The sequence below is a fragment of the Xanthomonas sp. CPBF 426 genome (assembly GCF_903989465.1).
Classification (GTDB): Bacteria; Pseudomonadota; Gammaproteobacteria; order Xanthomonadales; family Xanthomonadaceae; genus Xanthomonas; species Xanthomonas euroxanthea.
In genome coordinates this window covers 4,767,501-4,825,171 of record NZ_LR861805.1, presented here as the reverse complement: position 1 = coordinate 4,825,171, position 57,671 = coordinate 4,767,501, and the positions used below count along the sequence as shown (strand labels likewise).

Below are 57,671 nucleotides of genomic sequence, written 5' to 3'. Positions count from 1 at the left end.
GCAACAGCACCGCGCAGGGTCAGGGCGATCTGGGGCTGTGGGTGGGTGGTGCAATCCGCTCGGGCAGCCTGGACAAGCAGTCCAACAGCAACGGGGTGGACTTCCAGACCGACGGCCTGAGCGTGGGCGCCGATTACCGGGTGGCACAGTCGCTGGCGATCGGTGCGGGCCTGGGTTGGGGCCGCGACGACAGCGATGTGGGCAGGAACGGCAGCCACTCCAAGGCCACCGCCTACACCATGGCGCTGTATGCCAGCTTCCATCCGGGCAAGGCGTTCTTCTTCGACACCCTGGTCGGCTACCAGCTGCTGTCCTACGACCTGCGCCGCTTCGTCACCGACGACAGCTCGATGGCCGAGGGCAACCGCGACGGCAAGCAGTGGATTGCGTCGGTCTCCACCGGTGCGGACCTGCAGCGCGGCGAACTGCAGATCACCCCGTATGCACGTGTGGATGTGGCCCGCGCCACGTTGGATGGCTATGTCGAAGACGGCGTGGCGCCGTTCGCGCTGCGCTATGACGACATGGACGTGGCCACCACCACCGGCAACCTGGGCCTGCGCCTGGAATGGCGCCGCGAAGTGGCCTGGGGCCGGCTGACCCCGCAGTTGCGCGTGGAATACCAGCGCGACTTCCAGGGCCGCGGCGATGCCACGCTGAGCTATGCCGACCTGAACGGCGGGCCGTTCTATCGTGCCGGCCAGAGCGCGTTCGACCGCAACCGCCTGATGGTCGGCATCGGTGCGGCGCTGCTGACCGAGCAGGGCCTGTCGACGCGGCTGGAATACCGCGGCATCACCGACGGCGACAGCAACAACGATCAGACCTGGATGATCAATCTGGAAAAGAAATACTGATCGTCTCCAGCGTCATGCACTGAGCAACGCGATGGGCCGGGCGACTACCCCGGCCCATCGCGTTTGTGATGCCGCCGGCGGTATGTGTTGCATGGCGGCGCTGGTGCTGCGCTGCGCATTGGTCGGCGGTGGGTTGTAGACAGACCGCCACGCACATCGGCCGCAGTGCATCGAAGCCAGCGTGCAGCCTGGTCCGCCTGTCTGCTTTCCTGCCGGTGCCGGGTTTGCTCAGGTCTGCCGCGTGTCGGCAGTCGATCGCCACGCGCGGCTGAGCAGTTGCCCATGTCACAGGACAGCCCTGGGCATCGGCACCGACCGCTGCATGCAGATCCTCGGCAAACAGCGCAGCACGGCCGCATCCGGCACAATGCACGCACGCATGCACGCCACTTCCGCGCCCGATTTCCGCCTCTATCCCTCAAATGCGCTGGATACGCTGGCCGCCTTGCTCGCCCAGGAGCTGCGCCGGCCGGTGCCGGAGCAGCCGTTGCTGCAGCCGGAGGTGGTGCTGATCCCGCAGGTGGCGATGCGGCGCTGGCTGCAGTCCACGCTGGCGGCCGAGCACGGCGTGGCGGCCAACCTGGAATTCCTCACCCCCGGCGAATTCGTCGCGCGCGCGCTGGAGTGCAATCTCGGCCCGGCCGACGACGATCTGGACATGGCCACCACACAGTGGCGGTTGTATGCCGCATTGCAGGCCGACCTGGGCAGCGATGCGGCATTGGCGCCGTTGGCCGGTTATCTGTCCGACGGCGATGCGCTCAAGCCCTGGGCATTGGCCGGCGAGCTGGGCAACGTGTTCGAGAAGTACCAGGCCTGGCGACGCGACTGGTTGCTGCGCTGGGAAGGCGGCGCCGACCCCGATGATCCGCAGGCGCGCCTGTGGCGCAGCATCGCCACCGGCCGGCAATACCGCGCGCGTCGCATCGGCCAGTACCTGGATCGCTACGCGCGCCCGGACGGTCCGCTGCCGCAGGGCTTGCCCAGGCGCCTGTTCGCCTTCGCCATCTTGAATATTTCGCCCGACGTGCTGCGCGTGCTGGCCACGCAGGCGCGTGTGGGCACGCTGCATTTCTATCTGCCCACGCCCACGCAAGGGTACTGGGGCGATCTGCAGACCCTGTGGCAACGTCGCCGCGAAGACGGCGCGGTGCAGCTGTTTGCCGAGCAGGTACAGGAAAACCCGCTGCTGCAGGCCTGGGGCGCGGCCGGGCGCGACTTCATGGCGTTGGTCGGCGATTACGAGGTGGTGCATCCGCTGGCCGAGATCGCCGTCTACGCCGACCCGCTGGAGTCCGGCCGCCGCGCACTGGCCGACGGCGGCCTGGGCGACAGCCTGCTGCGCCGCATGCAGAGCGACCTGTTCCATCGTCGCGCGCCCAGCGTGCCCGCCGCATTGCCGACGGTGAATCTGCACGACCCCAGCCTGCAGGTGCATGCCTGCCACACGCGGCTGCGCGAGCTGCAGGTGCTGCACGACCAGCTGCGCGCTTTGCTCGACGATGCGCGCTTCGACCCGCCCTTGCAGCCACGCGAGATCGCGGTGCTGTCGCCGGACATCGACCCGTACGTGCCGTACCTGGACGCGGTGTTCGGCAGCCACGGCAACGACGACGCGCTGCCGTACGCGCTGGCCGATGCCAGCCCGTTGGCCAGCGAGCCGCTGGCCGAGGTGTTCCTCACCTTGCTCGGCCTGCCGATCGCACGCTTCGGCCTGCACGAGATTCTCGACCTGCTGGCCAGCGCGCCGATCGCCGAGGCCGCCGGCCTGGACGAAGCCGGGCTGGAACGCCTGCGCGGCTGGCTGCACGCGGCCGGCGCGCGCTGGGGGCTGGATGCGGCGCACCGGCGCCAGCACCAGGCACCGAGCGACGATGCCTACACCTGGCGCTTCGCACTGGACCGGCTGCTGCTCGGCCATGCCAGCGGCGCCGATGAAGAGATCGAGGGCGTGGCGCCCTGGCCGCAGCTGGAAGGCAGCGCAGTGGCCGCGCTGGACACGCTGTTGCACTTGCTGGGCGTGCTCGAACGCCACCAGTCGGTATTGGCCAAGGCGATGACGCCAGTCGAGTGGCGCGAGCGTCTGCTCGGCTTGCTGGAAGAGCTGATTCCGAAGGCGCCGTCGGCACCGCGCGCGCAGCGCGCGCTGGACCGCTTGCGCAGCCTGATCGACCAGTTCGCCCGCGATGCGGTGCGCGCCGACTACGCTGGCAAGGTGCCTGCCGAGGTGGTGCGCGCGCACTTCGCTGCGGTGCTGGGCGAATCGGACACGCGCGCGCCGCTGCTCACCGGCGGCATCAGCTTCGGCCGCATGGTGCCGATGCGCCTGCTGCCGTTCCGCGTGATCTGCCTGCTCGGCATGAACGATGGCGATTTCCCGCGCCGCGACCCGGCCGCCGGGCTCAATCGCCTCACTGCCGAGCTGGGCACCGAGCGCCGCCGGCATGGCGACCGTTCAACCCGCGAGGACGACCGGTTCCTGTTTCTGCAGTTGTTCGCCTCTGCGCAGGAGGTGTTCTACCTGAGCTATCTCGGCGCCGATGCGCGCGATGCCAGCGCGCGCGAACCGTCGGTGCTGGTCAGCGAACTGCTGGGCAGCGCTGCGCAGTACCATGCCGACCCGCAGGCGATCGCCACGCTGGTGGTGCAGCACCCGTTGCAGCCCTTCGCCGCCGCCGCCTTCGGTGCGCCGGGCGATCACGGCGCCGACCCGCGCCGTTTCAGTTATCGCCGCCAATGGCGACCGTCGGTGGACAGCCTGGTCGGCCAGCGCCAGCCGCTCGCGCCGTGGGTGGCCGGTGCGTTGCCGGCCGACGACAGCGCAGTGCCGGGCAGCGTCTCGATCGACGACCTGCGCCGCCTGTTTTCCGACCCGGCCGGGCAGTTCCTGCGCCATCGTCTGGGCATGCGGTTGCCCGACCCGGCCAGCGAAGACAGCGACCTGGAGCCGCTGCTGGCGCCCACGCGCGGGCTGGACCAATACGGCCTGCAGCAGCATGTGTTCGACGCCGCACTGGCCGGCGACACCGGCCGGCTCTACGAGCGCCTGCGCGCGCGTGCGCTGCTGCCGTCCGGGCCGCTGGGGCGACGCCAGCTCGATGAGCGGGTGGCGCAATTGCGCCCGTATGCCGAGGCATTCCGGCAATGGCGCGGCGAGGCGCCGGCGCAGTCGCATCGGCTGCAGGTGCAGATCGGCGATGTCGAGGTGCACGGCCGCGTGCCCGGCTGGTATGCGAGCGGGGTGGGGCGCGTGCAGGTCGGCGCGCTCAGCGGCCGCAGCGCGATCCGCCACGGCCTGGAATGGCTGCTGCTGCGCGCTGCCGGCGAGCACGCGCCGTATGTGCGCTTCTTCGAACACGAAGACGGTTTAGGCCCGCATCCCATCGACCTCGAACCGCTGTCGCAGGCGCAGGCGCAAACTGCATTGGCCGCACTGTTGCAGCTGTATCGGCACGGCCTGCAGGCGCCGCTGGCCTTCGCGCCCTACAGCAGCTGGAAATACCACCAGGCCGCGCGCGGCGACGACCTGGACAAGGCCATCAAGGAGGCCGCCGGGCAGTGGCAATCCAGCTTCGGCTGGAGCGAATCGCACAGCCCGGAACTGCGCCTGGTCAACCGCGGCCGCGACCCGTTCGCCGATGCACAGCGCTTCGCCGAGTTCGCCACCACCAGCCACCGCGTGTACGACCTGCTCGAGCGCGGCAACGCCGACGCCACACTGGATCCGCAGCGCCTGGTCGAGAGCTGGAGCCACTGGCACGGCGCGCAGGAGGAGGCCGAATGAGCGCCAGCCCGGTCACCGACCCGTACCTGCACCTGCCGCTGCACGGCGTGCGCCTGATCGAGGCCAGCGCCGGCACCGGCAAGACCTTCACCCTGGCCACGCTGTTCACCCGGCTGGTGGTCGAGCGCGGCCTGCGCATCGGCCAGATCCTCGCCGTGACCTTCACCGAGGCCGCCACCCAGGAACTGCGCCGCCGCATCCGCGAGCGCCTGGTGCTGGCCGCAACCCTGGTCCCCGATGCCCCCGTAGGAGCGGCCCCGGCCGCGACCGACTTCGCCAACGACCCGTCGCGGCCAGGTCCGCTCCTACAGGACGCGCCTGACGTCCTGCTCACCCGCGCCATCCTCGCCACCCACCTGGCCACCGGCACCGAGACACCGGCCGCCCTGCGCCGCCGCCTGCAACAGGCGGTGGAAGAAATCGACCTGGCCGCGGTGTTCACCATCCACGGCTTCTGCGCGCGTGTGCTGCGCGAGCATGCGCTGGAAAGCGGCCAGGCCTTCGCCGCACCGGAACTGCTCGCCAACGACCGCGAACTGCTCGGCGAAGTCGCCGCCGATCTATGGCGCCAGCGCGCCGCCGATGCGGCAATGGCCGAAGACCTGATCGCGCTGTGGTCGGGCGGCCCGGAGGCACTGGCCAGCGATCTGCGCGCACTGGTGCGCCATCCAACGCTGCTGCCGGCGGCCGCCACCACACCCGACGATTCCGCTGCGCTGCTGCAGGCCGTGCAGGACGCCAGTACCGCACTGGCCGCCGCATTCCAGGCGCATGGCACCGCGTTTTTCGACACCCTGATGGCCGCCATCGACGGCGGCATCCTGAGCAAGGTCAGCTACAAACCCGAGTGGCTGGCCTCGCTGTGGCATTGGTTCGACAGCTTCGCCGCCGCGCCATCGGTCAACACCGCCCCGCACCCCAAGCTGATCAAGCTGACCGCCGCGGACCTGGCCGCCGGTACCAACAAGAAGTTCGTCGAGCGCACGCCAGCCTCGCCACTGAGCCACGAGATCGACGGCTATCTCACCGCGCTGGCGCGTGTCGAACAATGGCGCACACGTCGCCGCATCCGCCTGCTGCACGCCCTGCGCGAGGACGCCATCGCGCGGCTGGCACTGCTCAAGCGCCAGCGCCGCGTGCAGACCTACGACGACCTGGTCGATGGCGTCGCGCACGCGCTGGAAGGCGCGCAGGCCGGCGCCCTGGTCACACGGCTGCGCGCGCAATACGCCATCGCGCTGGTGGACGAATTCCAGGACACCGACGACCGCCAGTGGGCGATCTTCTCCAATGTGTTCGGCGAAGGCCCGCTCGCGCGCGCGGCTGGCCTGGCGCCGGCGCTGTTTCTGATCGGCGACCCCAAGCAGGCCATCTACGGCTTCCGTGGTGGCGACGTGCGCACCTATCTGGCCGCCGCCGTCACTGCCGAACTCGCCCCGCCGCTCAGCCACAACTTCCGCTCGCGCCCCGGCGTGCTGGCGGTCATCGACGCGTTGTACGCGCAGGCCGGCTACACCGACGCCTTCCTCACCGATGGCATCGCCTTCCACCCGGTGCGGCCCGGCACCAAGCGGGTGGATGCCGACCTGCAACGCGATGGCGCCGCCGCCCCGGCGCTGACGCTGTGGCGTGCGCCGGAACCGCCGCCGCCTGCGAAAGGCAAGCCCAAACCCTGGAGCGCCGGCCGCGCCCGCGAGCTGGCCACCGCCGCCTGCGTGGCAGCGATTCGCGGCTGGCTGGCCGGTGGCCGCGACGGCACCGCCACCATCAACGCGCGCCCGGTGCAGGCCGGCGATATCGCCGTGCTGGTGCGCAGCCACGGCGAGGCCACGCGCATGCAACAGGCGCTGGGCGCGGTGGGCATCCCCGCGGTGGCGGCCGGCAAACAGAGCCTGTTCGCCACCGACGAAGCACTGGAGCTGCTGGCCCTGCTGCAGGCCTTGCTCGACCCGGGTGACGACAGCCGCCTGCGCGCCGCCCTGGCCACCGTGCTGATCGGCGCGGACGCCGCCGCCATCGCCGCGCTTGCACACGATGGCGAGCGCCACCGCCGCTGGCAGCAACAGGCGCTGGACTGGCGCGAACGCTGGCAACGCGGCGGCCCGCTGGCCCTGATCGGCGAGCTGGGCGCCGCGCACGGGCAACGCCTGCTGGCCCTGGGCGATGGCGAACGCCGCCTCACCAACTACCTGCAACTGGCCGAACTGCTGCAGGAAGCCGACGCCCGCGCGCTCGGCCCGCATGGCCTGGTCGACTGGCTGTCGCGCCGCATCGCCAATGCCGACGACAACGACGAAGCCCAGCAACTGCGGCTGGAATCGGACGCGCGCCGCGTGCAGATCGTCACCCTGCACAAGAGCAAGGGCCTGGAATATCCGCTGGTGTTCCTGCCGTACATCGGCATCGGCCGCAGCGACAAGGGCGCCGGCCGCCATTGCGTGGTGCATGCGCCGGAGCTCGGCCGCCAGCTGCACTGGAAGACTGACAAAGACGACCCAAGCTGGAGCGCCGCCGAAGCGGCCTGGAAGCAGGAACAACGCGCCGAAGACGCGCGCCTGCTCTACGTCGGCCTGACCCGCGCCGAGCACGCGCTGTGGATCGCCAGCGGCCCGTTCCACCAGCACGAGCGCACCGCACTGTCCGGCATGCTGCGCGCGCTCGACGCGCTGCAGGGCGCGGCCGGCGAGGGCGCGGTGGTGGTGGACACGTCCACGCCGCCGGCCACCCTGCCGCGGCTGCCGCCACCGCTCGAGGCGCAGGTGCCGCCCGCGCGCGCCCCGCAGCGGCATATCGCCCCGGACTGGTGGGTCTACAGCTTTACCCAGCTGGCCAATGCCGATGCCGGCGCCGCCACCGACCCGATGGCCAGCGCCACCGTGGTCGGCAGCGGCGGCAGCGACGAGCCGGCCGGCAGCGAGGCGATTGCGGTGGCCGCCGAGGTCGACACCTTCGACCCGCGCTTTGCCGGCAACCGCTTCGGCGTGGTGATGCACGACGTGTTCGAGCGCTGCGACTTTGCCGCCTGGCAGGCGTGGCAGCCCGGCCAACCCGCACCCGAAGGCCAGGCCGCCGCCATCCTCGAGGCGCTGCAACGCGGCGGCTACGTCGAGAAGGAATGGGACGACGGCCTGGCCATGCTCACCGCCCTGATCGGCCACACCCTCACCGTGATGTTGCCCGAAGGCACCCCCCTGGCCGCCGTACCCGCGCCGCAGCGCCGCAACGAGATGGAATTCCACTTCGCCATGCGACCCACCCGCGTCGAGGCACTGCTGGCACTGCTGCACCGGTTTGGCGTGGTCGGCGAGCGCCAGGCCTTCGGCGCGCGCCAGCGGCTGGAAGGCCTGATGACCGGCCTGATCGACCTCACCTACACCGTGGACGGGCGCTGGTACGTGCTGGACTACAAATCCAACCGCCTGCCCAGCTACGACGCCGACGCCCTGGCCCGCGCCATGGCGCACAGCGAGTACGAGTTGCAGGCGCTGATCTATACCGTCGCGCTGCACCGCTGGCTGCGCTTCCGCCTGGGCGAGGCCTACGACTACGCCCGCGACTTCGGCGGCGTGCGCTACCTGTTCTGCCGCGGCCTGGACGCCAGCCGTAACCCGGCATCAGGCCCCGGCCTCGAGCCTGCCCGCAGCGCCGAGGCCAACCCCGGCGCCGACCATGCCCGCGGCGGCGCAACCGACCCCGGCTCCGACCCCTCCAGCAACGCCGCAGCCGACCCTGGCGCCGACCGTGCCCGCGATGCCGAGGCCAACCCCGGCTTCGACCGCGCCCGCGACGCCGAGGCCAACCCCGGCGCCGACCGCGCCCGCAATGCCGCAGCCAACTCCGGCTCCGGCTCCGGCTCCGACCCTGCGCGCGACGCCGTCGCCAGCGACGCCATGTCCGACGCGGCCGCACCCGGCATCCAAGCGGCATCCGTCTGCGTTGCGCCCGGCATCCACGCCTGGCGCTTCGATCCGGCCCTGGTCCAGGCCCTGGACGCCCTGTTCGCCGGCAGCGCCCCAGAGTCGACATCCAGCAACCCAGGCACGCCCGATGCCCGCTAGCGTACAGCCCCTTACCGCTGACGCACCAAAGCCCCGCTCCCCCGGGGGCGATAAGGCGCTGGTTGCGCGCCACTGGCGCGCGTGCCTTGGAGCGCCCGCGCCGCTGGCGCGGGCTGGGGCGCGGAGCGGGGGTTGGGGTGAGGGTACGTCCGCCGCCGAAGCATCCGAGCCATGACCCAACAGACCGCACTCCGGCCCAGCGCTGTGCGCAAGCCGCGCGCCCCTCGGGGCAAGCACACACCGCTTGCGCGCCATGGCGCGCGTGCCGGGCAGTGCCTGCGCCACGCCGCGCGGGCCGGGATGCGCAGCGGAGACTGGGGTGAGGGTGTCGTACAGGGTCAGAATTGTGCCGATCGACAACTCGCCCGCGGCGCCTCCCCCCAGCAGGCGTCCACCCCATGAACCAGCCAAACCTCTTCAGCGCGCTGATCAAGGCCGACGCGCTACGCCCGCTGGATCTGGCCTTCGCGCAAAGCCTGCAACGCCTGGCCCCGGACACCGACCCCCAGGTCCTGGCCGGCGCCGCGCTCGCCTCGCTGGCCGTTACCAGCGGCCACGCAGGGCTGGACCCCGCGCGCGCCGCCATGCTGCTGGACGCGCGCGAGGGCCCATCGCCCGCACTGCCGGACCCCGCCGACTGGCAACGCACCCTGGCCGCCTCGCGCTGGGTCGACCAACCGGCTCCGGAAGACCCCGCCGCCGCCGACTGCCCGTTGGTCCTGGAACACGGCCTGCTCTACCTGCGCCGCTACCGCGAGTACGAACGCCGCCTGGCGCTGGGCCTGCAACGCATCGCCGTCCAGTCGCCGCCGCCCTTCGACGCCGCCACGCTGGCACCGCTGTTCGCGCAGCTATTCCCAAACCCGACCCCAGCCACTCATCCCGTGGACCCAACCCCTCTCCCCCCGGGAGAGGGTGCCCGAAGGGCGGGTGAGGGTCCGGGCCTGCCCGCGCCATCTGTCCACCAAGAGGGCACGGCCCCGCCCGCGCCATCCGTCTACCAAGACGGCACGCACCCGCCGGCCCCATCCCACCACCAGGACCGCCAGGCCCAGGCCGCCGCCCTGGCGCTGCGCCGCACCCTGCTGCTGGTCACCGGCGGCCCCGGCACCGGCAAGACCACCACCATCGCCCGCCTGCTGTTGCTGCGCATCGCCCAGGCGCAAGCATCCAACACCCCGGCACCGCGCATCGCCCTGGCCGCGCCCACCGGCCGCGCCGCCGAGCGCATGGCCGAGAGCCTGCGCCTGGCCGTTGCCCGCGCCATCGCCGACGGCATCCAGCTCGCACCCACTCCCGCTGCAGCCGCGCCCGGGCAAGCGAAGCCGTCACCGCACCCCGTCGCCTCCCCTCCCCATCAAGCCACAGAGCCACCGCACCCGGTCGCTTCCCCTCTTCACCAAACGACAGAGCCAGCAAACCCCGCCGTTTCCCCTCTTCCGCAAGCGGGAGAGGGTGCCCGAAGGGCGGGTGAGGGCCAGCCGTCCACCTGGAACTCCCTCCTCCCCACCGGCGCCAGCACCCTCCACCGCCTGCTCGGTGTCATTCCCGATTCCCCGAACTTCCGCCATAACGCGGACAACCCGCTGCCGTTCGACCTGATCGTGGTCGACGAAGCCTCCATGGTCGACCTGCCGCTGATGTGCAAGCTGGTGGAAGCCGTGGCCGACGGCACCCAGCTGATCCTGCTCGGCGATGCCGACCAGCTGCCCTCGGTGGAAGCCGGCGACGTGCTCGCCGCCATCCTCCAGGCCGCCGGCCCCGGCGACACCCTGCAGCCGCAGGATGCACAGGCGCTGCAAGCACTGCTCGGCAACGCGCCCGCCGACACCACGCCCGCCGCCGCCCACAGCGGCGGCCTGGCCGGCCACCGCGTGCACCTGCTGCGCGGCTACCGTCAGGCGCACGACTTCGCGCTCGCCCCGCTGGCCGACGCCGTGCGCGCCGGCGACGCCGACACCGCCCTGGCCCTGCTGCGCAGTGGCGAGCTGGCCGGCGTGCATTTCCACGAAGACGGCGAAGACCCGCTCACCCTGGGCCGCGACGCACTGCTCGCCCATTGGCGCGCGCTGGCCGACGCGCACGACCCGGCCGCCGCCCTGCGCGATGCCGCGCGCCTGCGCCTGCTCACCGCCGTGCGCGCCGGCCCGCAGGGCGCACGTGGCCTCAACGCCCGCATCGAGCAACTGTTGGCCGAAACCGGTTCCGGCGCCCGCCGTCTCGGCAGCGCCTCGCCCTGGTTCCAGGGCCGCCTGCTGTTGATCACCGAAAACAGCTACCGCCACGGCCTGTTCAACGGCGACGTCGGCATCTGCCTGCGAAGCGATGCGAGTCCCTTTTCGGGGCGCAGCGACGAAGGCCCGTCCTCACCGCCAGGCCAGTCCGCCGCCACCGCCAACCGCCACGCCCCAGGCACAGAGAGCCGTGCCCAGGGCCCGTTGGTCGCCTGGTTCGAAGGCGACGGCGACGGTCAGGTGCGTGGCTTCCACCCCGCCGCACTGCCCGCGCACGAAAGCGCCTTCGCCATGACCGTGCACAAGGCCCAGGGCAGCGAGTTCGACACCGTCTGGCTGCAACTGCCCACCCGCGACGCCCGCGTGCTCAGCCGCGAACTGCTCTACACCGGCATCACCCGCGCCCGCCGCGCCCTGCACCTGGCCGGCAGCGAAGCGGTCATCCGCAGCGCACTCGCCCGGCACGCCGCACGCATCTCGGGCCTGGCGTGGCGGTTGGGTGCGCAGCAGCAGGCGGCACCCGCCAAGCAAGCAACAGAACCATCCACTGCGTTGCCTGTGCAGGGGGCGTTGTTCTGATGGACGCGAGCCGGCGCGATTGCAGGATCACTTACGGCAAAGCGGCACGTTCGCCCATCACCATCGCCGTGAATACCTGGATAGCAGGGTGTTTGCCGACAACGAGTTGCCTCCAGAGGCAGTCATTCGAAATTTTCGGATAACTGCCGCCTACGGCAAGCGTGCACGTTGAATTGAAAGATCGCGCCGAGGATGAGTCGCCATTGCCGTCTGCCCGGGAGTCGCCTGCCAAGGTGGTTCCATCCGTCCAGGGCCCGTTGTTCTGATAGACCCCAAGCCGGGGATGTGGCGTAAGAACGCATGGCAAGCAAGCGCTTGCGCTAGGGAGGTGAATGATGAAAGCAGTATGGATTCTTGGGACGGTTGCGCTGGCGACGTGCTTCGCCGCTACTGCGGCCGGGAGGCTGAATATCAAACTCCAGAACGTACAGACAGCGCATACAGCGGCAGCTGGAGCTTCAGTCTTAGTCACGATGTCCAACACAGGTGACCAGCCCATCGAGCTACCTGCGGCGTATGTTCCAGACGTAGATAAAAGCGGGAGATTGCAGACCAATCTGTTCAAGGTCATGCAAGAGGACGGCAGCCCCGTCGACTATCGCGGCATCTACGTGCATAACGTCCGCGGTTCCATGCAACCTCTTGTCTTGAAGCCCGGGCAGTCAATCGTCAGGACGATCAATCTGTCACGGAGCTACCAGATCATGCCTGGACGCACGTATTCGGTGGCGGTCTATCCGTTTGTGCGTTATCGAGAGCAATCGGAATCAAAAAGTAAAAGCACCTCAGCCGATATGACGTCTCTGAAGACTGCTACATCCAACAGCATCGAGATCACACCTCGATAGGTCTGCGATGATGGAGGGAGATGTCGCCGAGGTCGAAATTGTCGATTACCACTGAGCACGAGGCATCTGTCCATGACAGCCCTACCCAACATCCACCCCGGCGAAGTGCTGCTTGAGGAGTTCCTCGAGCCCATGGGCATCAGCCTGAACGCACTGGCGCGGGCCACCGGCGTGCCGCCGCGTCGCATCAACGAGATCGTGCTGGGCAAGCGCGGCATCACCGCCGACACCGCCGTGCGCCTGGCTGCAGCGCTGGGCACGACCGAGCGCTTCTGGCTGGGCCTGCAAGCCGATTACGAGCTGGAACAGGCGCATCGCGCGCTGGGCGGCCTGCCGTCACGGATCAAGCGGCTGGCGGCTTGAGTCGAGAGCCACACCATCGCTACGTGGATCGTGCGCTATCACCTGCCGGCCAAACGCACCATCAGATCCATGCGCTCATGCAGGATCGCCACGATCAGCGATGGAGCCTGCTCACGCGGCAGGCAGAAGACGTAATGGTGCATGCAATGCGACATGCGCAACGCAGGGTACAGCGCACTCAAATCCCTGAAAGTGCATTCTCCTTCTGCGAGATGGGCAATGCCCTGTTCCAGGTCTGCGATGTATCGGCGAACCTGCGCCTGGCCCCATCGTGCCGAGGTGTAGCGGATGATCCCGCGCAGATCGGCTTCGGCTGCGTCGGTGAGGACGTAGCCGTGCATCAGCCACGACGGCCCTCGGCCAATTCTTCATCCAGGATGGTGCTGATGCTCTTGGTAGACACGTTGCCGGCAAGGCCTTCCTCGACACGTCCCCCAAGCAGGCCTTTCAACTCATGCCATGCCTGATCAGCGTTTATATCGCCAGGGAACAGGCGTTCAAGGGCGTATTGCTTGATGGTCTTGCCTTGCAAAGCCGCCAGCGCCTTCAGGCTCTGGTGCTGCTGATCGCTTAGGTCGATGGTCAAACGGCTCATGACGCGCTCCGAATTCCGCACAAACCCACATTAGCACAGCCGGTCTGGCCGGCCCGTTGTTCGGTCAACAGCGCGTTGGGGCGCTACGCAGGCCATGTCAGTAGCGATTGAGAGAATCCGACAGGCCGGGTTCGCAAGCCAACGCTCAGCGCCACGCGCCACGCCTAAAAAACGCGAGGTCAGGCCTGCGCCTGACCTCGTCTGCCGTCTTGCAGGCCGGGCGGCTTACTTGCCCTTCTTTTCCTGCTTGGCCGCGCGCTTTTCCTTCAGCGTCTTGGTCGGCTCTTTCTTCTGGCTCTTCTTCTGGTCCATCCCCTTGCTCATGACACCCTCGTAGTTGCTGGATTGATCGGTCGGGCAGCGCCATGACCCTGGCGTGCCTGCGCACTGTACGGCTTGCGCGGGGTGGAATGGCAGCGGCAGCGCAAGGCCGGGCGACGGGCGGTGTGTCCGGCCCGGCGTCTGCGCGAGGCAGCGTGCACCAGTAGCCCTTCGGCATGGCCGGCTAGGCCACAAACGCAAACGCCCGCGTGCGGCCGGCAAGGTCTGCACGCGGGCGCTGGCGACAGCGGTGGGCTTACTTGGCCGGCACGCGCTGGTACTGCTCGCCACCGGTGTTGAGGTGGCCGTTGGCCGCGTCGATGGCGAAGTTCACCGTCTCGCCATCGTTGGTGACCTGCAGCGCCCCATCCTTGTAGACCGCCGGGTAGCTCTCGGTCTTGGGCTTGCGGCTGAAGAACTTCGGCGTGGTGCTGCGGACCATGAAGGTCTCGCCATTGCGCTCGATGTCCATCGTCTCTTCCTGCGTCTGCACGTTGACCCAGTGGCCAACGAACTTCTCGCCCTCCACCTTGGCGCAACCGCTCACCAGCAGTGCCGCGGCCAGCGCGGTGCCCATCCATTTCATCATCGTGTGTTCTCCAGTTGAGTCTGCGGCGAGGATGGCGGGTGAGGGATGTATGGGAGGTCAAGGCTTTCATGGCATCGATGGCTTGAATATGAATGCAGCTCATGTCGTCAGAAAAAATTAATGTAAGTTCCCGTTAACCGTGGAACACACTGCCGAATTGAAGCAAGATAGCGCATCAAATAATCGGCGACAGAATATGGCTGAGCGCGAAATTGAAGTATCTTCTTTAGAGGATTATCCGAACCTACAAAAACTTGCTGAAGCAATGTGGCGCGAAGCTAATTCCTACCACGGTGCAGCGGTTATGGTGGGCGCAGGCTTTGGAAGGTCAGCAGCTAGGAGTGGCGATCCAAACAGAAAACTGCCATTGTGGTCTGATTTATCTAAAACATTAGCTGACCAACTAAAAACTAGCCCTTACAACGATCCCTTGCGGCTTGCAGCGGAATATGAGGCGTATTTCGGGCGTCAATCACTCAATGATTTATTGCGTCGCGAGATTGATGATAAACGATGGGAGCCAGGAGGTCTTTACCAAGAGCTTTTAAAGCTTCCTTGGACGGAGATACTTACTACGAACTGGGACACCTTACTTGAGCGTGCAAGCTTAGAGGTGAGTGCGCCGGTCTATAGTGTCGTGACCCGCCAAGAGCAATTATCTAGCTCGCGGTCTCCACGCATTGTAAAGCTACACGGAACATTAGGGTTGACGGATACCCTCGTTTTCACTCAGGAGGACTATAGGACTTTTCCGCGAAAAAGTGCAGCTTATGTAAATTTTGCCAGACAAGTTTTTATTGAAAACGAGCTATGCTTGATTGGATTCTCGGGGGATGATCCCAACTTTTTGCAGTGGGTAGGTTGGGTGCGTGACCAGCTTGCCAACCACGTGAGAAGAATCTATTTGGTGGGTTCGCTCCAATTAACTAGCTCTAAGCGGAAATATCTCCAAAGTCTAAACGTCGCGCCGATCGATCTCTACCCGATGGTAAGAGGTTGGGACATCCCAGACAGGCAGCACTTAGAAGCAATTCGGTATTTTTTGGATGAGCTTAAACGGCTTAAGCCTATCCCTGCATGGGAATGGAAAATCACTTCATTGAACCGGTCTGCTTATGACGAGAGCCAAGATAGGCGGGAGCGTGAAGACGCATCGATTCCTGCAAGGCGGCTGAAAGATCAGCTAGAAATATTAATGCAAGATCGCAATGCCTATCCCGGATGGCTTATATGTCCACATGGCAGGCGTTGGCAGTTGCGGCACCAGATCAGTGATCCTAATCCTTCGTTGACCATATTGTTGGCCATGAATTTGCCTGACAGGGCGAAGATACTTTACGAAATAGCGTGGAGGCACGAAGTAAGTTGCTTGCCTATCCCCGCATGGCTTGCTGGCCAAATATTAGAAGTATGTAAGGCAAGCGGACATAACGAAATTTCCATCAGACAACTTTGTGAGATGGCGTTGCTTGCACTTCGCAGCAGCCGATGGGTTGACAAAGAAGTCAGAGAAATAATTTCAGAAGAGAGTCAAAAATTTCTTGAAGATAAGAAAGCGTTTTGGGAAGAAATCCCTAATGAGCTTTTCTACTTCAAGGCTGGTCGCGCACGAGACAACATAGATTACTCGCAGTTGCAGGTGTTTGTTGAGAATATTCAACCAATAGATCCCACCTGGCAGTTGCGGAAGGCAGGTCTTCTTTGTGATCTTGGAAGATTCGAGGAAGCTAAAAATCTCGTATCAAACGCTTTTTCCAGTTTGCAAAAAATAAGTAGAGACGATCCTGGGTCTATTCAAGTTTTCTCTAGATTGGCATGGGCGCATTGGTTTCTTCGCGGCCTAGAGATTTATAGTCCAAAAGTTTATGAGCCTTTCCCATCGATCTACCAAGATAAGCGCTGCAGTCCGTGGGATGAAATTCAGAGCCTTGGTGATGATGCGATCAGTATGCTGGAGAAAGAGCGGAAAAGGATTGGTATCGAGCCACTCTTCGACGCCGGAAGTTTCAGGGATCGGAGTCAACAAGTGACGTGGAGTAACGAGATCCATCCGCTTGTACTTCTTGAGATAATGAGTAACAGAACAGGATTGCCAGTGAGGTCGCAAGGGGTAAGCTTCCTAAGTGAATCTGCAAAGGCAATTCTGCAATCCAAAAATATCGGCGATGAGGATCGATTTTCTCTTGCTATGAGGGTCGTGAGAAATGATTCCGATGACGTTCTCAACAAAGTGATGTCACGTGCAAAGATAGCTTCACTTGATGCCGAATTCGCAAGTTCGCTATTTTCCTCAAACAAATTAGCTCTAGAATTTTGGATAGAAAAATTTAATTCTGGTGGTGAAGCTTCCAAATTTGCTATTGAAAAGATTCAGCTATTTTTTGAGGTTGTCGCGAGGTTATGTGTCCGTGCTACGCCTCAAGAAGCTATAGAAACATTCAAGCTGGCACGAAAAATCGCGACATTACCTGGGGTTATTAACTTTAGGACGATTCAGCCTTTTAACAATCTCGTTAAGTTTTCACTGGAAAGTGTTAGGGAATCAGACCGGTTTTTGTTAGTCGAGGAGGTGCTTCTATTTCCCATCTCAATCGAGCTTTCTACGGCTGGTGAATTTAATTTATATAATCCGATTATAAAATTTCCAGGATCCAGAGAAAGTAGCCGGGTTGTGGATGAGAGAATTTCCCAGCTTATCGATTTTGCATCGTCTGATGAACGCGCCCGCGGTGACGTCCTAGAGCGCCTGCTTGTTTTGCAGGATGCAAGCTATCTTAATGAAAAGGAAGGTTCTGCATTAGCAAGAATGGTCTGGGGTGATCCTGAGAGTTATGAACCTCTGCCCAGTTCAGGACTTTATTGGAGAGCGCTCTCAAGAGTTCCAAGTGCGGATCCTCAAGCAGTTAATGCGTCAATCAGGAGTAGTCTCTTTTCGAAGGAGCCAAGCCAGATGTGTAATGTTGCTGGACTTGCACAGATAGTCGAGGCGCGTAGCTTTGGGGCGGTTGAAATTCAGCCGACAGAAGCAGAATCTTCTAAATTTTTCGATTTTTTAGTGCAATGGCGCCGAAACAAGGACGAAGATGATTCAATCATGGGCCATCTTAATTGGGATGATGATAGGCTGGAGGAATTGGTTTCTAGTGCACTGGCTTTTGTATTTGTTCCCGCACTTGGAAAAGAAAATTTAACGTCATTTCGGCTTGACGCTCTTTTAGAATTTAACGCGCAAACCCGAAAAGGAATTTTAATGGCGGGTGCTCCTTACTTCGCCATGGCTAATCCTGAGCTAAGTGATAAAGTGAATCGTCAAATCAGAGTGGCTCTTCGTAGCGAGGATTTGAGGGTTTTTTCTGCGGCAGCTCACGCGAGCTTAGTTTGGATCAGAGTGGATTCTCAAGCGACTGAAGCAGCAAGCTTGTTATCCATTTTGGTTAATATGGTTGAAACGGGGGCGCCCGCAAAATTACCAGCTTTACTTGGCGTATTTCGAGAAGCTATTGCAATTGGCAGCGTTAATTCTATCGACATGCAAAGAATAGCAGAAGTATTGCCTGACATATATCAAAGAAGTAGATATGAGATTCTTGACGATTCGTACGAATCTGTAGTTGCGCCATTAATACGACGTGAATGTGCCCGAATAGCTGAACTTATTTTGAAAGATAAATGTGAAAATAGTGAGCCTCTTTTTGATTTAATTAGTCAAGCTTTTAATGATCCGCTTCCTGAAGTAAGGTGTGCATTGGAGTGTGGAACATTAGCAGAAAGAAAGTCTTCTTAGAATTTCACTGAATTTTGTAACCCACAGGGTGACTATTACAAACCAATGAAGCGCACTTCCGCTGTTATAGATGTCACTATTCGACGCACTTGCAGTGGCATTCCTGCTAGTCATTTCCAACTCCCGCCGGGATCTTGGGGAACGGTTCTGCAAGCGCTGTGCGCTTGCTTTCCTTATGTTCCCGAAGTGGTCTGGCGTGATCGTTTTTTACGTGGTCGAGTACTGGATGCTTGTGGTCATGCGCTTGATGCATCGGCGCCACACCGACCTGGTGCTCAGATCCAGTATTTCCGAGAAGTAATGGACGAGCCGCTTATTCCATTTACTGAAACGGTAGTACATGCTGACTCCCATGTGTTGATGGCCTGCAAGCCGCACTTTCTGCCCGTGGTGCCAGCTGGCGCCTATGTGCGCGAGACGTTGCTGACGCGATTAATGCGGCGCTTCGATAATCCCGCATTGGTGCCGTTGCACCGCATCGACCGAGACACTTCGGGGTTGGTGTTGTTCTCGGCCAACCCTTCCACGCGTGGCATCTACCAGGCGTTGTTCCGCGAGCGACGTATCCGCAAGCACTACCTTGCGGTGGCGCCGCCGCTGCCGGGGCTGACGTTTCCGTATGTGCATCGTAGCCGGCTGGAGCTGGGCGAGCCGTTCTTCCGCATGCGCGAGGGCGAGGGCGAGCCGAACAGCGAGACGGTGATCGATGTGGTCGCGCGCGGCGCGAACACATGGACATATCGGCTGGAGCCTGTCACCGGGCGCAAGCACCAGTTACGTGTGCATATGGCCGCGCTCGGCGCGCCGATCCTGCATGACCGTTTCTATCCAGAGCTGGAAGATCAGCGGCCCGATGATCCGGAACGGCCGTTGCAGTTGTTCGCGCATATGTTGGCGTTCGATGACCCGATCACCGGCGAGCCGCGGAGTTTTACAGCGACGGTCGGGCCGAACAATTAGGAACGAAGCAACACGCACTCTCCCGGCGGATTACTTCAATTCCTTCTCGAACTCGGTAACGAACTTGGTCAGTGAAGTTCCGCAGGCGTTGCAGAAGTCCCGCAACTGAAGAAGATCCATCCGGCGACTGCCTCGCTCAACATCACTGACATACGACTGCGGGCGCTCCAGCGCAGTGCTCAAGGCAGCCTGCGTTAGTCCCGCGGAGAGGCGAAGTTCGCGCAGTTGCTGCAGCAGGACGTCGTAATCGTCTTTGTGGATCGACTTGATTGGCATGGCGGCGACGTTGAAAGGCCGCACTGAAGCTATATCCCCTTTTCAAATATCTGAAAAAGGGATAAATTTGGAGGGCGGATATCTCGTCCGCTCACGTCGAGGACGGATGCCATGACGACTTCGAAAACCCTCAAGGCACCTACGCCAGAGGCCACGCTGCAAACGCAAGAAGAACACTTCACCTTCGGCGTCACCGTCGAGCAGATCGACCAGTTCCATTCGCTGCTGCGCACGATCACTGCGCAGAGCGATATGGTGGCGGTGTGCAGCGGCAAGCCGCTGGATGCCACCAGTCTGTCGGTTCTGGGCGAGAGCATCTTCAACGCCGCCCGCGCGGTGCGCGGTGTGGTCGATGAGATTTACGAGCAGCGCCTCGGTGTCGATGGTCCGGACGATGCGGCCGAAGCGAGCGGGCAGCGCGGCGCCAGGGTCTGACCGGGCGCCGCGGGCAATCGCGTCAGCCTCAACGCACCTTGTACAACACCGCCGCACCCGGCTTGGGCTCGAACATCGGCACGGTCTGCTGCTTGAGCGCGGTGCCCTTGGCGTCCCACACCAGCGTCTCGGCGGGGTATTCCTCGTTGCGGGTCATGGTGTCGATCTGCTTGACGATCACCGTCTTGCCGGCGGGCACTTCCGGGTTCCAGGCGAACACGCCCAGGCGGCCGTAGAACACCGCCGGCGCGGCGGCATCCAGGCGGCGGTCCGGGCACATGACCAGGCCGCGTTCCAGCATCACCCGCAGCGCGCCCACGGGCACGGCCTTGACGGTGGGCGCGGTGCGGTCGGTGCTGTGGCCGGGGCAGACATTGGCCGAGCGGGTGAGCATGTCTTCGACCACCTGGCGGTCGGACTGGGCCAAGGCCGGCAGCGCGGCGGCGGACAGGGCAAGCATGGCGAAAGCGGGTTTCCAGGGCATCTGACAACTCCTCATGAGATGACACTCCAGTACTGCAGCCCTGCAGGCGCGGGCTGCTGCCAGTGACGCGCCCGAATCCTAGCAATGTGCACGTCAAGCACGGCCAATGGGTGGCGCCGCTGCGGCGGCCGCGCGCAAGCAGCAATCGGCCGCCAACGCCGCCGCCGGGCCACCGACGCCGCCCACGCCGGCTGGCGCGGACTATAACGGCCGCTGACGCCGATACCGCCTGTCAGGAGTCTCCTGATTGAGCGGCGGCGGCAACGTCGATAGCGTGCGCGCTATCACACCGCTGGACTGCCTCATGGAACGCGCCGACCTCATTGCATCACTGCTCACCGGCATGCGGCGTGCCGAAGACTTCCGCGCGCAGGCGTTGATCTACAGCACCGCGCACAGCCAGCAGATGGAGGCCGATTACGGCAAGGCGGCCGATGCCGAGCTGGTGCTGACGCTGTTCGCCTTCACGCCGGAGCACCTCAAGCTGCTGGGCAGCACCGGTATCGAGAACCTGGGCGAGATCGTCTGCCACGCCTGGGCCTTGAACGGCGGCAACAACGAGGCGCTGATCGGCTGGTTCCGCAAGCCTATGAACGCCCTGGACGGGCAGACGCCGGCCGCGCTGGTGCGCGGTGGCCGCCTGCAGGTGCTGCTGCTGGTGCTCAGGCAGCAGCTGGAGTGGGAGTTGTCCAAGCGCTCGGCCTGAGGATCGACAGCGTTGCACGGCGCGCCTTGGCGCGCCGGTGGCCGGCCCGTCGATCGGCAGCGCCGGCCGTGCGTGGGCGCGCTTACTGCTTGGGTCGCGCTACGGCGTACATCTCCCAGGCAATCTTCTTCATCAAGGCGTTGCTGTCCTCGCCCTCCTTGTACAGGTCGAAGTGGCTGCGGCCTTCCAGGTAGCGGAAGTCGCTTTTGGCGCCCAGGCCGTCCAGCACCGCCTGGAACTTGCGCGCCGCCCCATCCAGGTAGAACGTGTCGGCGGTGCCGACGATCAGGTGGATCTTGCCGTCCAGGTCCGGCTTGAGCGTGGGCCATTGCGCGGCCACGCGCGCGGCGATGTCGTAGTGCGTGCGCCAGTAGGCCACCACGGCCGGGTCTACCTTGCCGGTGTCGCGGTCGAACATCGGCAGCGGGCGGCCGTCGGGCCCGCGCGGGGAAAACACCCACTCGAACGAGGTGAGCTGGCCGCCGTACGGGCCGAGCACGCGCTCGAGCCTGGCGAAGGTCTCCAGGTCGGCCACCACCTTGCCCTGGTCGCGGATCAGCGGGAACTGGCTGCCGTCCGGGCGCCGGTAGACGTTGGCATTGGGCGCGTACAGGTCCGGCCCGGTGAAGTCGTGGAAGTCGCTCGAGTCGGGCGAGGTGGACCAGGTGCCGCCGAACAGCTTGGGGTAGCGCGTCTGCAGCCACAGCGTGGCCCAGCCGCCGGACGAATGCCCGTTCAAGAAGCGGCCCCGGGCGTTGCCGTCCATCTTGTACTGGCGCTCCAGCGCGGGAATCAGCTCTTCGGTCAGCGCGGTGCCCCAGGGGCCGTTGTTGACCGAGTCGGCGAACTCGTGGGTGCCGGTGGGCGTGGACTGGTCCAGGAACACCCAGATCATCGGCGGCATCTGCTTGGCCGCCATCGCGCTCCAGGCGGCGGCGATGCTGCCGGCAAAGCGGTTGTAGTTGCCGCCGAAGCCGTGGGTGACATACACGGTGGGATAGCGGGCAGCGGCCTTGGCGTCGTAGCCCGGCGGGGTGAGCACGCGGGCGCGCAGCGACACCGGCCGGCCCCAGAACGCGCTCAGCGCCGGGCTCACCAGCGAGGCGTCCGCGCTATGCAGCCTGGCCTCCGGGATGGCGTCGCGGATCGCCTGCGGCGCCCGCGGCGACACCTGCCACGGGTCGTCCGACACCGGCACCTGCCTGCTGAGCCTCAGCGTGGGCAACGGCTTGCCCTTGCCCGGCGTCACCGCGGTGACCTCGCTCAGCAGATCGCCGCCATCGCGGCCGCTGTAGCCGTAGCTGTGGTCCGGATCCAGCACGGCCTGGAACAGGTACTCGCCGGCCGGCAGCGCGGAAAACCCGCTGGGGAAGGCGATGTTGTCCAGGTCGATCTCGACGCTGGCACCGGGGGCGAGCGCGGTCACCTCCTGCGCCGCCACGGCCACCGCCGTCGGGCGGAACGGGCTGACGTCCACCTCTTCCACCTTGCCGGCTTTGCCGTCCTTTCCATCCTTGGCCGCGGCCTGGGCGTCCTTGGCCAACGTGGCGAACACCAGCAGGCGCCCGGACACGGGCTGGTCGCTGGCCCCGTCCAGCGTGACACGCAGCAGGCGATGGGCCGCTGCCGGTGCGGCGGCGTGCGCGGCGCAGGCGCACAACAGGCCAATGGCCAGACCCAGGCGGGGAACAAGACGATGCAGGGACATGCAGATCCTTTGGAACGCAGGTGGACGAGGCGGGCGCACACGGCCCTGCGCAGACTGTAGCCAGTTCCCGGCCCACCGTGCGCCGCCATCGCGAGGTCTGGTCACCGTATCCGATCTGCCTGTCCAGGAATCACCTCCTCAACCGGACCCGACCCCGACTCCACCCGGTATCACGAGCAGCGCAAGCCATAGCGTGAAGCTGGGCCAGCCTCGCCAGCCCCAAGTAACTAAAACGAAAGCCCGCGTCAGTTCCAACCCGGTAAATGTCTGACAGGCAGCCAATCTAATGTTGGTTCCAGATTTCACCTGTTTCCGGTCAGGCACGCTTGCTGCGGCAGATTATGTTTGGTCCTAGTGGTAAATGCGTTGCGTGCGGTCTCGACTGATGTCTGATGCTAGAAACAGAAACGGTGTTTGCTCCCGAATTCCAAACTGCATCACGCAACGAGGTTATTGAGACGATTTGCCGGGTTTGCGAGGCTTTGGTCTTCAACGATGAACACACCAGCGGCGTGACCAGCTGGTGGCGTAGGTGTGGTGCGTGCCACACACACGCGGGGCGTCATCGTACGCAATCGATCATCTGCCGCTTGGCGTTATGCACAGGTGCCGTTGCGAATTCCATTCAAGGCGCAAGCGGCAGCCGCGCGAACAGCCGCTGCCAAAACCTTGCATCACACACCAGGGAACGATCGAAATGAAACGTAAAACCAGCTATCGCGGTGCGCTTGCGGCCTGTGGCCTTTCACTCGTCGTGGCCGCGCTGTGCATGGACGCTGCTGTTGCAGCACCGGTCAGCAAGACGGATACGGTCACGCTGACCCGTGTCTTTGCCACGCTGCAGACCGGTCAGCAGGATCAGAAACCCGAAGACATCGCGGCATGTCGCAAGCAGGTGTCGGCACCAACATCCAAGTACCTGGGCTCGGCGGTCACCACCAAGTACTCCATCGACGTGCAATCCAAGATCATGTCCGCGTCCTCGTCGCTGCCATCGCCTGTGGCCACACAGCCGCTGACGGTGACGATACCGCTGGCGCCGTTGGGCGTGGCTGGGGAGTATGCCTTCGGCGCGTTTCGGCCGAGCGCGCTGCCCGACACCTATGTGCTGTTTTCGGTCGGGCTGGATTTCAAGGGGCCGCAGTCGTCCGTGCTGGTTCTCAACAGCGACAAACCCTACAACTGCCTGGTGACCAGCAATCCGGCGCCGTTCAAGGGAGCACTGGCTACCAAACTGGGCAAAGACCAGGGCCGCTGATGTCTGCAACCGCCGGGTAATCGGCGAACGCGCCGAAGACAGCGTCGGCTCGTTCGGCTGCTGTTTTCAAAGCAGCACGTTGGAGGAGCGGGCGAAACGGCGGTTTATCACCGCACGCGCCGGATCAACTCCACGGGTCAATGACGTCCAGCGCCATCGCCGCGAACGGTGCCGTGTCGCGAGTGGCAACGGTCAGGCCTTGCGCGGCTGCCGTTGCAGCGATGTAGGCATCGGCGCGACCGAGTGTGAGTCCTGCGGCTCTGGCTTTCGATGCGAGTGTCGCGAATGCGTGCGATGCGTCCAGATCAAACGCCAGCAGGCGCCCATTGAACAGTGGCAATACATCGCTTTCCAACCGTGCATGCAACGTGGATCGCTTGCGGCCCTCGGGCATCACGGCAATGCCAAAACGCAATTCGGCCACCGTTACCACCGACAGGAACAGTGTCTCGACAGCCTGCGCATCGATCCAGGCAACGACCTTCGGGTTGGGCTGAGGCCGCCAAAGCTCGGAGATGACATTGGTATCGAGCAGGATCACTTCAGGCTGATCGGCTTGATTGCGGTCTTGTCGCGTAAGGTGTCGAACGCGTCGGCCTGTTTTGCTGTCAGGCCAGCGTCGCGGCCAATGTCCACCAGCAGGGAGCCGAGTTTGACCCGGTCTGCCGGTTTGGCCGCTGATTCAAGGATTGCGCGGATCTCCGCCTCGGTGCTGCGGCCGTGGAGTGCGGCCCTCGCGCGGATCGCGCGATGCACCTCATCGGGGATATTGCGGACGGTGAAAGAAGGCATGTCACCCTCCCGGTGGAATCAGGTTGCTTGCACTTTAGAGAAGTGCAAGCACTTAGACAACTTCACCACACCCGGTATCGAAGCAGTCATCACCGCACCAGCCGTATTGGAATCCGGGGCCAACCTGGCCTGCCACTCACCGATACGGCCCCGGCCCGCGCCACACCGGCTCGCCCTGCTTGTAGACCTCCATCATGTTGATGACCTCGCGGGCATCGCCGATGTCTTTCAGCTCCGGCGAGTCCGGCGGCAGCAGGCGGCATTTGCTGGAGCCGCGCTTGAGCGCGACTTCCAGCGGGCAGACCATGCGGTACTGGGTGCCGGGCAGGATGATCGCCAGTTCCTTCATGCCCTGGTCGCGCCAGTTGCGCAGCTGGGTTTCGCTGCGCACTTCGTAATAGACCTGGTAGCCGCCCACATCCATGCTGGGTTGGGCGTTGCTGCGGTCGCGGCGGCGGCCTTCGCTGATGGTGGGCGTGTTGGACATGCCGTCCTCGGCGGCATCTGCTTCTTCTTCGAGCATGCCCGGTGGGCGGCCGGTCCAGGTCTCGGGGCGGCGCTGCGGCGGCGATGAAGGTTCTGCCGGGGGTTGCGGCGGGGTGGGGCGCTGCACCGGCTGGGTCTGGCGCTGCTCGACCAGGCCGCCGCGGCGGGTGTTGCCTGCCGGCGGGATCGGGTTCTTGGCGGTCTTGACCAGGGTGGACTGCACCGGCGAGGCGGCCGGCGGCGGCTGCACGGGCGCGGGCGTTGGCGAGGGCGGGGTGGGCGTCGGGGACGGAACCGGCTGGTCGGGCGTGGAGGTGTCGCCGACGAAATCCACCTTGGTGCGGCCACCGCTGGCCGAGCCCTGCGGCGGGGTCATGGTGGGCGTGGAGGCCGACAGCAGGATCAGCAGCATCAGCACATGCAGCAGGGCGCTGATCAGCGCGGCGATCCACGGTTCGATGCGCTCGATCAGCGGCTCGGTGCGCGGCAGCCAGTCCTGCGTTTCCAGGCGGACGTGCAGCAGCTGCAGCGCGTCGTCGCGCACGCGGTAGACCAGCACGTAGGGCGTTTGCCTGACCACCCATTCGCTGGTGCCGGCGACGCGGCCGGCGCGGCCGCGCCCGGGCTGCTCGGCCAGGGTGCGGGTGGCGTCCAGCACCCGCCGCGCCATCGCGGCGGCGGCGGTCGGGCTGAGCGCGTGGTAGTGATCCTGGGCGTGTGCGAGTTGCCTGGCGGCCGGGACGGTCCAGTCACGCCGCAACATCAACGCCCCATCTGGCGAACAGTGCCGCCACCTGTGCCGGTGCGACAACCGCGCCCCGATCCGCTGCGGCCATGCCCTCCAGCACGGCGGCCTCGAAGCTGGCGGTGTCCACGACGCGAACCACGTCGTCCCATCCTGCCGTCTCGGGCAGCGTGTCGATCAGCGTGCGGGCTTCTTGCTTGATGGCGGACATGGCACTGCGGTGGGGAGCTCTGCCGGCAAGTCTACCCGTGCGGCTCTGGTTCGCGTGTGGCAACGGCTGGCGTGCGGTTGAGGCGTTTATTGGCAGTGGCAGGGAAGCGGTCCTGCGCGAGGGCCTCTGGTCCGTCGCGATGGCCGCGCGTGGCGGCGGCGGCCCGGCCGGCCGCCTGCGCGCGCAGAAAGTGACACTTGGCACCTTGTTCGCTACCGGGGGCGGTTTCATTCTGCGGTGGTCACCTCACCCCGCAAAGGAATCGCCATGCCCGCTGCTGCCATCGCACCGCTGACGCCGTATCTGTCGATGGCGGCCATCGCCTTCCTCTACTACCGGCGCATCCGCCGCAGCTTCGGCCGCCAGCGCTGGAAGCCGGTGAGCACGGCGCTGCGCGCCCTGGTGCTGGTGGTTGCCGCGGCGGCGCTGGCGTACGCGGTCTATGGCCTGCCGCAGGTCCGGCCAGGGATCGCCGCGGGAGCGCTGGTCGGCATCGGGCTGGGCGCCGCATCGCTGCGCTACACGCATGCCGAATGGGTGGAGGGACGCGGCTGGTATACGCCCAATCCGTGGATCGGCGGTGGCTTGATGCTGGTGCTGCTCGGGCGCCTGGCCTGGCGCTGGGCCGATGGCGCCTTCAGCGCGGGCGCGGCGGCGGCCGGCGCGCAGGCCAGCCCGCTGACGCTGGGCATCGCCGCGGCGCTGGTGCTGTATTCGCTGGTGCATCTGGGCGGGCTGTGGTGGCGGCTGCGCCAGCTGCGGCTGCAGGCTGCGCCGATCGCGGTGCCGCCGCCACTGTCGTGAGGGTTGTCGGGCGCCGCCGCTGCTTGCGGCGTCCGCGCTGCATCACACCTGCGAGCGGAACGGAAGGACCAGCTTCTCGCCCAGCTTCTGCCGCAGCGGCCGCTTGCGCCAGCGCTCCAGTGTGTACGGCTCGGCCCGTTGCAGGTCGCGCTCGAACACCTCGGTCATCTGCGCGGCCAGGTCACGGTCGTAGACATTCAGGCTGGCCTCGTCGTTGAGGCGGAACGAGCGGATGTCGAAGTTGGTCGAGCCCACCGAGACCAGCAGGCCGTCGATGATCAGCAGCTTGGTATGCAGCATGGTGGGCAGGAATTCGTGGATGGCGATGCCGGCCTGCAGCAGCGGCTCCCAGCTGGCCTTGGAGGCCAGCCGCACCGAGACCGCATCGATATGCTTGCCCGGCAGCAGCACGCGGATGCGTACGCCACGCGCACGCGCTTCCAGCAGCGAGCGGGTGATCAGCGCATCGGGGACGAAGTAGGCCGCGGCCAGGTCGATGGAGCTGCGCGCCGCGGCGATGGCGATCAGGTACATCAGGTGCATGCTCTCGCTGCCGCCGACCGGCGAGGCCACGAACAGCTGCGCGTCGCTGTCGCCGGCCGGTGCCAGCTCCGGGTAGTACTCGGCGCCGTTGAGCACGCGGCCGGTGCTCTTGATCCAGTTGTCGTTGAAGGCGGCCTGCACCTGCGCCACCACCGGGCCTTCGATGCGGTAATGCGAGTCGCGCCAGTGCTCCGGGTCCTGCGCATCGCCCATCCACTGGTCGGCCACGCCCACGCCGCCGGTGAAGCCGATGCGGCCGTCGATCACCAGCAGCTTGCGATGGGTGCGGTTATTGACGCGGTGCAGGTTGTACCAGGTCAGCGGGCGGTAGCGATGCACTTCCACCCCGGCCTTGGTCATGTCCTCGACCAGCGACGCATCCATCTTCAGGCTACCGCCCCAGTCGATGGTGACGCGCACCTTGACCCCGGCGCGCGCGCGCTCGGACAGCGCCTGGCTGAACTCGCGGCCGATCTCGCCCGACCAGTAGATATAGGTTTCGAAGGTGATGGTGCGCTGCGCGCTGCGGATGGCGGCCAGCATCGCCGGGAAGATCTCGCTGCCGTTATGCAGTACCTGGATCTTGTTGCCGGGCAGGATCGCCGGACCCAGCAACACCGACATCTCGCGCTTGAACTGCGGGTCGGACACGTCGTAGCAATGGCTGGGGATGTGCTCGAGCTTTTTCTCGGGCGTGGCGAAGTTGAGCAGCAGCAGCCCCACCACCAGCGTGGTGACGACCGTGGCCACGATGATCCATGTCATGCATCCAACCCCTGTTCCCCTGCCATCGACGGCCCCGAGCGGCCGGCATTCTGGCAAGCCGGGCGGCATGGGGGCCGTGAAGGGTGGGGCGCCAGCCGCGGATCGGCGCTGGTGACGCTGCAGAACGCGCGCGCTGCAGCGTCGCTGCCTTCATCCGGCGGCAGCCGGGCTGTCGGTGGACAACGCGATGTCGCGCTGGTCTTCCAGCGCAGCCAGCCGCGTGGTCAACGCCTCGCGGATCGCGTGGTAGGCCGCCGTGCCCATGACCAGCCGAAACGGCGGGGGGGATGCCTCGGTGCAGGCGATCATGGCCGCGACCATGCGCTGCGGGTCGCCGACGATGGCCCAGCTGCCGTCGTCCAGCGCGCGGCTGAGTGCGTCGACCGGTGTGCCGAGGTAGTCGGACGGGATGTCGGTCCTGACCAGCGAGGCGCCGAAGTTGGTGCGTGCCGGGCCGGGTTCGGCCAGGGTGAAGTGGATGCCGAAGCCGGCCACTTCCTGCGCGGCGGCTTCGATGAAGCCTTCGATGCCCCATTTGCTGGCGTGATACAGGCTGAAGCCGGGGTAGGCGATCTGGCCGCCTTCGGACGACACCTGCACCACGTGCCCGCCACCTTGGCGACGCAGGTGCGGCAGCGCGGCCTGGATCAGCGTGATGGAGCCGATGAGGTTGGTGTCGATGAGATCGCGCACCTGGGCGTCGGTGGCGGCCTCAGCGGCACCGAGCGTGCCGTAGCCGGCGTTGCTGACCAGCACGTCGATCCTGCCCAGGGCCTGGAAGGCCCGGGTGACGGTCTCGCGCACCGCTGCGCTGTCGCGCAGATCCAGCTGTAGGACGGTCAAAGCGTCGCCGTGCGCGGCCTGCAGATCGGCAAGCGCTCCTGCGCGCCGCACGGTGGCTGCGACGCGATCGCCGCGCGCCAGCAATGTTTCGACCAGGCCGCGGCCGAAGCCGGAGGATGCGCCTGTGATGAGCCAGGTCCGGGACATGGGGGTGGCCTTTGCGTGGAAGGGAATTCCACTCTAGGCGCGGGGAATTGATGGGTCTATGCCATAGAATCCGAATGAGTTGATGTGAAATGGCCACCAATGCCCAAGCCGACCTTCAATGACCTGGCCGCGTTCACCAGCGTCGCGGTGCATCGCAGCTTTCGGCGTGCGGCCGCCGAGCTGGGGCTGGCACCGTCCTCGCTCAGCCATCTGATCAGCGCGCTGGAACGCAATCTCGGCGTGCGCCTGCTGCATCGAACCACGCGCAGCGTGTCGCTGACCGAAGCAGGCGAACGGCTCTACGCCAAGTTGGTGCCCGCATTGCAGGACGTCGAACAGGCGCTGGGCGAACTGGATGCCTTCCGGAGCGGGCCCACCGGCACGGTGCGCATCAATGCCCCCGAAGTGGTGGTGCGGCTGTTGTTGCAGCAGGTGGTGCCGCAGGTGCTGGCGCGTCATCCGGCGCTGTCGGTGGACCTGGTGAGCGAAGGGCGGCTGGTGGACATCGTGGCGGCCGGCTTCGATGCCGGCATTCGCCTGAGCGAGTCGGTACCGCAGGACATGATTGCAGTGCCCTTTGGTGGGCAGACGCGTTTCATCGCGGTGGCCGCACCTGCGTATCTGCAGCATGCCGGCTACCCGGACACGCCGGACGATCTGCATCGCCACGCCTGCATCCGGCACCGCATGCCCAGCGGCAGGCTGTACCGCTGGGAGTTCGAGCGGCGCGGCCAGGAGGTGGCGATCGACGTGCCTGGGCGGCTGACGCTGGACCAGCTCCTGATGATGAGCGAAGCCGCCGAGGCCGGCCTTGGCATCGCCTATGTGCCCGAGCACGCGGCGATGGCGGCACTGGCACGCGGCACGCTGGTGCGCGTGCTGGAGCAGTGGTGTCCGGCGATTCCGGGACTGGTGCTGTACTACCCGGGGCATCGACAGGTTCCGCCCGGGCTGCGCGCGTTCATCGAGACGCTCAGGCAGGTGTTGCCGTAGCCGTCGATCGGCACCCAGGGCGGTCACGCCCATGATGGGCCGCAGGCGTCGCGGCCGACTCCGAAAGCGGGCTGAAGCGCGCGCACCGATGCCGGTTGCGGCGCCTGTATATGCGCCGAAATGCTTACATGCGTCACACAAGCACGCACCTATACTTCCCGGGTGTCCCACCCACGAGGTTCTGACTGCATGAGCGCACCCCCAACGTCTCCGATCGCCGCCGGTTCTGGCGCAGCCCCCGGTAGCCTTCGCCGTTCGGTGTCCAACACGCTCAAGGGATCGGCCGGCAATCTGGTCGAGTGGTACGACGTCTACGTCTACTCGGTGTTTGCCACCTACTTCGAATCGCAGTTCTTCTCCAAGGAAGACAAGAACGCCACCATGTTCGTGTGGGCGATCTTTGCGATGACCTTTTTGATGCGCCCGATCGGTGCGTGGTACTTCGGCCGCTTCGCCGACCGTTACGGCCGCCGGCTGGCGTTGACCATCTCGGTGTCGATGATGGCGCTGTGCTCGTTCGTCATCGCGGTGACGCCCACGGTGGCCACGATCGGCATCGCCGCGCCGATCATCCTGTTGCTGGCGCGCCTGCTGCAGGGCTTTGCCACCGGCGGCGAGTACGGCACCAGTGCCACCTACATGTCCGAGGCGGCCATTCCGGGCCGGCGCGGGTTCCTGTCCTCGTTCCATTACGTCACGCTGGTCGGCGGGCACGTGCTGGCGCAGACCACCTTGCTGGTGATGCTGCATTTCTTCGATGCGCCGCAGGTGTCGGAGTGGGGCTGGCGCGTGGCGTTCGGCCTGGGCGGCATCGGTGCGTTGGTGGTGTTCTGGCTGCGCCAGACCATGGACGAGTCGCTGAGCTCCGAATCCATCGCCGATTCGCGCACCGGCAAGGCCAAGGCGTCGGGCTCGATGCGCGAGCTGTTCGTCAACCAGTGGCGCCCGTTGCTGCTGTGCTTCCTGATCACCGCCGGCGGCACCATCGCGTTCTACACCTATTCGGTCACCGGCCCGAAGATGATCCAGACCGCGTTCGCCGGTGGCGACGTGATGGCCGGCACCATCATCAACCTGGTCGCGCTGACGGTGCTGATGCTGATGCAGCCGGTGGGCGGCTGGCTGTCGGACATCGTCGGGCGCAAGAGCCTGCTGGTGTTCTTCGGCATCGGCGGGGTGCTCTACACCTGGTTCCTGGTGATGGAGCTACCCAAGCAGACCGACTGGCTGACCGCGTTCGCGATCCTCACCGTGGGCTTTGTGATCCTGACCGGCTACACCTCGATCAATGCGGTGGTGAAGGCCGAACTGTTCCCCACCCATGTGCGCGCGCTGGGCGTGGGCCTGGGCTATGCGCTGGCCAACTCCGCCTTTGGCGGCACCGCGCCGCTGCTGTACCAGGCCTCGTTGAAGACCGGCCACGTCAGCGAGTTCGTGATCTACGCAACGGCGGTGATCGCGGTGTCGTTGGTGGTGTACATGTTCTTCCTGACCAACAAGGGCAGCAACTGGCTGGATGACGAAGCGGCGATGCATCAGCGCAAGCGCTGATGCTCTGCCCTTCTCCCGTCGGGCGTTGAGCGTCCTTCTGCCTGCTGGAGTTGAGCTCCCTTCTCCCTGCGGGAGAAGGTGCCCGAAGGGCGGATGAAGGGACGTGCGACGCCTCGTGTCATTTACCGCGAGTGGCTTCGCCTCGTCCCTTCACCGCACCCCCCGCGCCAGCCGCGCGGGCGCTCCAGGGCACGCGCACCCGTGGCGCGCAGGCAGTGCCTTATCGCCCCGCGGGGATAGGGGCCAATGGCGGCGTGGTACCGGTGTTTCTCTGGGTGTGCGGCGCCGTCTGCGCAAACAAGCTGTAACGCAGCCCGATCAACCCCAGCAGCGCTTCATCGCGATGCGCACCCGCCGGCACCTTGCCGACGCGCGCCAGCGAGGCATCCAGCCGCGCACGCAAGGCATCCGGCGCAGGCAGCGGGCGTTTGTGCGCGATCTGTTGCCGGTAGTGCGCGGCAACATCGACCAGGATCGCGTCCACCGCCTCGATGCTCGGCTGCGGCAAACCGTGCCGCGCGCTGCGCAGTTGCAGGATGTTCAAGCCCACGCGCACTTCGTTGAGCATGTCCACCGAGGCCAGGTCGCTGCCTTCCGGCGTCAGGGCCAGCCGTGGTGCGAGCAGGCCAAGCAGGTCCAGCATGCGGGCGGCAAAGTGCTGCCGGTCCTGTGCGCCGCGGCCGTCGGCGGCCTCGGCCAGCGTGCGCCAGCCCTGGCGCACCAGCCGGCGCGCGCTCCATTCGGCACCCACCGAGCGGAACAGCCGCGTCAGCACCACCGCAAATCCAATGCCCAGTACCATCGCCACCGCCGCGTTGACGAAGCTCTGGATATTGGCGTTGTAGGTGTTCTGCAGGCTCAACAGCGCGGTGAGGTTCACCACCAGCGGCAGCGCGATCAGCATGGTCTTGGGGCGGTGCAGCAATGCGCCGATCGGCAGGAACACCGCCGCCAGCACCAGGACCAGCATCGGGAAATCGTGGATGGCCGGGAAGATGCCGAACAGATAGATGCCGGCAACCACGCTGGCCACCACCGCCCAGGCCAGGAACGACAGCATGCTCGGCGCCGGGTCGTCCTGCGCGGCGAAGAATGCGGCGGTCACCGCGGCCATCATCGCGCCGTTGCCGCCGCCTTCCCAGCCGATGCCGATCCACAGCACGCAGTACGCCATCAGCGCGACGCCCGCGCTCAGGGCGGAAAACGCGACCATGCCGAAATCGATATGGCGGCTGCTGCTGGCAGGTACGGGTGCATCGGATCGTGACCAACCCAGGCGCTGTCGCAATGACGCTTGCATGCGCGAACGCGTGGCGGGTGCGCCCTGCACCGCCGCGGCTTGCCCGGGTGATTGGGTCGTTGCAGGCTGTCGCGCAGCTCCCGGCATGGCCCGCAGCACCGGCATCGCCGTGCCGTGCACCACTGCCTGCTGCAGCGCGCGGCAGTCCTGCCACAGGTCGAGCAGCTCTTCCAGCCGCAACAGCAGGCTCGCCAGCAGCAGATGTTCGATGTCCTGATCCACCACCGGGCGCAGGGCGGCGATGCGTGCACGCAAGGCGTCCACGTCCGCATCGCTGCGCGCGTCCTCGTCCTGGTCCATCCAGGCCGCGACATCCTCCAGCAGCGTTGCCGTCTCGGGCGGCAACGCCGACCCATCGCGCTGCAATGCATCCAGCCGGTCGGCCACCGACGACAGCACCGGCAGCAGCATCAGCATGCGTGCGCGCAGCTGTTCCAGCGTGGGGGCGGTGCCGGCATGGCGCGGGTCGTCGTGGCGCACGAAGGCGATCAGCGCCTCGAACTGCACCAGATCGGCGGCCAGCCGGTTGCGCGGTGCCTGCGCTGGGCCGCGCTGCAGCACCTGCTGGCACCATTGCGCGGCGTCGCGCATCCAGTTGCCGATGCGCCCGGTCAGCATCGGCTTGACCGAGGCGGGGAACACCAGCGCGGCGAACAGCACCGCCATCACCGTGCCCAGGATGATCTCCTCGCTGCGCGCCACCACGGTGTCGAAGATGCCTTCCGGCGCGGTCACCGCCGGGAAGCCGATGAAGGCGGTGGTGTAGCCGGCCAGCAGAAACGCATAGCCACGCGGGCCGCGATTGAGCAGCGCCAGGAACAGGCAGGCCGACAGCCACAGCGCCATCGCCGCACTGAGCAGCAGCGGCGTCTCCACCAGGTTCGGCAGCATCACCAGGGTCGCCGCGCCGGCCAGCAAGGTGCCGAGCACGCGGTACACGCCCTTGGCGCGGGTGGGGCCGAGCAGCGGCTGGGAGACGATGTAGACCGTGGCCATCGCCCAGTACGGCCGCGACAGATTGCCGGCCAGCCCCACGTACAACGCCGCGATCGACGCGGCGAAGGTCTTGGCCGAAAACAGCCAGGCCTGGCGATCGCGCAGCAGCGCACTCATCGCGCGGCCGTGGCGTCGGTGCGGCCGGCGGTCGCTTCCCAACCGCCGCCCAGCGCCAGGAACAGCTGCAGTTGATCCTGCGAGACTTGCGCCTGCGCATTGGCCAGCGTCATGTCGGCGGTGGCCAGCGTGCGCTCGGCATCCAGGCTGGACAGATACGGCGTGCGCCCGCCTTGATACAGGCGCCGGTTCTGCGCCGACGCCAGCTCGGCCTGTTGCTGCGCCTGCTCCAGCAGGTGCAGGCGGTCCAGGTCCTGCGCATAGCGCGACAAGCTGGTCTGCACTTCGCGCAGCGCCTGCAGCACGGTGTGGTCGAACTGCGCCAGCGCCGCGTCGGCGCCGGCCTCGGTGGCGCGCACGCGCGCACGCGCACCGCTGGAGGGTAGCGTCCAGGAGATCAGCGGGCCGAACGACCAGGCATGCGTGGCCGGCTCGCCGACATCGGCCAGCAGGCCGGTGGCACCGATCGAGCCGCCCAGGCGGATATCCGGATACAGCTCTGCAGTGGCCACGCCGATGCGCGCGGTGGCTGCCGCCAGCCGGCGTTCGGCCTGGCGCACATCCGGGCGACGCGCCAGCAGCGCGCGGCCGTCGCCGATCGGAATCGGTTGCTGCAAGGCCGGCGCGTGCGCACAGCTGTCCACGCCGGCTGGCACCTCGCCGGGGGTCTTGCCGAGCAGCGCGGCCAGTTGATACCCGGCGGCCTGGCGGCGCGCGCGCAGCGGCGGCAGCGCCGCTTCCAGCATCGCCACCTGTGCGGTGGCGCGGGCCAGATCGGGCGGGGTGCCACGGCCGGCAGCGATCAGGCGCTGGGTGATGTCGCGGCTGCGTTGCTGCAATTGCAGCGAATGCTCGGCCACGTGCAGCTCGTGGTTGGCGTGGCAGATCTCCACGTAGCTGCCGGCGACCTGCGCGGCCACGTTGACGCGCGCCAGATCGATCGCGGCCTGGGCGACCTGCGTATCGGCCTGCGCGGCCTCGGCGCCGCGTTGCAGCTTGCCGAACAGATCGAACTGATACGACACCCCGAGCTTGCCATCGGCCAGGTTGAACACCGGCAGCTTTTCCTGCTGCAGGAACGCCTCGGCCGAGACCTGCGCGCGGCTGACGCCGGCCTCCACCTCGTAATCGAAACCGCCCGCGTCCAGCGCCTGTTCGTACACCGCGGCGGCGCGGCGCAGGTTGGCACCGGCCACCTTCAACTCGACGTTGTCGCGCAAGGCCTGTTCGATCAGGCGGTCCAGCATCGGGTCCTGATACAGCGCCCACCAGCGTGCCGGCAGCGGCGCGCCGGCCTGCACCTGGGCGTTGCCGGTGTCGACAAACGCCGCGTTGGCGGCCGGACGCTGGTAGGCCGAATCGTCCGGCACGGCATAGTTCGGGCCGACCGTGCTGCAAGCGCTCAGGGCGCTCAGCAGTGCGGCCAATCCCACAGGACGCAAGACGCTGCGGTTCATGGCGCGGCCTTGGCCTGCACGCGGGCAGGCGCGCTGGCGGCAGCGTCACGCACGGCGTCCGGCAGGATGCTCACGGTGGCGGTGCGCCCGGCGATCAGCTGCACATGCGCCGGTACCTGGTCCAGCACGATGCGTACCGGGATGCGCTGCGCCAGCCGCACCCAGTCGAACGCCGGGGTGACGTTGGGCAAGGCGCCGGCGCTGCCGCTGCGGTAACGGTCCTCGATCCCGGCGGCGATGCTCTGCACATGCCCGTGCAAGGTGGCCGGCTCGCCCATCAGGTGCACGTCCACGCGCTGGCCGGCATGCACGCCCTGCAGGCGGGTCTCCTCGAAATAGCCATCGACGCGGAACGAGCCGGTATCCAGCACCGCCACCACCGGGCGCCCGGCGCTGACGTAATCGCCCACGCGCACGGTGCGGTCGCTGATGTGGCCGTCGGCCGGGCTGCGCACCTGGGTGCGGTCCAGATTGAGCTGGGCCAGGTCTACCGCCGCTTGCGCGGTGGCCACCGCCGCCTGCGCCTTTTGCACATTGGAGCGGCGTACCTCGGCATCTTCGGCGGCGACCAGGTCCTGCAGGCTGTGGTCGCGCGCGATCTCGCGGCGCAACTGGCTCAAGGTGGCCTGGCGCTCGGCCAGCGCGGCGCGCGCCTGTTCCAGCGCGATCGCATAGCGTGCGCGGTCCACCACGAACAGCAACTGCCCGCGCGTCACCGCCTGGTTATCGGCCACCGCCACCTGCTCCACCAGCCCGGACACATCCGGCGCCACCTGCACCACATCGGCGCCCACGTGCGCATCGCGCGTCCACGGCGCCTCCATGTAATAACGCCACAGGTGCTGCAGCACCACCGCGGCCACCACCACCATCGCCAGGGTCAGCAGCGCCGGCCCCGCGGTCTTGATCAGCTTTTTCACGATTGCATCCAACGGGTCAGGGAAAACAGGCCACCCAGCAGCGCGATGTACAGCGCCAGGTTGAACAGCGCCGGGTGCCAGATGTGCCGGTAGGCGCCGGCCCGGGTCAGCAGCGCACCGATGGCGCTGTTGAGCAGGTAGGCCAGCGTCATCAACGCCAGCAAGGTGGGAACGAACACACCGTAGAGACTGAATTCGCCGTACATCGGGCACATCCTGGGAAAGGAAAACAACGACGCCCGGCGCCGCGCGCGCCAGGGACATCGGCAAGGCACTACACGCGTCGCAGCACGACGCCTTACAACTGGCTCAGTCGGACCCACTCAGCCGCGCATGCGCCTGCGCGATCTGCTCCCACAAGGTCAGCACCACCTGCACCTGCGCTTCGCTGAGCGTGCCGAACACCTCCGCACGCAGCGCATCCAGGCGGATCTCGATGCGCCCGACCAACGCCTGGCCTGCGTCGGTGAGCCACAGCTGGTTGGCGCGGCGGTCGCTGCTGTCGGCCTGCCGGCGTACCAGCGCCTGCGCGCACAGCTTGTCCAGCAGCCGCACCAGGGAAGGGCCTTCCATGCCCAGTTGCTGGGCCAGCGCCACCTGGCGGATGCCGCCGCCGGAGCGGCCGATCATCAACAACGGCCCGGTGCAGGCGCTGGACAGCCCGAAGTCGGCAAATGCCTGGTCGGCCAGCCGCTGCCATTGGCGAGCGGCGACCAGCAGGCCGGAGCTGAGCTGGGCACGGGAGGAGAGAACGCTGTTCGTCATAATAGATAGGATGCTATCAATTCAACAATGAATCAATAGTCGCTGAACCCGGGCAAGCCGGCGCAACCGCCACTGGGGCGGCTGGCCCGTCCTCGGGTACCATGCTCGCCCCCTTTGGGTGCACCTGCGCATGAGCCAGTCCGACCAGCCCGATTCCCCCGTCACCCAGGCCCAGGCCGAAGATGCCGTGCGCACCCTGCTGCGCTGGGCCGGCGAAGACCCGGCCCGCGAAGGCTTGCTGGATACCCCGCGCCGGGTCGCCGAAGCCTATGGCGACTGGTTCAGCGGCTACCGCGAAGAACCGCGCGAATACCTGGAACGCACCTTCGAAGAGGTGGCCGGCTACGACGAGCTGATCGTGCTGCGCGACATCTCCTACGAAAGCCATTGCGAGCACCACATGGCGCCGATCATCGGCAAGGTGCACGTGGGCTATCTGCCGCGCGGCAAGGTGGTCGGCATCAGCAAGCTGGCGCGCGTGGTGGAAAGCTATGCGCGGCGCTTCCAGGTGCAGGAAAAGATGACCGCGCAGATCGCCCAGTGCATCCAGGACGTGCTGCAGCCGCGCGGCGTCGGCGTGGTGGTGGAAGGGGCGCACGAGTGCATGACCACCCGCGGCATCCACAAGCGCGGCGTCAGCATGGTGACCTCCAAGATGCTGGGCAGCTTCCGCGAAGACGCGCGTACCCGCGCCGAATTCCTGCAGTTCATCGAAGTGGGCGGCAAGCGTTGAGGCAGCCGTCGCCGTCGCCATGAAGCACCAGGCACGCATTGCCGGCTATCGCCAATTGCGCGAGCAGCCGGTGTGGAAACTGCTGGCCGCCGACCACGCGCCGGAGCTGATCGGCCTGCTGCAGACGGTGTTGCTGGACGGCGAACGCCGCCTGCCCGCGGGCGTGCTGCACGAGCGCCTGCAGCGCCAGCTCGACGTGCTGCGCGCCGACGAACTCTCTCGCGAGTTGCCGCGCACCGCGCAGGCCTATCTGGCGCATTGGCTGGCACAGGGCTGGCTGGAACGCCGCCTGCCCGAAGGCGCAGCCGAAGAAGAATACGAGCTGTCGCGCGCGGCCACCCAGGCCATCCGCTTCATCGTCGGCCTGCGCGAGAGCAGCAGCAGCGCCACCGAAAGCCGCCTGTCGCTGGTGATCCAGCAGCTGGTGCAGCTGGCTGGGCAGACCGAAGCCGACCCGGAGCTGCGCCTGGCCGCCTTGCGCGACGAACGTGCGCGCATCGATGCCGAGATCGAACGCGTGGCGTCGGGTCGTGTGGCCGCACTCGACGGCAAGCGCGCGCTGGAGCGCGCCCGCGACCTGATCCATCTGTCCGACGAGCTGGCCGAGGATTTCCATCGCGTCCGCGACGATTTCGAACAGCTCAACCGCCAGTTCCGCGAGCGCATCATCGACGACGAAGGCGCGCGTGGCGATGTGCTGGAGCAGCTGTTCAACGGCGTGGACGTGATCGCCGAGAGCGAGGCCGGGCGCACCTTCGAGGCGTTCTGGAGCCTGCTCAACGACACCCAGCAAAGCAGCCAGCTCGATCAGGCGCTGGATGCGCTGCTGGCACGCGGCTTCGCCCGCAAGCTGGACCGGCGCGAGCGCGCCTTCCTGCGCGGGTTGACCGGCACGCTGCTGGAGCGCGGCGGCGAGGTGCACACGGTGATGCAGCACTTCGCGCGCAGCCTGCGCGGTTTCGTGCAGAGCCGCGGCTATCTGGAACAGCGCCGGCTCAATCAATTGCTCAGGCAGGCGCAGGGCGAAGCCCTGCAGCTGCGCGACAGCCTGCATGCCACCGCCGCCACCGGCTACACGCAGGCGTTGAGCGCTGCCCGCCTGCGGTCGCTGTCGCAATGGCGCCTGCACGACCCGCGCCTGACCCAGGTCGATGGCCGCGTGCAGGCCGCCGATGCGGCGGACATCTCGCTCGACAGCGTGGGCGACCTGGTCGCGCAATCGGAGATCGACGTGCGCAGCCTGCGCCGCGACCTGCACGAGCTGCTCGGTCAACGCCCGCGCCTGACCATCGGCGATGCGCTGCAGCAGCGCCCGGCCGTGCAGGGCCTGGGCAGCGTGATCGGCTACCTGTCGCTGGGCACCCGCCACGGCGTGGTGATCGACGGACAGATGGAAACGGTGCAATGGGAAGGCGGCGACGGCGCGCTGCGGCGCGCACGCATTCCGCTGGTGTGGTTCACCCGGGAGAAACGCAATGAACTGGTCTGAGGACACCCGCCTGGATGCGGACGAGGACACGGGCGCGTCGGCCGATGCCGGCCGCACGCCGCTGATGGAGACAGCGCCTGCACAGCCGCAAGGCGAGCTGTTCCTGGGCGACACCGGCACGCTGCCGTTCGACGCGCGGCGCGCGCTGTGCCAGCTGCTGGCCGGCCCCAGCATCGACGCGCAACGCCACGGTGCGTTGTGGCCTGCGCTGTTGCGCAACGAAGCGCCGATCCGCCAGGTGTTGTGCGAGCTGTTCCTGGAACTGGTGCTGGACCGCGAGGGCGGGGTGGCCTTCACCCGCCAGGCCGATACCGCCGAGCTGGAATCGCCGACCTTGCTGCGCAGCGCGCCGCTGACCTTTATCGAGTCGGTGCTGCTGCTGTTCCTGCGCCAGCAACTGGCCGAGGCCGATACGCGTGGCGAGCGTGCGGTGGTGGACGAGGCACAGCTGGTGGAGGCCTTGTCGGTCTACGAGAAGAACGTGTCCACCGACCGCGCGGGATTCGCGCGACGGGTGATGACGGCGATCGGCAAGATGCGCGACAACCAGTTGCTGTCGCGCCTGCGCGGCAGCGAGGAGCGCTACGAGGTTTCGCCGGTGCTGAAGCTGTTGTTCTCGGCCGAGGACGTGCAGGCCCTGCTGGTGGCGTATCGGGAGTTGCGAGAGGGGGAGGTTGCGTTGGAGTGATGGCGTCTGCACCCCGCACGGCCATCGCTTCTCCCACCGGGAGAAGGTGCCCGAAGGGCGGATGAGGGGACGGCCGATCGCGATGCCTGGATGTGACCTCTGGAGTGTGTGTGTAGCCGTGCGTCATGCATTGCGCGATGAAAGTCAGCTCTCACGCCCCGTCAAGCGCAAGTGGCTTTCTTCATGGGCAGCACTGAGCCATCAGCTTCCCGCGCATCGGTCAGCACCCGCTCTCGTCACGCATCCGTGTCCATCCAGATCACGCGCCGCGTAGGAGCGGCCCAGGCCGCGAAGGGACGTACCCGATCACCGCCAGCCACCGCAGTCCATTGCCGTCCAGCAACACCCCGCTTCAAACATGCGTGATGTGATTCGTCTTCAGCGTTACCCGTCATCCCGTTTTGGTGAGTGAGCCATGAATTCCCAGTCCAACCTGTCGCCGGCGCAGCCGGGCGCGTCCCTGTTCACTGATTCGCTTGCCGAGCAGCGCGCGCAGCAGTTCCGCATGCGGCGCTTGCAGGTGCACAACTGGGGCACGTTCAATGGTTTGACCGAGGTACCGATCGCCGAGAAGGGCTTCCTGTTCGTCGGGCGCTCCGGGTCGGGCAAGTCGACCCTGCTGGATGCGATGTCGGCACTGCTGACTCCGCCCAGCATCGTCGACTTCAACGCCGCCGCACGCGAGGCCGAGCGCAGTGGGCGCGATCGCAGCCTGGTGTCGTATGTGCGTGGTGCCTGGGCCGATCAGCAGGACAGCGCCTCGGGCGAAATCGCCACCCAATACCTGCGCAAGGGCGCCACCTGGTCGGCGCTGGTGCTGGAGTACCGCAACGCGCATGGCGAGACGGTCAGCCTGATTCGCCTGTTCTGGATCGCCGGCAGCGGCAATGCCGCGGCCGATGTGCGCCGTCATTACATGGTCGCGCCGCGCAGCTTCGATGTGGCCAGCGAGCTGGATGGCTTCGACCTGGACCTGCGCAAGCTCAAGGCGCGTCTGGGCGAGGAGGTCGCGCATTTCGACGGTTTCGCCGGCTACGCGGAGCGTTTCCGGCATGTGCTGGGCATCGGCAACGAGATGGCGTTGCGGTTGCTGCACAAGACCCAGTCGGCCAAGAACCTGGGCGATCTCAACGTGTTCCTGCGCGGCTTCATGCTGGACGAGCCGCGCACGTTCGAGGCCGCCGACCGGCTGGTGGAAGACTTCGCCGAACTCGATGGCGCCCATCATGCGGTGGTCACCGCACGGCGCCAGGTGGAAACGCTGAGCCCGGCACGCGAACACCATGCGGCGCTGATGGCCTTGCGCCACAGCGTCGGCGAGCTGCGCGAGCTGCAGCTGGGTGTGGACAGCTATCGCGAACAGCAGCGTCTGGCCTTGCTGGAGACGCGCCTGCAGGAGCTCGACAGCCAGGACCGCGGATTGGCCGGCGAGGAAGGCCAGCGGCGCGAATCGCTGGACAATCACGAACAGAAACTGGCCGGGCTGGAACGCGAACAACGCGCCGCCGGTGGCGAGCAGATCGAGGAACTGGAGCGCGAGCGCGCACGGGTCGAACGCGAGCGCGACGAGCGTTTGCGGCGGCGCGCGCAGATCGAGCAGGCCTGCCGCCAGCTCGGCACCGCCCTGGCCGCAGGCGCCAGCGGCTTTGCCGCCCAGGTAGAGCATGCCCAGACCGTGCTCGAGAACGGCAAGCACGACGCCAGCGCGCTGGATGAGGCGATTGCCGAGCGCATGGGCGCGCGCCGCGACGACGAGCGACGCTTTGCCGAGATCCGCGCCGAACTGGAGGCGTTGAAGCGCGCGCCGTCGAGCATGCCGGCGCCGATGCAGGCCCTGCGTGCGCGCCTGTGCGAGGACACCGGTATTGCCGAAGCCGCGCTGCCGTTTGTCGGCGAACTGGTGCAGGTGCGCGAGGATCAATCAGCCTGGCGCGGTGCGATCGAGCGCGTGCTGAGCGGTTTCGCGCAGTCGCTGCTGGTGGATGACCGGCATTACGCGCAGGTCAGCGAGTGGGTCAACCGCACCCACATCGGCACGCGGCTGGTGTACTTCCGGGTGCGTCGCAACGATGCGCTGCATGTGCGCACGCCGGATGCGCGTGCATTGCCGGGCAAGCTGCAGCTGCGCGAGCATGCCTTCACCGAGTGGCTGCGCAACGAGCTGATGCGCCGCTTCGACTACGAATGCGTCGACAACGCCGCCGCGTTGCGCAATGCCGACCGCGCCATCACCCGCGAAGGGCAGGTCAAGCATCCGGGCGATCGCTATGAGAAGGACGACCGCCACGCGGTCAACGACCGCAAGCGCTGGTTGCTGGGTCACGACAACCGCGACAAGCTCAAGGTGTTCGAGCGCGAAGCGCAGACGCTGGCCCAGCGCATCGCCGGTTGCGATGCCGACGTGGCCGCGCTGCGCAGGCAACGCGAGCAGGACCAGGAACGGCAGCTGGCCGCGCACACCCTGGTGGAGCGCGACTGGGACGAGATCGATGTCGGCCCCAAGCTGCAGCGCCTGAGCGATATCGACGAACAGCTGCAGCAGCTGCGCGAAGGCAACAGCGGCCTGCGCGCACTCGGCCAGGCGATCGAGACCGCACGCACCCTGCGCGACCAGGCCAAGCGCACCTACGAGGACGTGCGGCTGGAGCGCGCACAGCTGGCGCGCGAGCGGGTCCGGCTCGAACAGCAGCACGCCGCCTGCGCCAGCCGTGCCGGCACCGCCGCGCTCACGCCCACGCAGCTGCAGGGCCTGCGCGAACGCCTAGCGGCGCTGGCCCCGCTGTCGCTGGATAATCTGGAAGCGCATTTCCGCGTGGTCGAGCGTGGCCTGGCCGAGCAACTGGCCGAGAGCCAGGGCCGCGACAGCCGGCTCAGCGCGCAGTTGCTCGATTGCTTTCGCAAGTACTGCCAGCAGTGGCCGGAAGACAGCGGCGATTTCACCGTGAGCCTGGCCAGTGCCGACGATTTCCTCGCGCGGCTGGACCGGCTGGAAAGCGATGGCCTGCCGCGCCACGAGCACCGCTTCTTCGACCTGCTGCAGACCCAGAGCAAGAACAATCTGCTCGCCCTGCAGCGCCACACCGCCGAGGCCCACAAGGGCATCAAGCAGCGCATGGACGAGGTCAACGCCAGCCTGGAGCAGGTGCCGTTCAATCGCGGCACGCTGCTGACCATCGAGGTCAGCGACCGTCGCCTGAGCGAAGTGCAGGACTTCCAGCAACAGTTGCGTGCGGTGCTGTCGCATCAACAGACCGAAGACCGCGCACTGGCCGAAGCGCAGTTTTCCACCTTGCGCGCGTTGGTGGCACGCCTGGGCGCGCAGGAACCGGACGCACGCCGCTGGCGCGAGCAGGTGCTGGACGTGCGCCTGCATGTGGAATTCATCGGTGTCGAACTGGACGCACAGACCCGCGCGCAGGTGGAGATCTACCGCAGCGGCGCCGGCAAGTCCGGCGGTCAACGCCAGAAGCTGGCAACCACCTGCCTGGCCGCTGCGTTGCGCTACCAGCTCGGCGGCGAAGACGGCGAGCTGCCGCGCTATTGCGCCGTGGTGCTGGACGAGGCCTTCGACAAGGCCGACAACGAATTCACTGCGCTGGCAATGAACATCTTCGAGAACTTCGGGTTCCAGATGGTGGTGGCCACGCCATTGAAGTCAGTGATGACGCTGGAGCCCTTCATCGGCGGTGCCTGCTTCGTGGAAATCAGCGGCCGGCACAACTCCGGCGTGCTGTTGATCGAATACGACGCGCAGGCGCAGCGACTCCAGTTGCCCGAGCGCTCGCGTGGGGACGAGGCTGGTCCTGCAAGCGAGGAGCAGGCTGCAAGCGTTACGCAGCGCGAGGATGCAGCGCATGCGACGCAGGGCCAGGCGCCGGTGGACCGCGTCAGTCCCGCTTCTGGCGAAGAGGCTGCGGTAGTGCAGGAAGCCCCTGCCCAGGACGACCTGGCCGCCAAGGCGAGCAAACGCGCCAGCAAGGTCACGCCGGCATCGGCGCCGGCGGTGCAAGCCGCGCCGACGTCTTCGAAAACTGCGGCGTCCAGCGAACGTGCGGGATCACCCCGGTTGGCATCTGCAAAGACCGCAGCGGCCAAGGCCGCCTCAGCCAAACCTGCATCAGCCAAACCTGCCTCAGCCCGGCGTGCCTCGCCTGCCGCGAGCACGCCGCGCAAGCCGGCAACCCCGACCAAAGCCGCCAAGACGCCGGCAACCACCAGGGCGGCCTCCCGGCGCACGAGCGCATCCGTCCAGCCGACCACCAAGCCTGGGAAAACCGCGACAACCACGGCAGCGCCGAAGGCGCCTGCTTCCAGGCCTGCGGTAGCGAGCAAACGCGCCAGCACGGCGCTGCGCGGCGCAACCAAGGCAACCGTGGCGCGCGGCGCTGCCAGGCCCGCGCCAGCCAAAACGGCAGTGGCCAAGGCGCGCCCTGCGCCAACGCGCGAGTCTGCGGGCAAGCCGCGCGGAAAACGCTGAGCGCAACACCTGGATGCCTGCGTCGCCGCACTGCGGTCGCAGGCGTCGCGGGGCAGGCGCATCGCAAGGCGTCACACGCAGATAAGAATCGTTATCATTAGCGGCCCGGATGTGCTCGCCAGTGTGCGCATCGCCCTGCTGAAGATCCCGATGACCCCACTGCCTGCGCCTCGCCACCTGTTGTTCGTGTCCCTGTTTGCTGCATTGCCGGCCTCCGCCCAGGAGGCCAGCCTGCTCGATGCCATCGTGGTCAGCGAAAAGCGCGCCCTGTACCGGCCGGAAAAGGCTGCCGGCGCCACCCGCACGCAGACGCAGGTGGAGCGCATTCCGCAGGCGATCCAGGTGGTGCCGCGCTCGGTGATCGACGAACAGCAACTCACCCGGCTGGTGGATGTGGTGGCCAATGTCTCCAACGTGCAGCCCGGCGGCACCCAGGGCAATCGCTCGGAAACCTTCGTCATCCGCGGTTTCGAGGCGTCTTCGTATGCGGTCGACGGCATCCTGCTCAACCCGGCGCAGAACTTCACCGAGACCGTGCGCGATCTGGCCAATGTCGCCCAGGTGGAAGTGCTCAAGGGCCCGGCGGCGGTGCTGTACGGGCGCGGCGAACCCGGCGGGGTGATCAATCTGGTCACGCTGCGCCCGGACGCGGTGTTCGGCGGCAATGCATCGGTGCAGGTGGCCGAACACGGCCTGCGCCGCGTGCAGTCCAGCGTCACCGGCCCGCTGGGCCCGACCGTGTCGGCACGGCTCAGCGCCGCCGCGCAGGAGACCGGCAGCTTCCGGGACGCGCAGGCCGATGGCGATCGCGTGTTCGTCTCGCCTTCGTTGGCGTGGCGGCCGTCCGCGCAGCTGCGGGCCGACCTGGATCTGGAATACACCCGCCAGACCAGCCCGGGCGATCGCGGCCTGGTCGCCATCGACGGGGTGGTGCGTGGGCCGGCACAGCGCAGCTTCGGCGAGCCGTGGTCGCGAAATCACGGCAGCGCGACCACGGCACGCGGCCGCATCGAGTACGACGCCACCGACTGGCTGACGCTGCGCCAGATCCTCAATCACCAGGACGGCGACAGCGGCCGCAACGTGGCCGACTTCACCGGCTTCAGCGCCGACCGCGCCTTTTTGCAGCGCCGCGCCGTGCGCCAGGACCAGCAGGTGCGCGCCACGACCTCGCAGACCGAAGCGCTGGCGCGTTTTGCCACCGGCCCGCTGCGCCATCATGTGCTGGCCGGTGCCGAGTACGTCGATGCGCATCGCCACACCGACGAAGCGCGCGCGCCGCTGGCCCGCATCAGCGTGCGCACTCCGGTGCAGGGCGCCTTGCCGGGCGCCTATCTGCCGGCCCGCGACATCGACGTCGATGCGCGCTATGCCGCGCTGTACCTGCAGGACCAGATCAGCATCGGCGAGCGCTGGGACGTGCTGGCCGGCGTGCGCTGGGACGATGTGCAGCAGACCACCATCGACAACGGCGCGCGCACCCGCGAGGACGGCCGACGCGCCTCGCCGCGCATCGGGGTGGTGTGGAAGGCGGCGCCGCAGTTGTCGCTGTACGCCAACACCTCCACCTCGTTTCGCCCACGCAGCGCCTCGCTGTTTTCCGGCGGCAGCGCGCCACCGGAGACCGGCCGCCAGTACGAGGTCGGCCTGAAGGGCGCGCTGTTGGACAACCGGGTGCTCGCCACCGCCGCCGCGTTCCAGATCACCAAGGACAACGTCGCCAGCAACGATCCGGACAACAGCGGCTTCGTGCTGGTCACCGGTCAGCAACGCGTGCGCGGGCTGGAGCTGGACATCACCGGCGAGCTCACCCGGAACTGGCGCCTGATCCTGGGCGCCGGCTATCTGGACGCGCAGGTCACCCGCGACACCGTCATCCCGGTCGGCAACCGCCTGCGCGGCGTGCCGCGCGTCAGTGCCAGCCTGTGGAGCACCTACCACGTCGCCAGCGGGCCGCTGTACGGCCTGACATTGGGCGCCGGTGCGGTGCATGTGGGCGAGCGCGAAGGCAATCTCGCCAACAGTTACCGCATTGCCGGCTACACGCGTTTCGATGCCTCGGCGGCGTATCGCTTCGGTGGCCGTTATCAGTTGGCGCTGATGCTGCGCAATGTCGCCAACCGGTTCTACATCGAGCAGCCGGTGACGCAGACCACCAACTATCCAGGCGCGCCGCGCACCTTGTCGGCGACGCTGAGCGTGGATTTCTAAACGCCGTGCAGCAGATCCCAGCCCATCTTGCCGATCAGCACGATCACCAGCACCAGGAACAAGGTGCGGATCAGCGGCGTGCCACCGCGTAGTGCCATCCGTGTGCCGGCGACCGCACCGGCCACGTTGGCCACCGCCATCGGAATGCCGATCGCCAGCATCACCTGGCCGCTGGGCAGGAAGAACGACAGTGCCGCCAGGTTGGTGGCCAGGTTCACCACCTTGGCCGCGGCCGAGGCGCGCAGAAAGTCCAGCCCGAAAAAGCGGATGAACAGGAAGATCAGGAAACTGCCGGTGCCGGGGCCGAAGAACCCGTCGTAGAACCCGATCGCCGCGCCCATCACCAATGCAGTTGCCAGTTCGCGCCGGCCGATCTGGCGTGGGCGATGCAGCGCACCGAAGTCCTTCTTGATCAGCGTGTAGATCAGCATCGCGATCAGCAGCGCCAGGATCAGCGGCCGCACCGCCTGCCTGGGCATCAGGCTGACTGCGGTCGCGCCGAGAAACGAGAACGTAAACGCCGCCACCGTGGCGTACAGCACCGGCCGCCACGGAAAGCGCACGTTGCGCGCATAGCGCCAGGCCGATGCAGCGGTGCCGAACATCGCACTGAACTTGTTGGTGCCCAGAATCAGCGACGGCGCCTGCTGCGGCAGGGTCGCAAACAATCCCGGCAGCTGGATCAAGCCACCGCCGCCGACCGCCGCATCCACCAGCCCGGCGACGAAGGCGATGCACAGCAGCCACGGCAACTCGGTGGGGATCAGGTCCAGCAAGGCGGCACTCCGCACGACGGGGGCGACAGCATAGCCGCCGCACCAGCGCAGCACGCCGTGGAAGCCGCCTCCCAATCCCCAATCCCCAATCCCATCCCGCACAATCGCCCGATGCCGACCTCCATCCCCACCGATCCCTGTCCCTGCGGCCGCGCCGCCACCTACGCGCAGTGCTGCGGCCAGTACCACGCCGGTGCCGCCGCGCCCGATGCCGAGACCCTGATGCGTGCGCGCTACAGCGCCTACGTCCGCCGTGATGTGGCGTACCTGCTCGCCAGCTGGCATCCGTCCACGCGCCCACCCGCGTTGTCGCTGGACGAGGGCGGCCGCACCACCTGGCTTGGCCTGACCGTGCAACGCGCCCTCGTCACCGGCACCGACACGGCCGAGGTGGCGTTTCTGGCCCGCTACCGCATCGGCGGCGGCAGTGCGGTGCGCATGACCGAACACAGCCGCTTCGTGCGCGAAGACGGCCAGTGGTATTACCTCGACGCGCGCTGAGTAGGCAGGCCGGGGGGCGTCTTGCGCCCTGGCCGCAGGCCGTGAAGCCGTTCAGCCCGACGAACGGCACGGACCGGCATGCTTTGTCGACGCCACGTTCGCAGCCGATCCCGGAAGCTTGCCGCCTCGGCGGAGCGCGCCGCGGGGCAGACACGATCATGGCAACCTTCAATCTCTGGCAGTGGGTGCTTGCGGCCATCGTGGTGTTTGCGATCGTGCTGCCGGCCTGCCTGGCCACTGCACTGATCTGGTTCGGTCCCCGCCACGACGCCCCGCGCAGGGCCCGTGCCCGTCGTGTGTCCGACGCCAGCCCCTCCAGCCCGGCCTTGTCGCTGCTGACCGGCATCACCGGCGACGGCCGCTAGGCGCGGCGATCGACGCCGCTGGGCTGGCGCAGCGCATCCACCAGCGCCCCGGTTCGGCATCTCGGCCTCGGCACGCGACATCGCTCGCTGGAAGGTCACCTCATCCGGTCATCCAGCGGCTTGGTGGCGCGCATCGGCCTGGAAAGCGTGCGCCGCACCCTCACCCCGGCACGTTGCCACCAGCGAGCGCAGCGCACGCTGACGCGGCGACATCGCGACAATTGCCACCTGCACGCCTGCAACCAGCCAGGTTGGCTATCCTCGTCGGCTCGACTTGCCGCAGGAGCGCTCCACCGCATGACCTCCGTCCACACGCCGGCCACCGCGCCGTGACGCCGTCCCGGCGCGTCCTGCCCGCGCTGTTGGCGCTGCTGCCGCTGATCGCCTGCGCCGATCCGGCATTCGACCGCTGCCTGGCCGGCCTGCAGACCCAGGCCGCCGCCAAGGGCGTGCAGGCCGCCGACTTCCAGCGTTTCACCGGCGGCCTGGCGCCCGATCCCAGCGTGTTGCCGCTGCTCGATGCCCAGCCCGAATTCACCACCCCGATCTGGGACTACCTCGCCAGCCTGGTCGACAGCCAGCGCGTGGCCGACGGCCGGGCGATGCTGGTCACCCATCGCGACCTGCTCACGCGTCTGTCCGAACAGACCGGCGTCGATCCGGCCACCATCGTGGCGGTCTGGGGCGTGGAGAGCGACTACGGCCGCGTCACCGGCAAGCGCCCGCTGCTGGTCTCGCTGGCCACGCTGTCGTGCGCCGGCCGCCGCCAGCCGTTCTTCCGTGGCGAGTTCCTCGCCTTGCTCGGCCTGCTGCAGCAAGGCGACCTGTCGCCGGATGGCTTGACCGGCTCCTGGGCCGGTGCCTTCGGGCAGACCCAGTTCATGCCCTCGACCTATGCCCGCATCGCGGTGGATGGCGACGGCGACGGCCGCCGCGACCTGGTCGTCAGCATTCCCGACGCGCTGGCCTCCACCGCCAACTATCTGGTCAAGGCCGGCTGGGAGCGCGCCCGTCCCTGGGGCATGGAAGTGCGCCTGCCGGCCGGCTTCGACGCCAGCAAGGCCGGCCGCACCCGGCGCCAACCGCTGCAGGCCTGGCAGAACGCAGGGCTGCTCGGCACCGACGGCAAGGCCCTGGCGCCGAGCGGTCTGCCCGCCGATGCCCCGGCCGCCCTGTTGCTGCCGGCCGGCGCCACCGGCCCGGCGTTCCTGGTGTTCCGCAACTACGACGCGATCTACGCCTACAACGCCGCCGAAAGCTACGCGCTGTCGATCGCCTTGCTCGCCGACCGCCTGCGCGGCGGCCCCGGCCTGGTCGCCGCCTGGCCCACCGACGACCCCGGCCTGGGCCGCCCCGAACGGCGCGAACTGCAGCAATTGCTGCTGGCCCGCGGCCACCTGATCGGCGAGGCCGACGGCATGATCGGCACCGCCAGCCGGCGCGCCATCCAGGTCGAGCAGACCCGCCTGGGCCTGCAGCCGGCCGATGGCCGCCCCGGCCAACGCATCCTCACCGCCCTGCGCGCCGTCCCGCCGGCCACCGGCGCGGCCGCTGTCCGCGCCACCGCGTTCACGCTGCCGGCCGCGTACCCCGCATTTGCCCAATCCCCCATCGTCCAGAAGGCACCTCCCATGTCCGACCTCACCGGCCTGCGCACAGGCGATTTCCACGGTTTCCCCTCGCTGTTGATCGACACCCCGTTCTCCACCGCGGCCATCAGCCTGTTCGGCGGCCAGCTGCTGTCGTTCGTGCCCAAGGGCGGGCAGGACGTGATGTGGCTGTCGCCCACCGCCAAGCAGCCGCCCACCCCGATCCGCGGCGGCGCCCCGGTGTGCTGGCCATACTTCGGCCGCCAGGACCAGACCGGCGAGGTCCCTGCACACGGCTTCGTGCGCACCGTGCCCTGGCAGCTCACCGAGAGCCGGCGCGAGAACGACGGCACCCTGGTGCTCACGCTGACCCCGCCCAGCTTCGACGACCTGGCGCTGCGCCTGCGCATGACACTGCGCATCGGCCGCACCCTCGAACAAAGCCTGATCACCGAAAACACCAGCCCGGCCCCGGTGCGCTTCACCCAGGCGCTGCACAACTACTTCCGTGTCGGCGACGCGCTCACCGTCAGCGTGCAGGGCCTGGACGGGCTGGACTACCTGGACAAGTACGAGAACTACGCCACCGCCCACCGCCAGCAAGGCGACTGGAGCCTGCGCGATCCGCGCGACCCCGGCCGCAGCGACCGCATCTACACCAACGCCGGCGACCGCTACACCCTGACCGACCCGGTGCTCGGCCGCCGCATCGTCATCGCCACCCAGGGCAGCCGCTCGCTGGTTGCCTGGAACCCGGGCGAAGAGGCCGGCAAAAAGATGGCCGACGTGGGCGATGGCTGGCGCGACTACGTCTGCCTGGAAGCGGCCAATGCCGGCCCGGACGTGATCGAACTCGCCCCCGGCGCCAGCCACACGCTGAGCCAGACCATCAGCGTCGAGTAACCGATCACCGGCACCATGCCACCCCTTCTCCCGCTCGCGGGAGAAGATGCCGGCCCTGGCAGCGGCCAACGCCGGCCCCGACGTGATCGAACTCGCCCCCGGCGCCAGCCACACGCTGAGCCAGACCATCAGCGTCGAATAACCGATCACCGGCACCATGCCATTCCTTCTCCCGCTCGCGGGAGAAGATGCCGGCCCTGGCAGCGGCCAATGCCGGCCCGGACGTGATCGAACTGGCCCCCGGCGCCAGCCACACGCTGGGCCAGACCATCAGCGTCGAATAACCGATCACCGGCACCACGCCACTCCTTCTCCCGCTCGCGGAAGAAGATGCCGGCCCTGGCAGCAGCCAATGCCGGCCCGGACGTGATCGAATTCGCCCCCGGCGCCATCACACGCTGAGCCAGACCATCAGCGTCGAATAACCGATCACCGGCACCATGCCACTCCTTCTCCCGCTCGCGGGAGAAGGTGCCCGAAGGGCGGATGAGGGCCAGCGGCCATCCAGGCACTCAGCACCAGCCGCCAGGCGGCGCTTGGGTCCGCACTCCATCAGTGCCCCCCGGGGCAACCGATCTCCATCCGCAGCTACACTTCCCGCCTCGCTACCCTGGGCTGCGCGATGTCTCCCTCCGCCGATTCCGCTCCCGCCACGGGCCGGCGCCGCGCCGCGCTGATCTTCATCTTCATCACCGTGCTGATCGACGTGCTGTCCTTCGGCGTGATCATTCCGGTGCTGCCGGATCTGGTGCGCCAGTTCACCGGGGGCGACTACGCCGTCGCGGCCGGCTGGATCGGCTGGTTCGGTTTCCTGTTCGCCGCCATCCAGTTCGTCTGCTCGCCGCTGCAGGGCACCCTGTCCGACCGCTACGGCCGCCGCCCGGTGATCCTGCTCTCGTGCCTGGGGCTGGGCCTGGATTTCATCCTGATGGCGGTCGCCCATTCCTTGCCGATGCTGCTGCTGGCGCGGGTGATCTCCGGGGTGTGCTCGGCCAGCTTCTCCACCGCCAATGCCTACATCGCCGACGTCACCCCGGCCGACAAACGGGCCGGCGCGTTCGGCATGCTTGGCGCGGCCTTCGGTATTGGGTTTGTCGCCGGCCCGTTGATCGGCGGCTGGCTGGGCAGCATCGGCCTGCGCTGGCCGTTCTGGTTTGCCGCCGGGCTGGCGCTGTTGAACGTGCTGTATGGCTGGTTCGTACTACCCGAATCGTTGCCTGCCGAACGCCGCACGCCACGCCTGGACTGGTCCCATGCCAACCCGCTGGGCGCGCTCAAGTTGCTGCGCCGTTATCCGCAGGTACTCGGACTGGCCTCGGTGGTGTTCCTGGCCAACCTGGCGCACTACGTCTACCCCAGCATCTTCGTGCTGTTCGCCGGGTATCAGTATCACTGGGGCCCGCGCGAGGTGAGCTGGGTGCTGGCCGGCGTCGGCGTGTGCAGCATCATCGTCAATGCGCTGCTGGTCGGCCGGCTGGTGCGTTGGCTGGGCGAACGCCGTGCGCTGCTGCTGGGCCTGGGCTGCGGGGTGGTCGGTTTCGTCATCTACGGGCTGGCCGACAGCGGCGCCGCGTTCCTGGTCGGCGTGCCGATCAGCGCGTTCTGGGCGATCGCCGCACCGGCCGCGCAGGCCCTGATCACCCGCGAAGTCGGCGCCGATGCGCAGGGTCGCGTGCAAGGCGCGCTGACCAGCCTGGTCAGCCTGGCCGGCATCGCCGGTCCGTTGCTGTTTGCCAATGTGTTCGCCTGGTTCATCGGCCGCGGCGCACCGCTGCATCTGCCTGGCGCCCCCTGGTTGCTGGCGGGTCTCCTGCTGGCCGCAGGCTGGGTCATGGCCTGGAAGCGGGCAGGGCGGGGCGCCGGCGTGGCCCCCGCCGTCCAAGGCTGATGCCAACCTATTCAGCTTGTGCTCGCGCCCGCTTTATCTGATTTGCGCAGTCGCTGCTAGGCTGATGCACTCCGCACCGCAGCACCGCTTCGACTCCCTATGTGTCCTGACACCCTGGCTGTTCCGCCCTCGGCCGCGCTCGCGTTGCGCCATGCCACGCAGGACACCCATCGCCTGGTCGAAACGGTTCCGCTCATGCAGGCGCTGGGGCAGGGGCAGGTCGATCGCGCCGCGTACGCGCTGATCCTGCGCCGGCACCACGCCTTGCTGGCCGGCTTCGAAGTGCAATTGAGCGACTGGCTCAGCACCCTGACCGGCAGTGGCTGGCCGTATCGCCGCCGCGTACCGGCCTTGCGCGAGGACCTGCACACGCTGGGCCAGCAACCGCAGACGGCCATCGCAGCGCCCGCCGCCGGCAGCGATGCCGCGCGCTGGGGCATGCTCTACGTCATCGAAGGCTCGCAACTGGGTGGGCGGATGATCGCGCGCATCTTGCGCAAGCAGCAGCCGGCGCTGGCCGACGCCTTGCGGTATTTCGAACTGGCCAACGACGATCCGGCCGGCTGGCGCCGTTTCCAGGCGGTGCTCGACCAACGCCTGGACACTGCATCCGCGCGCGAGGCCGCCATCGACGGTGCGCAGCGCATGTTTGCCCACTTCCACACCTGTCTTGCAGCGGAGCCGCGCGCGTGAATCAGCCTACCGAACCCCTGGACATGGATGTCTGTGCGCGTGAGCCGATCCATATCCCCGGCCTGATCCAGCCGTACGGCGTTTTGCTGGTGATCGAGCCGGCCGATGGTCGCATCGTGCAGGCCAGCACCACCGCCGCCGACCTGCTCGGGGTGCCGCTGGCCGAGCTGCTGGGCATGGCCTACACCCAGGTGCTGGAACTGCCCGGCGAGCAGCCGTTCGTGGTCGAGGACCAAGCGCAGCACCTGCTGCATGCCGACGTGCGCTTCCCCCTGCGCGCGGCCGCCACCGACCACCCGTGGGTGGCCGCCTGGCATCTGTATCCGGAGCAATGGCTGGTCGAGATCGAGCCGCGCGACGCACGCCTGATGGACGTCACCCTGCGCGAAGCACTGCCGTTGTTGCGCAGTATCGAGCGCGATCCCGGCATCGCCGAAGCCGCCGTGCGCGCCGCCAAGGGGCTGCGCAGCATGATCGGTTTCGACCGGGTGATGGTGTATCGCTTCGATGAAGAGTGGAATGGCGACGTCATCGCCGAAGCGCGCCAGCCCGAGCTGGACGCCTATCTCGGCCTGCATTACCCGGCCACCGACATCCCGGCCCAGGCGCGCGCGCTGTACCTGCGCAACCGCGTCCGCCAGATCGCCGATGTCGGCTATCGGGCCTCGCCGATCGAGCCCACGCTGCATCCGCGTCTGGGCACCCCGGTGGATCTGAGCGATGTCAGCCTGCGCAGCGTCTCGCCGGTGCACCTGGAATACCTGGCCAACATGGGCGTGACCGCCACGCTGGTGTCGTCGATCGTCGTCAACGATGCGCTATGGGGGCTGATCTCCTGCCACCACTACAGCCCGCACTTCACCAGCCATGCCATGCGCGATGCCACCGATGCGGTGACCCGCGCGCTGGCCGGGCGTATCGGCGGATTGCAGGCGGTGGCGCGCGCGCACATGGAATCGGTGCTGCTCACCGTGCGCGAGAAGTTGATCACCGATTTCAACGACGCTGACCAGATGACCGTGGAAATGCTCGCCGACATGGCGCCGGACCTGATGGACGTGGTCGACGCCGATGGGGTGGCGATCTTCCACGGCGGCGAGATCAGCCGGCATGGCAGCACCCCGGACGCGGCCGCGCTGCGCCGCATCCGCGACCACATCGAATCCGAACACCACGATGCCCTGCGCGAAGATGCGGTCGGCGCCCTGCATGTGGATGCGATCGGCGAGGTGTTCCCCGAGCTGGCTGACCTTGCCCCGCTGGCCGCCGGCTTCATCTTCGTGCCGCTGATGCCGCAGTCGCGCAGCGCCTTGCTGTGGACCCGCCGCGAGCAGGTGCAGCAGGTCAAATGGGCCGGCAATCCACAGCTGGCCAAGCTGGCGGACATCCCCAACTCACGGTTGTCGCCACGCAAGAGCTTCGACCTCTGGCAGGAGACCGTGCGCGGTCGCGCGCGGCGCTGGTCGCCGCTGCACCTGGAATCGGCGCGCAGCCTGCGCGTGCTGATCGAACTGATGGAGCGCAAGCGCTTCCAGCAGGATTTCACCCTGCTCGAAGCCTCGCTCTCGCGCCTGCGCGATGGCGTGGCCATCATCGAGCGTGGCACCACGGCCGCGCACCGGCTGATGTTCGTCAACCCGGCCTTTGCGGAACTCAGCCAGACCGAAGTGGCCGACCTGATCGGCTGCGACATCCTGTCCCTGCTGGCCAGCGACGCCGCCCCGCCCCAGGTGGAACTGCTCGAGGAGGCATTGCGCCAAGGCCGCGCCGCCTACGTCACCCTGCCGCTGCGCTCGCAGGACAGCGCGCCGGTCTACCGCCAGTTCCATCTCGAACCGCTGCCCAGCCCCAATGGCGTCACTGCCCACTGGCTGCTGCAGCTACGCGACCCCGAATAGGCGCGGCTGACGGCGGGATGGTCTGCCGCTGCCGACGGCAGCTGACAAATCGTGGCGAGCAGTCGCCAAGTGGTGCGGACGGCGCGCAGGACGCCGTGTACGCGCGGCACCTCCTGCCGATTCCGCGCACCGGCCGTGCCCGCCCGGCGATGGGCGCAGGTGTTTTGACAGGCGCGCTAAGCCCGCCGCCGCAACACCAACAAGGTGACCGTTCCGGCCACCAGGCCCCAGAACGAGGCGCCGATCCCGCCCAGCGTCAGCCCCGATGCGGTCACCAGGAAGGTGATCAAGGCCGCTTCGCGCTCGCTTTCCTGCTGCAGGGCCGCCGCTAGGCTGTTGCCGATCGTGCCCAGCAGGGCAATCCCGGCGATCGCCATCACCAGCTCGCGCGGGAAGGCCGCAAACACCGCCGCCACGGTCGCGCCGAACACGCCGATCAGGACATAGAACACGCCCGCGCTTACCGCAGCCATATAACGCCGCGCCGGATCCTCGTGCGCCTCGCGGCCCATGCAGATCGCCGCGGTGATGGCCGCCAGGTTCAAGGCATAGCCACCGAACGGCGCCAGCAGCGTATTGACCACCCCGATCCAGCCGATCGTCGGCGAGATCGGCACCGTATAGCCGGAGGCGCGGATCACCGCCACGCCCGGCACGTTCTGCGAGGCCATGGTGACCACGAACAATGGAATCGCCAGCCCGAACAACGCCGCCCACGACAATGACGGCACCACCAGCACCGGGTGGGCCAGTTCAAGCTGCACGGTCTTCCACTGCATCAACCCGCTACCGGCCGCAATCGCCACGCCGACCAGCAAGGTCGCAATCACCGCATAGCGTGCAAACCAGCGTCGCCCGGCCAGATAGGCCGCCAGCATCGCCAGTGCCAGCAACGCCTGGCTCTGCATCGCCACAAACAGGTCCAGCCCGAAGCGCAACAACACCCCGGCCAGCATGCCCGAGGCCAGCGAGATCGGAATGCGCCGGATTGCCTTCTCAAATAAACCCGAAAAACCGGCCAGCATGCCAAGCACCGCCGCCACCACGAACGCCCCGATCGCCTCGCGCAATGGCACCCCGGCCGCACTGCCGATCAACATCGCTGCGCCCGGCGTGGACCAGGCCGTCACCACCGGCACCCGGTAACGCAGCGACAGGCCGATGCAGGTCACACCCATGCCGATCCCGAGTGCCCACATCCACGAGGCGATCTGCGTCTGGTCCGCCCCCAGGTGACGTGCCGCCTCGAACACGATCACCGCAGAACTGGCAAAGCCCACCAGTACCGTGACAAAGCCCGCGGCAATCGCAGGCAGGGACAGATCGCGAAGCAGGCTGCGGGAAGGAGGCATCGTGAGCTCTCTATCTCTGGTGCCCGCATTTTCACCGAGCGCGCCGATGATCGATACCGCGGCAGCTTGTGTGGTTGCTCTATCGACGGTGCTTTTCGTCCCGCATGGAAAGTGCCGCGCGGCTCAACCGCGTCAATCCTGCGCCATGTCCCGGATAGAGGGAGCAGATCCGATACACCGCATGGCACGTGAAACCAGGGCCGCGCTTGGGCGCAACAAGGTCCCTGTCATGCCAGTGTCAAAAAGTGCTTGCACTTCTGCACAGTCTCGATAAACTGCGCGGCCTCGCTCAGGACGGCGGCGCTTCTCGAAGCACCGCAACAACGAACGGGGCGAATCGGAAACATCACAAGGTGTTGACGAAACGAAAAAGCCGGCTATGATGGGCGGCTCGCTACACGGAAAGATGCTTCGGCAGGTTGAGGTGCAGCGGCGGCAACTTCCTCTTCACGAGGGGTTGACGAAGATGAAAAGCCTGCTAATATGGCCGGCTCGCTTCGCAGAAAACCTTCAGGTCGAAACGAAGCAGCGTCAACCATCTCGAAATGAGGTGTTGACGGCAAGAAAAAGTCCGCTATAATGGGCGGCTCGCTTCGACGGAAACGACGAAGCTGACGGGAACGGCGCTGAGGCCACTTCCCAATGTTCTTTGACAGTGTGCGCAGGTAATTTGTGCGGACGCCTGCAGGAAGGATGATTGTCCATCTTGCAGACGTTTAATCAAAAAGCAACATATTAATTGCTTTGCAAGCGATAAGTTGTCAGTGGTTGAACTTCTGCAGCTAAAGTATTTGTCTTCGGACATGTAATTTTAAGTGAAGAGTTTGATCCTGG

Annotated in this window: 43 protein-coding genes, 1 rRNA gene, 1 other RNA gene and 1 pseudogene (2 of these 46 cut by a window edge); 26 read left to right on the top strand and 20 right to left on the bottom strand. The window is 66.8% G+C overall.

Annotated features, from left to right (window positions below; genetic code table 11):
• From H7A87_RS20375 to H7A87_RS20350, 6 genes and pseudogenes are all read left to right on the top strand, one after another.
• Positions 1–857 carry the 3' end of a putative Ig domain-containing protein gene (locus tag H7A87_RS20375; RefSeq protein WP_232087987.1) on the top strand. It extends 4,588 nt beyond the left edge of the window, so the window shows 857 of its 5,445 coding nt (coding positions 4,589–5,445); the start codon falls outside the window, past its left edge; it ends in the stop codon at positions 855–857.
• Between the two features lie 379 nt (positions 858–1,236).
• A complete protein-coding gene (gene recC, locus H7A87_RS20370; RefSeq protein WP_119130009.1) occupies positions 1,237–4,641 on the top strand; it encodes an exodeoxyribonuclease V subunit gamma in 3,405 nt (1,134 codons plus the stop codon).
• Positions 4,638–8,699, top strand: a complete 4,062-nt coding sequence (locus tag H7A87_RS20365) for an exodeoxyribonuclease V subunit beta (protein ID WP_119129955.1) — start codon at positions 4,638–4,640, stop codon at positions 8,697–8,699. The genes recC and H7A87_RS20365 overlap by 4 nt, the downstream gene beginning before the upstream one ends.
• A gap of 398 nt (positions 8,700–9,097) precedes the next feature.
• Positions 9,098–11,440 (top strand): annotated as a pseudogene (recD, locus tag H7A87_RS20360) (exodeoxyribonuclease V subunit alpha); the annotation flags it as partial.
• Between the two features lie 407 nt (positions 11,441–11,847).
• On the top strand, positions 11,848–12,360 hold the full coding sequence (locus H7A87_RS20355; RefSeq protein WP_232087892.1) for a hypothetical protein: 513 nt from the start codon (positions 11,848–11,850) through the stop codon (positions 12,358–12,360).
• A gap of 72 nt (positions 12,361–12,432) precedes the next feature.
• Entirely contained in the window at positions 12,433–12,723 is a 291-nt protein-coding gene (locus H7A87_RS20350) for a HigA family addiction module antitoxin (protein ID WP_119129952.1), read from the top strand.
• A 38-nt stretch (positions 12,724–12,761) separates the two neighbouring features.
• On the opposite strand, the gene H7A87_RS20345 is transcribed toward H7A87_RS20350, so the two are convergent.
• From H7A87_RS20345 to H7A87_RS20335, 3 genes are all read right to left on the bottom strand, one after another.
• Entirely contained in the window at positions 12,762–13,064 is a 303-nt protein-coding gene (locus tag H7A87_RS20345) for a type II toxin-antitoxin system RelE/ParE family toxin (protein WP_180496824.1), read from the bottom strand.
• Positions 13,064–13,318 carry an antitoxin gene (locus H7A87_RS20340; RefSeq protein WP_119129950.1) on the bottom strand — a complete coding sequence of 85 codons (255 nt, stop codon included), beginning with the start codon at positions 13,316–13,318 and terminating at the stop codon, positions 13,064–13,066. Before H7A87_RS20340 ends, H7A87_RS20345 begins: the two co-directional genes overlap by 1 nt.
• Before the next feature lie 577 nt (positions 13,319–13,895).
• A complete protein-coding gene (locus H7A87_RS20335; RefSeq protein ID WP_102255212.1) occupies positions 13,896–14,228 on the bottom strand; it encodes a hypothetical protein in 333 nt (110 codons plus the stop codon).
• Positions 14,229–14,424: 196 nt separating this feature from the next.
• On the opposite strand from H7A87_RS20335, the gene H7A87_RS20330 reads away from it, so the two are divergent.
• A complete protein-coding gene (locus tag H7A87_RS20330) occupies positions 14,425–18,012 on the top strand; it encodes an SIR2 family protein (protein WP_119130008.1) in 3,588 nt (1,195 codons plus the stop codon).
• A 45-nt stretch (positions 18,013–18,057) separates the two neighbouring features.
• Positions 18,058–18,972 (top strand): RluA family pseudouridine synthase, encoded by a 915-nt coding sequence (locus tag H7A87_RS20325; RefSeq protein ID WP_119129949.1) that lies wholly within the window; start codon positions 18,058–18,060, stop codon positions 18,970–18,972.
• 30 nt (positions 18,973–19,002) lie between these two features.
• Here the strand turns inward: H7A87_RS20325 and H7A87_RS20320 are convergent, their stop codons facing one another.
• Positions 19,003–19,248, bottom strand: a complete 246-nt coding sequence (locus H7A87_RS20320; RefSeq protein WP_115045825.1) for a helix-turn-helix transcriptional regulator — start codon at positions 19,246–19,248, stop codon at positions 19,003–19,005.
• A 111-nt stretch (positions 19,249–19,359) separates the two neighbouring features.
• On the opposite strand from H7A87_RS20320, the gene H7A87_RS20315 reads away from it, so the two are divergent.
• Positions 19,360–19,683 (top strand): hypothetical protein, encoded by a 324-nt coding sequence (locus H7A87_RS20315; RefSeq protein WP_119129948.1) that lies wholly within the window; start codon positions 19,360–19,362, stop codon positions 19,681–19,683.
• 28 nt (positions 19,684–19,711) lie between these two features.
• On the opposite strand, the gene H7A87_RS20310 is transcribed toward H7A87_RS20315, so the two are convergent.
• On the bottom strand, positions 19,712–20,167 hold the full coding sequence (locus tag H7A87_RS20310) for a hypothetical protein (protein ID WP_180496823.1): 456 nt from the start codon (positions 20,165–20,167) through the stop codon (positions 19,712–19,714).
• Between the two features lie 304 nt (positions 20,168–20,471).
• Here H7A87_RS20310 and H7A87_RS20305 point away from each other — a divergent pair, with 304 nt between their 5' ends.
• Positions 20,472–20,873, top strand: coding sequence for an antitoxin Xre/MbcA/ParS toxin-binding domain-containing protein (locus H7A87_RS20305; protein ID WP_126968946.1), 402 nt, complete (start codon positions 20,472–20,474; stop codon positions 20,871–20,873).
• 82 nt (positions 20,874–20,955) lie between these two features.
• On the opposite strand, the gene H7A87_RS20300 is transcribed toward H7A87_RS20305, so the two are convergent.
• The gene (locus H7A87_RS20300; protein ID WP_119129946.1) at positions 20,956–22,581 is read right to left on the bottom strand and encodes an alpha/beta hydrolase-fold protein; all 1,626 of its coding nucleotides are present in this window, start codon (positions 22,579–22,581) and stop codon (positions 20,956–20,958) included.
• A gap of 697 nt (positions 22,582–23,278) precedes the next feature.
• Between H7A87_RS20300 and H7A87_RS20295 the strand changes: the two genes are divergently transcribed.
• Positions 23,279–23,839, top strand: a complete 561-nt coding sequence (locus H7A87_RS20295; RefSeq protein ID WP_104586335.1) for a hypothetical protein — start codon at positions 23,279–23,281, stop codon at positions 23,837–23,839.
• Between the two features lie 124 nt (positions 23,840–23,963).
• On the opposite strand, the gene H7A87_RS20290 is transcribed toward H7A87_RS20295, so the two are convergent.
• The 4 genes from H7A87_RS20290 to H7A87_RS20275 form a co-directional block, all read right to left on the bottom strand.
• Positions 23,964–24,380, bottom strand: coding sequence for a type II toxin-antitoxin system VapC family toxin (locus tag H7A87_RS20290; RefSeq protein WP_102582219.1), 417 nt, complete (start codon positions 24,378–24,380; stop codon positions 23,964–23,966).
• A complete protein-coding gene (locus H7A87_RS20285) occupies positions 24,377–24,631 on the bottom strand; it encodes an Arc family DNA-binding protein (protein ID WP_102582218.1) in 255 nt (84 codons plus the stop codon). The genes H7A87_RS20290 and H7A87_RS20285 overlap by 4 nt, the downstream gene beginning before the upstream one ends.
• A 136-nt stretch (positions 24,632–24,767) precedes the next feature.
• The gene (locus tag H7A87_RS20280; protein ID WP_119129945.1) at positions 24,768–25,880 is read right to left on the bottom strand and encodes a type II toxin-antitoxin system RelE/ParE family toxin; all 1,113 of its coding nucleotides are present in this window, start codon (positions 25,878–25,880) and stop codon (positions 24,768–24,770) included.
• A complete protein-coding gene (locus tag H7A87_RS20275) occupies positions 25,867–26,073 on the bottom strand; it encodes a hypothetical protein (RefSeq protein WP_119129944.1) in 207 nt (68 codons plus the stop codon). Before H7A87_RS20275 ends, H7A87_RS20280 begins: the two co-directional genes overlap by 14 nt.
• Before the next feature lie 267 nt (positions 26,074–26,340).
• Here H7A87_RS20275 and H7A87_RS20270 point away from each other — a divergent pair, with 267 nt between their 5' ends.
• The gene (locus H7A87_RS20270) at positions 26,341–26,877 is read left to right on the top strand and encodes a hypothetical protein (protein ID WP_119129943.1); all 537 of its coding nucleotides are present in this window, start codon (positions 26,341–26,343) and stop codon (positions 26,875–26,877) included.
• A gap of 42 nt (positions 26,878–26,919) precedes the next feature.
• Here H7A87_RS20270 and H7A87_RS20265 read toward each other — a convergent pair whose 3' ends face one another.
• Positions 26,920–28,185, bottom strand: a complete 1,266-nt coding sequence (locus H7A87_RS20265) for a phospholipase D-like domain-containing protein (RefSeq protein WP_180496822.1) — start codon at positions 28,183–28,185, stop codon at positions 26,920–26,922.
• A 150-nt stretch (positions 28,186–28,335) separates the two neighbouring features.
• Entirely contained in the window at positions 28,336–29,175 is an 840-nt protein-coding gene (locus tag H7A87_RS20260) for an SDR family oxidoreductase (RefSeq protein WP_119129942.1), read from the bottom strand.
• Positions 29,176–29,274: 99 nt separating this feature from the next.
• On the opposite strand from H7A87_RS20260, the gene H7A87_RS20255 reads away from it, so the two are divergent.
• Together H7A87_RS20255 and H7A87_RS20250 are read left to right on the top strand one after the other, a co-directional pair.
• On the top strand, positions 29,275–30,168 hold the full coding sequence (locus tag H7A87_RS20255; RefSeq protein WP_119129941.1) for a LysR family transcriptional regulator: 894 nt from the start codon (positions 29,275–29,277) through the stop codon (positions 30,166–30,168).
• 189 nt (positions 30,169–30,357) lie between these two features.
• Positions 30,358–31,719, top strand: coding sequence for an MFS transporter (locus H7A87_RS20250; RefSeq protein WP_024939637.1), 1,362 nt, complete (start codon positions 30,358–30,360; stop codon positions 31,717–31,719).
• A gap of 220 nt (positions 31,720–31,939) precedes the next feature.
• On the opposite strand, the gene H7A87_RS20245 is transcribed toward H7A87_RS20250, so the two are convergent.
• From H7A87_RS20245 to H7A87_RS20225, 5 genes are all read right to left on the bottom strand, one after another.
• On the bottom strand, positions 31,940–34,132 hold the full coding sequence (locus tag H7A87_RS20245; RefSeq protein ID WP_119129940.1) for an FUSC family protein: 2,193 nt from the start codon (positions 34,130–34,132) through the stop codon (positions 31,940–31,942).
• Complete coding sequence (locus H7A87_RS20240; RefSeq protein ID WP_119129939.1) at positions 34,129–35,589, bottom strand: efflux transporter outer membrane subunit; 1,461 nt, start codon at positions 35,587–35,589, stop codon at positions 34,129–34,131. The genes H7A87_RS20245 and H7A87_RS20240 overlap by 4 nt, the downstream gene beginning before the upstream one ends.
• The gene (locus tag H7A87_RS20235) at positions 35,586–36,509 is read right to left on the bottom strand and encodes an efflux RND transporter periplasmic adaptor subunit (protein WP_180496821.1); all 924 of its coding nucleotides are present in this window, start codon (positions 36,507–36,509) and stop codon (positions 35,586–35,588) included. The genes H7A87_RS20240 and H7A87_RS20235 overlap by 4 nt, the downstream gene beginning before the upstream one ends.
• On the bottom strand, positions 36,506–36,724 hold the full coding sequence (locus H7A87_RS20230; protein ID WP_024939640.1) for a DUF1656 domain-containing protein: 219 nt from the start codon (positions 36,722–36,724) through the stop codon (positions 36,506–36,508). The genes H7A87_RS20235 and H7A87_RS20230 overlap by 4 nt, the downstream gene beginning before the upstream one ends.
• A 94-nt stretch (positions 36,725–36,818) precedes the next feature.
• Positions 36,819–37,274: a MarR family transcriptional regulator gene (locus H7A87_RS20225; protein WP_104586048.1), complete on the bottom strand. Its 456-nt coding sequence runs from the start codon at positions 37,272–37,274 to the stop codon at positions 36,819–36,821.
• 130 nt (positions 37,275–37,404) lie between these two features.
• Between H7A87_RS20225 and folE the strand changes: the two genes are divergently transcribed.
• From folE to H7A87_RS20200, 5 genes are all read left to right on the top strand, one after another.
• On the top strand, positions 37,405–38,007 hold the full coding sequence (gene folE, locus H7A87_RS20220) for a GTP cyclohydrolase I FolE (protein WP_104543982.1): 603 nt from the start codon (positions 37,405–37,407) through the stop codon (positions 38,005–38,007).
• Between the two features lie 19 nt (positions 38,008–38,026).
• Entirely contained in the window at positions 38,027–39,496 is a 1,470-nt protein-coding gene (locus tag H7A87_RS20215; protein ID WP_115678171.1) for a DUF3375 domain-containing protein, read from the top strand.
• Positions 39,483–40,184, top strand: coding sequence for a DUF4194 domain-containing protein (locus tag H7A87_RS20210; RefSeq protein WP_119129937.1), 702 nt, complete (start codon positions 39,483–39,485; stop codon positions 40,182–40,184). The genes H7A87_RS20215 and H7A87_RS20210 overlap by 14 nt, the downstream gene beginning before the upstream one ends.
• A 415-nt stretch (positions 40,185–40,599) precedes the next feature.
• Positions 40,600–44,661 carry an SbcC/MukB-like Walker B domain-containing protein gene (locus H7A87_RS20205; protein ID WP_119129936.1) on the top strand — a complete coding sequence of 1,354 codons (4,062 nt, stop codon included), beginning with the start codon at positions 40,600–40,602 and terminating at the stop codon, positions 44,659–44,661.
• A gap of 150 nt (positions 44,662–44,811) precedes the next feature.
• Positions 44,812–46,872: a TonB-dependent siderophore receptor gene (locus tag H7A87_RS20200; protein ID WP_180496820.1), complete on the top strand. Its 2,061-nt coding sequence runs from the start codon at positions 44,812–44,814 to the stop codon at positions 46,870–46,872.
• Here the strand turns inward: H7A87_RS20200 and H7A87_RS20195 are convergent.
• Positions 46,869–47,648, bottom strand: coding sequence for a TSUP family transporter (locus H7A87_RS20195; protein WP_180496819.1), 780 nt, complete (start codon positions 47,646–47,648; stop codon positions 46,869–46,871). The genes H7A87_RS20200 and H7A87_RS20195 overlap by 4 nt on opposite strands.
• A gap of 111 nt (positions 47,649–47,759) precedes the next feature.
• Between H7A87_RS20195 and H7A87_RS20190 the strand changes: the two genes are divergently transcribed.
• From H7A87_RS20190 to bphP, 6 genes are all read left to right on the top strand, one after another.
• Entirely contained in the window at positions 47,760–48,149 is a 390-nt protein-coding gene (locus H7A87_RS20190) for a YchJ family protein (RefSeq protein WP_119129934.1), read from the top strand.
• 158 nt (positions 48,150–48,307) lie between these two features.
• Positions 48,308–48,514 (top strand): hypothetical protein, encoded by a 207-nt coding sequence (locus H7A87_RS20185; RefSeq protein ID WP_104650615.1) that lies wholly within the window; start codon positions 48,308–48,310, stop codon positions 48,512–48,514.
• Between the two features lie 329 nt (positions 48,515–48,843).
• Positions 48,844–51,006 (top strand): lytic murein transglycosylase, encoded by a 2,163-nt coding sequence (locus tag H7A87_RS20180; RefSeq protein ID WP_119129933.1) that lies wholly within the window; start codon positions 48,844–48,846, stop codon positions 51,004–51,006.
• A 622-nt stretch (positions 51,007–51,628) separates the two neighbouring features.
• Positions 51,629–52,894: a TCR/Tet family MFS transporter gene (locus tag H7A87_RS20175; protein WP_115678165.1), complete on the top strand. Its 1,266-nt coding sequence runs from the start codon at positions 51,629–51,631 to the stop codon at positions 52,892–52,894.
• A gap of 99 nt (positions 52,895–52,993) precedes the next feature.
• A complete protein-coding gene (locus tag H7A87_RS20170) occupies positions 52,994–53,587 on the top strand; it encodes a biliverdin-producing heme oxygenase (RefSeq protein ID WP_104586032.1) in 594 nt (197 codons plus the stop codon).
• Positions 53,584–55,485: a bacteriophytochrome BphP gene (gene bphP, locus H7A87_RS20165; RefSeq protein WP_104586030.1), complete on the top strand. Its 1,902-nt coding sequence runs from the start codon at positions 53,584–53,586 to the stop codon at positions 55,483–55,485. Before H7A87_RS20170 ends, bphP begins: the two co-directional genes overlap by 4 nt.
• Positions 55,486–55,524: 39 nt before the next feature.
• Here the strand turns inward: bphP and H7A87_RS20160 are convergent.
• Positions 55,525–55,597: non-coding RNA, sX9 sRNA (locus tag H7A87_RS20160), on the bottom strand.
• Positions 55,598–55,661: 64 nt separating this feature from the next.
• Positions 55,662–56,837 (bottom strand): benzoate/H(+) symporter BenE family transporter, encoded by a 1,176-nt coding sequence (locus tag H7A87_RS20155; protein ID WP_119129932.1) that lies wholly within the window; start codon positions 56,835–56,837, stop codon positions 55,662–55,664.
• Between the two features lie 812 nt (positions 56,838–57,649).
• Here H7A87_RS20155 and H7A87_RS20150 point away from each other — a divergent pair.
• Positions 57,650–57,671, top strand: a 16S ribosomal RNA gene (locus tag H7A87_RS20150); it runs 1,525 nt beyond the window's last position.

What these genes read in the sequence shown, in the direction of transcription:
- recC (WP_119130009.1), top strand. Translation starts at nt 1,237, where the DNA reads ATGCACGCCACTTCCGCGCCCGATTTCCGCCTCTATCCCTCAAATGCG.
- H7A87_RS20365 (WP_119129955.1), top strand. Translation starts at nt 4,638, where the DNA reads ATGAGCGCCAGCCCGGTCACCGACCCGTACCTGCACCTGCCGCTGCAC.
- H7A87_RS20355 (WP_232087892.1), top strand. Translation starts at nt 11,848, where the DNA reads ATGAAAGCAGTATGGATTCTTGGGACGGTTGCGCTGGCGACGTGCTTC.
- H7A87_RS20350 (WP_119129952.1), top strand. Translation starts at nt 12,433, where the DNA reads ATGACAGCCCTACCCAACATCCACCCCGGCGAAGTGCTGCTTGAGGAG.
- H7A87_RS20345 (WP_180496824.1), bottom strand. Translation starts at nt 13,064, where the DNA reads ATGCACGGCTACGTCCTCACCGACGCAGCCGAAGCCGATCTGCGCGGG.
- H7A87_RS20340 (WP_119129950.1), bottom strand. Translation starts at nt 13,318, where the DNA reads ATGAGCCGTTTGACCATCGACCTAAGCGATCAGCAGCACCAGAGCCTG.
- H7A87_RS20335 (WP_102255212.1), bottom strand. Translation starts at nt 14,228, where the DNA reads ATGATGAAATGGATGGGCACCGCGCTGGCCGCGGCACTGCTGGTGAGC.
- H7A87_RS20330 (WP_119130008.1), top strand. Translation starts at nt 14,425, where the DNA reads ATGGCTGAGCGCGAAATTGAAGTATCTTCTTTAGAGGATTATCCGAAC.
- H7A87_RS20325 (WP_119129949.1), top strand. Translation starts at nt 18,058, where the DNA reads ATGAAGCGCACTTCCGCTGTTATAGATGTCACTATTCGACGCACTTGC.
- H7A87_RS20320 (WP_115045825.1), bottom strand. Translation starts at nt 19,248, where the DNA reads ATGCCAATCAAGTCGATCCACAAAGACGATTACGACGTCCTGCTGCAG.
- H7A87_RS20315 (WP_119129948.1), top strand. Translation starts at nt 19,360, where the DNA reads ATGACGACTTCGAAAACCCTCAAGGCACCTACGCCAGAGGCCACGCTG.
- H7A87_RS20310 (WP_180496823.1), bottom strand. Translation starts at nt 20,167, where the DNA reads ATGCCCTGGAAACCCGCTTTCGCCATGCTTGCCCTGTCCGCCGCCGCG.
- H7A87_RS20305 (WP_126968946.1), top strand. Translation starts at nt 20,472, where the DNA reads ATGGAACGCGCCGACCTCATTGCATCACTGCTCACCGGCATGCGGCGT.
- H7A87_RS20300 (WP_119129946.1), bottom strand. Translation starts at nt 22,581, where the DNA reads ATGTCCCTGCATCGTCTTGTTCCCCGCCTGGGTCTGGCCATTGGCCTG.
- H7A87_RS20295 (WP_104586335.1), top strand. Translation starts at nt 23,279, where the DNA reads ATGAAACGTAAAACCAGCTATCGCGGTGCGCTTGCGGCCTGTGGCCTT.
- H7A87_RS20285 (WP_102582218.1), bottom strand. Translation starts at nt 24,631, where the DNA reads ATGCCTTCTTTCACCGTCCGCAATATCCCCGATGAGGTGCATCGCGCG.
- H7A87_RS20280 (WP_119129945.1), bottom strand. Translation starts at nt 25,880, where the DNA reads ATGTTGCGGCGTGACTGGACCGTCCCGGCCGCCAGGCAACTCGCACAC.
- H7A87_RS20275 (WP_119129944.1), bottom strand. Translation starts at nt 26,073, where the DNA reads ATGTCCGCCATCAAGCAAGAAGCCCGCACGCTGATCGACACGCTGCCC.
- H7A87_RS20270 (WP_119129943.1), top strand. Translation starts at nt 26,341, where the DNA reads ATGCCCGCTGCTGCCATCGCACCGCTGACGCCGTATCTGTCGATGGCG.
- H7A87_RS20265 (WP_180496822.1), bottom strand. Translation starts at nt 28,185, where the DNA reads ATGACATGGATCATCGTGGCCACGGTCGTCACCACGCTGGTGGTGGGG.
- H7A87_RS20260 (WP_119129942.1), bottom strand. Translation starts at nt 29,175, where the DNA reads ATGTCCCGGACCTGGCTCATCACAGGCGCATCCTCCGGCTTCGGCCGC.
- H7A87_RS20255 (WP_119129941.1), top strand. Translation starts at nt 29,275, where the DNA reads ATGCCCAAGCCGACCTTCAATGACCTGGCCGCGTTCACCAGCGTCGCG.
- H7A87_RS20250 (WP_024939637.1), top strand. Translation starts at nt 30,358, where the DNA reads ATGAGCGCACCCCCAACGTCTCCGATCGCCGCCGGTTCTGGCGCAGCC.
- H7A87_RS20245 (WP_119129940.1), bottom strand. Translation starts at nt 34,132, where the DNA reads ATGAGTGCGCTGCTGCGCGATCGCCAGGCCTGGCTGTTTTCGGCCAAG.
- H7A87_RS20240 (WP_119129939.1), bottom strand. Translation starts at nt 35,589, where the DNA reads ATGAACCGCAGCGTCTTGCGTCCTGTGGGATTGGCCGCACTGCTGAGC.
- H7A87_RS20230 (WP_024939640.1), bottom strand. Translation starts at nt 36,724, where the DNA reads ATGTGCCCGATGTACGGCGAATTCAGTCTCTACGGTGTGTTCGTTCCC.
- H7A87_RS20225 (WP_104586048.1), bottom strand. Translation starts at nt 37,274, where the DNA reads ATGACGAACAGCGTTCTCTCCTCCCGTGCCCAGCTCAGCTCCGGCCTG.
- folE (WP_104543982.1), top strand. Translation starts at nt 37,405, where the DNA reads ATGAGCCAGTCCGACCAGCCCGATTCCCCCGTCACCCAGGCCCAGGCC.
- H7A87_RS20215 (WP_115678171.1), top strand. Translation starts at nt 38,027, where the DNA reads ATGAAGCACCAGGCACGCATTGCCGGCTATCGCCAATTGCGCGAGCAG.
- H7A87_RS20210 (WP_119129937.1), top strand. Translation starts at nt 39,483, where the DNA reads ATGAACTGGTCTGAGGACACCCGCCTGGATGCGGACGAGGACACGGGC.
- H7A87_RS20205 (WP_119129936.1), top strand. Translation starts at nt 40,600, where the DNA reads ATGAATTCCCAGTCCAACCTGTCGCCGGCGCAGCCGGGCGCGTCCCTG.
- H7A87_RS20200 (WP_180496820.1), top strand. Translation starts at nt 44,812, where the DNA reads ATGACCCCACTGCCTGCGCCTCGCCACCTGTTGTTCGTGTCCCTGTTT.
- H7A87_RS20190 (WP_119129934.1), top strand. Translation starts at nt 47,760, where the DNA reads ATGCCGACCTCCATCCCCACCGATCCCTGTCCCTGCGGCCGCGCCGCC.
- H7A87_RS20185 (WP_104650615.1), top strand. Translation starts at nt 48,308, where the DNA reads ATGGCAACCTTCAATCTCTGGCAGTGGGTGCTTGCGGCCATCGTGGTG.
- H7A87_RS20175 (WP_115678165.1), top strand. Translation starts at nt 51,629, where the DNA reads ATGTCTCCCTCCGCCGATTCCGCTCCCGCCACGGGCCGGCGCCGCGCC.
- H7A87_RS20170 (WP_104586032.1), top strand. Translation starts at nt 52,994, where the DNA reads ATGTGTCCTGACACCCTGGCTGTTCCGCCCTCGGCCGCGCTCGCGTTG.
- H7A87_RS20155 (WP_119129932.1), bottom strand. Translation starts at nt 56,837, where the DNA reads ATGCCTCCTTCCCGCAGCCTGCTTCGCGATCTGTCCCTGCCTGCGATT.